The 57671-nt window shown below is 62.1% G+C and carries 52 protein-coding genes (1 of these 52 running past the window's edge); 25 read left to right on the top strand and 27 right to left on the bottom strand.

Going from position 1 to position 57671, the window contains the following annotated elements; translation table 11 throughout:
* Positions 1-350, top strand: partial view of a type I methionyl aminopeptidase gene (gene map, locus KVU_RS00265; protein WP_013383302.1) — the end only. 469 nt of this gene lie to the left of the window's left edge; the window shows 350 of its 819 coding nt (coding positions 470-819); the start codon falls outside the window, past its left edge; its stop codon occupies positions 348-350.
* Positions 351-389: 39 nt separating this feature from the next.
* Here the strand turns inward: map and KVU_RS00260 are convergent, their stop codons facing one another.
* The 4 genes from KVU_RS00260 to cls all read right to left on the bottom strand — a co-directional run bounded on the left by KVU_RS00260 (position 390) and on the right by cls (position 5089).
* Entirely contained in the window at positions 390-791 is a 402-nt protein-coding gene (locus KVU_RS00260; RefSeq protein ID WP_013383301.1) for a hypothetical protein, read from the bottom strand.
* Positions 792-798: 7 nt separating this feature from the next.
* Positions 799-1563, bottom strand: a complete 765-nt coding sequence (locus tag KVU_RS00255) for a DUF6478 family protein (RefSeq protein ID WP_236953122.1) — start codon at positions 1561-1563, stop codon at positions 799-801.
* Between the two features lie 160 nt (positions 1564-1723).
* Entirely contained in the window at positions 1724-3457 is a 1734-nt protein-coding gene (ilvD, locus tag KVU_RS00250) for a dihydroxy-acid dehydratase (RefSeq protein WP_013383299.1), read from the bottom strand.
* A 102-nt stretch (positions 3458-3559) separates the two neighbouring features.
* Positions 3560-5089, bottom strand: a complete 1530-nt coding sequence (gene cls / locus KVU_RS00245) for a cardiolipin synthase (RefSeq protein WP_014537429.1) — start codon at positions 5087-5089, stop codon at positions 3560-3562.
* A gap of 67 nt (positions 5090-5156) precedes the next feature.
* On the opposite strand from cls, the gene accD reads away from it, so the two are divergent.
* From accD to KVU_RS00230, 3 genes are all read left to right on the top strand, one after another.
* On the top strand, positions 5157-6128 hold the full coding sequence (gene accD, locus KVU_RS00240; protein WP_013383297.1) for an acetyl-CoA carboxylase, carboxyltransferase subunit beta: 972 nt from the start codon (positions 5157-5159) through the stop codon (positions 6126-6128).
* A gap of 1 nt (position 6129) precedes the next feature.
* Entirely contained in the window at positions 6130-7434 is a 1305-nt protein-coding gene (locus KVU_RS00235; RefSeq protein WP_013383296.1) for a bifunctional folylpolyglutamate synthase/dihydrofolate synthase, read from the top strand.
* Between the two features lie 293 nt (positions 7435-7727).
* The gene (locus tag KVU_RS00230; RefSeq protein ID WP_236953121.1) at positions 7728-8987 is read left to right on the top strand and encodes a metallophosphoesterase; all 1260 of its coding nucleotides are present in this window, start codon (positions 7728-7730) and stop codon (positions 8985-8987) included.
* On the opposite strand, the gene zapE is transcribed toward KVU_RS00230, so the two are convergent.
* Genes zapE through mbfA form a run of 4 tightly spaced genes read right to left on the bottom strand, consistent with a single transcriptional unit; the run spans position 8988 to position 12419 of the window.
* A complete protein-coding gene (zapE, locus tag KVU_RS00225) occupies positions 8988-10040 on the bottom strand; it encodes a cell division protein ZapE (protein WP_013383294.1) in 1053 nt (350 codons plus the stop codon).
* Entirely contained in the window at positions 10037-10480 is a 444-nt protein-coding gene (locus tag KVU_RS00220) for a YaiI/YqxD family protein (protein ID WP_013383293.1), read from the bottom strand. The genes zapE and KVU_RS00220 overlap by 4 nt, the downstream gene beginning before the upstream one ends.
* Positions 10477-11403: an AEC family transporter gene (locus tag KVU_RS00215; RefSeq protein ID WP_013383292.1), complete on the bottom strand. Its 927-nt coding sequence runs from the start codon at positions 11401-11403 to the stop codon at positions 10477-10479. Before KVU_RS00215 ends, KVU_RS00220 begins: the two co-directional genes overlap by 4 nt.
* Before the next feature lie 38 nt (positions 11404-11441).
* A complete protein-coding gene (mbfA, locus tag KVU_RS00210) occupies positions 11442-12419 on the bottom strand; it encodes an iron exporter MbfA (protein ID WP_013383291.1) in 978 nt (325 codons plus the stop codon).
* Between the two features lie 111 nt (positions 12420-12530).
* Here mbfA and KVU_RS00205 point away from each other — a divergent pair, with 111 nt between their 5' ends.
* Both KVU_RS00205 and KVU_RS00200 read left to right on the top strand, forming a co-directional pair.
* A complete protein-coding gene (locus KVU_RS00205) occupies positions 12531-12809 on the top strand; it encodes an I78 family peptidase inhibitor (RefSeq protein ID WP_013383290.1) in 279 nt (92 codons plus the stop codon).
* 38 nt (positions 12810-12847) lie between these two features.
* The gene (locus tag KVU_RS00200; protein WP_013383289.1) at positions 12848-13180 is read left to right on the top strand and encodes a DUF2794 domain-containing protein; all 333 of its coding nucleotides are present in this window, start codon (positions 12848-12850) and stop codon (positions 13178-13180) included.
* On the opposite strand, the gene KVU_RS00195 is transcribed toward KVU_RS00200, so the two are convergent.
* From KVU_RS00195 to KVU_RS00185, 3 genes are all read right to left on the bottom strand, one after another.
* Entirely contained in the window at positions 13177-13998 is an 822-nt protein-coding gene (locus KVU_RS00195; RefSeq protein WP_013383288.1) for a C40 family peptidase, read from the bottom strand. The genes KVU_RS00200 and KVU_RS00195 overlap by 4 nt on opposite strands.
* Positions 13998-15404, bottom strand: coding sequence for a leucyl aminopeptidase family protein (locus KVU_RS00190; protein ID WP_013383287.1), 1407 nt, complete (start codon positions 15402-15404; stop codon positions 13998-14000). Before KVU_RS00190 ends, KVU_RS00195 begins: the two co-directional genes overlap by 1 nt.
* 66 nt (positions 15405-15470) lie before the next feature.
* Positions 15471-15863 (bottom strand): hypothetical protein, encoded by a 393-nt coding sequence (locus KVU_RS00185; protein WP_013383286.1) that lies wholly within the window; start codon positions 15861-15863, stop codon positions 15471-15473.
* Positions 15864-16034: 171 nt separating this feature from the next.
* Here KVU_RS00185 and KVU_RS00180 point away from each other — a divergent pair, with 171 nt between their 5' ends.
* Positions 16035-16682, top strand: a complete 648-nt coding sequence (locus KVU_RS00180; RefSeq protein WP_013383285.1) for a carbonic anhydrase — start codon at positions 16035-16037, stop codon at positions 16680-16682.
* Positions 16683-16731: 49 nt separating this feature from the next.
* Here the strand turns inward: KVU_RS00180 and KVU_RS00175 are convergent, their stop codons facing one another.
* From KVU_RS00175 to hemN, 4 genes are all read right to left on the bottom strand, one after another.
* Positions 16732-17190 carry a DUF2267 domain-containing protein gene (locus KVU_RS00175; RefSeq protein ID WP_013383284.1) on the bottom strand — a complete coding sequence of 153 codons (459 nt, stop codon included), beginning with the start codon at positions 17188-17190 and terminating at the stop codon, positions 16732-16734.
* A gap of 85 nt (positions 17191-17275) precedes the next feature.
* The gene (locus tag KVU_RS00170) at positions 17276-18298 is read right to left on the bottom strand and encodes an aspartate-semialdehyde dehydrogenase (protein ID WP_013383283.1); all 1023 of its coding nucleotides are present in this window, start codon (positions 18296-18298) and stop codon (positions 17276-17278) included.
* Positions 18299-18358: 60 nt separating this feature from the next.
* The gene (locus KVU_RS00165) at positions 18359-19534 is read right to left on the bottom strand and encodes an MFS transporter (protein ID WP_013383282.1); all 1176 of its coding nucleotides are present in this window, start codon (positions 19532-19534) and stop codon (positions 18359-18361) included.
* Positions 19535-19626: 92 nt separating this feature from the next.
* Positions 19627-20976: an oxygen-independent coproporphyrinogen III oxidase gene (hemN, locus tag KVU_RS00160; protein ID WP_013383281.1), complete on the bottom strand. Its 1350-nt coding sequence runs from the start codon at positions 20974-20976 to the stop codon at positions 19627-19629.
* Positions 20977-21061: 85 nt separating this feature from the next.
* Here hemN and fnrL point away from each other — a divergent pair, with 85 nt between their 5' ends.
* The gene (fnrL, locus tag KVU_RS00155) at positions 21062-21781 is read left to right on the top strand and encodes a transcriptional regulator FnrL (protein WP_013383280.1); all 720 of its coding nucleotides are present in this window, start codon (positions 21062-21064) and stop codon (positions 21779-21781) included.
* Between the two features lie 26 nt (positions 21782-21807).
* On the opposite strand, the gene KVU_RS00150 is transcribed toward fnrL, so the two are convergent.
* Complete coding sequence (locus tag KVU_RS00150; RefSeq protein WP_013383279.1) at positions 21808-22656, bottom strand: universal stress protein; 849 nt, start codon at positions 22654-22656, stop codon at positions 21808-21810.
* 306 nt (positions 22657-22962) lie between these two features.
* Between KVU_RS00150 and KVU_RS00145 the strand changes: the two genes are divergently transcribed.
* Positions 22963-24225: an NAD(P)/FAD-dependent oxidoreductase gene (locus KVU_RS00145; protein ID WP_013383278.1), complete on the top strand. Its 1263-nt coding sequence runs from the start codon at positions 22963-22965 to the stop codon at positions 24223-24225.
* 30 nt (positions 24226-24255) lie between these two features.
* Here KVU_RS00145 and ychF read toward each other — a convergent pair whose 3' ends face one another.
* Positions 24256-25353, bottom strand: a complete 1098-nt coding sequence (gene ychF / locus KVU_RS00140; RefSeq protein WP_013383277.1) for a redox-regulated ATPase YchF — start codon at positions 25351-25353, stop codon at positions 24256-24258.
* Between the two features lie 90 nt (positions 25354-25443).
* Positions 25444-25848: a DoxX family protein gene (locus KVU_RS00135; protein ID WP_014537426.1), complete on the bottom strand. Its 405-nt coding sequence runs from the start codon at positions 25846-25848 to the stop codon at positions 25444-25446.
* A 277-nt stretch (positions 25849-26125) separates the two neighbouring features.
* Between KVU_RS00135 and KVU_RS00125 the strand changes: the two genes are divergently transcribed.
* From KVU_RS00125 to KVU_RS00075, 11 genes are all read left to right on the top strand, one after another.
* The gene (locus tag KVU_RS00125) at positions 26126-27145 is read left to right on the top strand and encodes a substrate-binding domain-containing protein (RefSeq protein ID WP_013383274.1); all 1020 of its coding nucleotides are present in this window, start codon (positions 26126-26128) and stop codon (positions 27143-27145) included.
* Positions 27146-27256: 111 nt separating this feature from the next.
* Positions 27257-28747, top strand: coding sequence for a sugar ABC transporter ATP-binding protein (locus KVU_RS00120; RefSeq protein WP_013383273.1), 1491 nt, complete (start codon positions 27257-27259; stop codon positions 28745-28747).
* Entirely contained in the window at positions 28744-29688 is a 945-nt protein-coding gene (locus KVU_RS00115; protein WP_013383272.1) for an ABC transporter permease, read from the top strand. Before KVU_RS00120 ends, KVU_RS00115 begins: the two co-directional genes overlap by 4 nt.
* Positions 29689-29698: 10 nt before the next feature.
* Positions 29699-30670 carry an ABC transporter permease gene (locus tag KVU_RS00110; RefSeq protein WP_013383271.1) on the top strand — a complete coding sequence of 324 codons (972 nt, stop codon included), beginning with the start codon at positions 29699-29701 and terminating at the stop codon, positions 30668-30670.
* A gap of 3 nt (positions 30671-30673) precedes the next feature.
* Positions 30674-31690, top strand: coding sequence for a LacI family DNA-binding transcriptional regulator (locus KVU_RS00105; protein ID WP_013383270.1), 1017 nt, complete (start codon positions 30674-30676; stop codon positions 31688-31690).
* Between the two features lie 23 nt (positions 31691-31713).
* Complete coding sequence (locus KVU_RS00100) at positions 31714-32769, top strand: sugar phosphate isomerase/epimerase family protein (RefSeq protein WP_013383269.1); 1056 nt, start codon at positions 31714-31716, stop codon at positions 32767-32769.
* Complete coding sequence (locus KVU_RS00095; protein ID WP_013383268.1) at positions 32769-33893, top strand: Gfo/Idh/MocA family protein; 1125 nt, start codon at positions 32769-32771, stop codon at positions 33891-33893. Before KVU_RS00100 ends, KVU_RS00095 begins: the two co-directional genes overlap by 1 nt.
* Positions 33894-34354: 461 nt before the next feature.
* Positions 34355-36043 (top strand): GMC oxidoreductase, encoded by a 1689-nt coding sequence (locus tag KVU_RS00090; RefSeq protein ID WP_014537425.1) that lies wholly within the window; start codon positions 34355-34357, stop codon positions 36041-36043.
* Positions 36043-36594 (top strand): gluconate 2-dehydrogenase subunit 3 family protein, encoded by a 552-nt coding sequence (locus tag KVU_RS00085; protein ID WP_013383266.1) that lies wholly within the window; start codon positions 36043-36045, stop codon positions 36592-36594. The genes KVU_RS00090 and KVU_RS00085 overlap by 1 nt, the downstream gene beginning before the upstream one ends.
* A gap of 30 nt (positions 36595-36624) precedes the next feature.
* Complete coding sequence (locus tag KVU_RS00080) at positions 36625-37476, top strand: sugar phosphate isomerase/epimerase family protein (protein ID WP_013383265.1); 852 nt, start codon at positions 36625-36627, stop codon at positions 37474-37476.
* Positions 37477-37680: 204 nt separating this feature from the next.
* Positions 37681-40188 carry a PIG-L family deacetylase gene (locus KVU_RS00075; protein WP_013383264.1) on the top strand — a complete coding sequence of 836 codons (2508 nt, stop codon included), beginning with the start codon at positions 37681-37683 and terminating at the stop codon, positions 40186-40188.
* Positions 40189-40221: 33 nt separating this feature from the next.
* On the opposite strand, the gene KVU_RS00070 is transcribed toward KVU_RS00075, so the two are convergent.
* The 5 genes from KVU_RS00070 to KVU_RS00050 form a co-directional block, all read right to left on the bottom strand.
* The gene (locus tag KVU_RS00070; RefSeq protein WP_014537424.1) at positions 40222-43455 is read right to left on the bottom strand and encodes an error-prone DNA polymerase; all 3234 of its coding nucleotides are present in this window, start codon (positions 43453-43455) and stop codon (positions 40222-40224) included.
* Positions 43452-44924, bottom strand: coding sequence for a Y-family DNA polymerase (locus KVU_RS00065; protein ID WP_014537423.1), 1473 nt, complete (start codon positions 44922-44924; stop codon positions 43452-43454). The genes KVU_RS00070 and KVU_RS00065 overlap by 4 nt, the downstream gene beginning before the upstream one ends.
* Positions 44839-45417, bottom strand: coding sequence for an ImuA family protein (locus KVU_RS00060; RefSeq protein WP_013383261.1), 579 nt, complete (start codon positions 45415-45417; stop codon positions 44839-44841). The genes KVU_RS00065 and KVU_RS00060 overlap by 86 nt, the downstream gene beginning before the upstream one ends.
* Before the next feature lie 67 nt (positions 45418-45484).
* On the bottom strand, positions 45485-47161 hold the full coding sequence (locus tag KVU_RS00055) for a glycoside hydrolase family 3 protein (RefSeq protein WP_013383260.1): 1677 nt from the start codon (positions 47159-47161) through the stop codon (positions 45485-45487).
* Positions 47161-48447, bottom strand: a complete 1287-nt coding sequence (locus KVU_RS00050; RefSeq protein ID WP_013383259.1) for an MFS transporter — start codon at positions 48445-48447, stop codon at positions 47161-47163. Before KVU_RS00050 ends, KVU_RS00055 begins: the two co-directional genes overlap by 1 nt.
* Positions 48448-48603: 156 nt before the next feature.
* Between KVU_RS00050 and KVU_RS00045 the strand changes: the two genes are divergently transcribed.
* On the top strand, positions 48604-49242 hold the full coding sequence (locus KVU_RS00045) for a TetR family transcriptional regulator (RefSeq protein ID WP_013383258.1): 639 nt from the start codon (positions 48604-48606) through the stop codon (positions 49240-49242).
* Positions 49243-49726: 484 nt separating this feature from the next.
* Positions 49727-50233, top strand: coding sequence for a cell wall hydrolase (locus tag KVU_RS00040; RefSeq protein ID WP_013383255.1), 507 nt, complete (start codon positions 49727-49729; stop codon positions 50231-50233).
* 259 nt (positions 50234-50492) lie between these two features.
* Here the strand turns inward: KVU_RS00040 and KVU_RS00035 are convergent, their stop codons facing one another.
* The 4 genes from KVU_RS00035 to KVU_RS00020 are packed head-to-tail and all read right to left on the bottom strand — an operon-like array spanning position 50493 to position 54294.
* Positions 50493-51419, bottom strand: coding sequence for an ABC transporter substrate-binding protein (locus KVU_RS00035; RefSeq protein WP_013383254.1), 927 nt, complete (start codon positions 51417-51419; stop codon positions 50493-50495).
* Between the two features lie 4 nt (positions 51420-51423).
* Positions 51424-52317 (bottom strand): ABC transporter substrate-binding protein, encoded by an 894-nt coding sequence (locus tag KVU_RS00030; protein WP_013383253.1) that lies wholly within the window; start codon positions 52315-52317, stop codon positions 51424-51426.
* Positions 52314-53300 (bottom strand): ABC transporter substrate-binding protein, encoded by a 987-nt coding sequence (locus tag KVU_RS00025; protein WP_236953120.1) that lies wholly within the window; start codon positions 53298-53300, stop codon positions 52314-52316. The genes KVU_RS00030 and KVU_RS00025 overlap by 4 nt, the downstream gene beginning before the upstream one ends.
* Before the next feature lie 4 nt (positions 53301-53304).
* Complete coding sequence (locus KVU_RS00020) at positions 53305-54294, bottom strand: iron-siderophore ABC transporter substrate-binding protein (RefSeq protein WP_013383251.1); 990 nt, start codon at positions 54292-54294, stop codon at positions 53305-53307.
* Between the two features lie 151 nt (positions 54295-54445).
* On the opposite strand from KVU_RS00020, the gene KVU_RS00015 reads away from it, so the two are divergent.
* Genes KVU_RS00015 through KVU_RS00005 form a run of 3 tightly spaced genes read left to right on the top strand, consistent with a single transcriptional unit; the run spans position 54446 to position 57295 of the window.
* Entirely contained in the window at positions 54446-55441 is a 996-nt protein-coding gene (locus tag KVU_RS00015) for a FecCD family ABC transporter permease (RefSeq protein WP_014537421.1), read from the top strand.
* Complete coding sequence (locus KVU_RS00010) at positions 55438-56490, top strand: FecCD family ABC transporter permease (RefSeq protein ID WP_014537420.1); 1053 nt, start codon at positions 55438-55440, stop codon at positions 56488-56490. The genes KVU_RS00015 and KVU_RS00010 overlap by 4 nt, the downstream gene beginning before the upstream one ends.
* Before the next feature lie 10 nt (positions 56491-56500).
* Entirely contained in the window at positions 56501-57295 is a 795-nt protein-coding gene (locus KVU_RS00005) for an ABC transporter ATP-binding protein (RefSeq protein WP_014537419.1), read from the top strand.
* Positions 57296-57671 lie beyond the last annotated feature (376 nt).

Below are 57671 nucleotides of genomic sequence, written 5' to 3'. Positions count from 1 at the left end.
TCGGCCATGCGATCCAGACCTATGTCGAGGCGCAGCGTATGTCGGTTGTGCGCGATTTCTGCGGCCACGGCCTGGGCCGCGTGTTCCACGCCCCGCCAAACGTGCTGCATTATGGCCGCGCGGGCTCTGGCCCCGTGCTGGAGGAAGGCATGTTCTTTACCATCGAGCCGATGGTGAACCTGGGCAAACACGAGACCAAGGTTCTGGCAGATGGCTGGACGGCGGTGACGCGCGATAAATCCCTGTCGGCGCAGTTCGAACACTCGATTGGCATTACCGCAGACGGGCACGAGGTCTTTACCGCATCCCCTGGCGGGATTTTCTATCCCACCCAAGATCTGGCAAAATAAAAGGGCGCAGCAGCGCCCTTTTTCACATGCGGGGGGGGATTAGATACCGCCCTCGCCCTCCATCTGTTCGACCATGATGCGTTGGAAATCTTCGGCATCGCGGGCAAAGCTGCGAAAGGCCGATTTGAGCAAGTCAAGCTCGGCCCGTAAAATGGCAATTTCAGCCTGCTGGGGGTTCAACGCGTCTTCGCCCACCGCCATCACAAACCGCGAAATCTCGATCCCTGTATCCTGATCACGGATGATCATTACATGCTGACCCGCGCTGACCATTGCACGCGGCACCTCGACACGCAGGGCATAATCGCCGCCCTCTTGTGCCGTCCATGCGACGGGCAGGTCCACACCGTTATGACTGGCGACCAAGCGTGGCTCGAGCACCGTGTCCGTCAGCAGCCCTTCCCATATACCTTCGACAATACGCGTTTCAATCAGTGTCATGAGCAGCCTACATCTCTGCGCGCGGGAAACGCGCCATCGTCAAATCATTAATCACAATGCGGTTTAACGTCGGTTTTTCAAAGATCAGGTCCAGCCACATCGCTTCGACCCGTTTTTCATTCAACTTGGTATAGGCCATGTCGAATTCGACGCTGGTATCATAATCGCCCGGCGGCAGTTCGCGCAGAATCGTTTCGACATTGGGGCCGTGTTTCACGTTCAACCGCGCGAAACCCACCAGCCCGCCTTCGGTCATATAGTTAAGGTTCAGCGCGATCAGATGGCGTAACTTCAACCCGGTCACAGGCGCCTCTGGCAGCGTCAGCACCAGGCTGACATAACTTGCGTCAAATCGGAACGTCTCGATTTCAAAGCGATAGGATGCCAGCCCCGCGCGCGTATTACGCGACTGACGCACTAGCGCCTGACCGGCATTGCCGTCGTGGAACAACTTCATATGCTGCCCCAAAGCGGTGCCGCTTTCTGGGCCAATTAAAACGGCTGGGCGCAAGGGTGCCGTCCACAATTCGGGCCGCCATGCCCAATCGCTGCTGACCGGCTGTTCTATACCATTATCGGGCGCAGCCGCAAAATTCAGTCGGGCCGCTGCAGCGCGCTCAATCGCATCAAGATCGTGGCGCAACCGGCCCGCTTCGTCAGCGATTTGTTTCACCTTTGCGGGGGATGTGCTGGTATCAGCCGCGCGCGTGGCGGCTTGCGACCAATAGCGCCGTGCAATGCGGCCCGACAGATTGTTCAAAAATTCAGACATCGGAGGCCCCAGCGTCGGTGCGGCCCACAGGCCGCCTTGGCCCATGTGTAAAACAAACAATATCTTAGCGCAAAGCGCAAATCTTCGCTCGCGTGAATATTGGGTGGCGATTGGTTAAACGAAAGGCCCCGGCTTGGGGGCTGGGGCCTTTCTTGATCGCTTACTGATCCATATAGACGTGGCGCTCGGCTTTCGCACCCGGATGAGTGACAGCGCCAAGGCGGGCGGTGCCCACAAGACGGGCATATTTCCACAAGGCACCCGACTCATATTCGGTTTGACGCGGACCAGCCCAATCGGCCTTGCGCGCGGCCAGTTCCTCATCCGTCAGATCGACCGAGATCTCGCCGGTCACGGCATTGATCGTGATCATATCGCCGGTTTTCAGCATAGCGATGGGGCCGCCATGGGCCGCTTCGGGGCCAACGTGGCCGACGCAGAAGCCGCGCGTCGCGCCCGAGAAACGACCGTCAGTGATCAGCGCAACTTTCTTGCCCATGCCCTGCCCCGACAGTGCGGCGGTGGTCGACAGCATTTCGCGCATCCCGGGGCCGCCAGCGGGCCCCTCGTTGCGAATGACGATTACGTCGCCGACGCTATACTGGCGATGGGTCACAGCCTCGAACGCGTCTTCTTCGCATTCAAATACCAGCGCGGGGCCGGTAAAGATCTGTTCTTCCGGCTTCATACCCGCGACCTTCACGATAGCCCCATCGGGCGCGAGGTTGCCGCGCAGGCCAACGACGCCGCCCGTGGGCGTGATCGGGGTTTCAATCGGATAGATCACGCGGCCATCGGCCTCATGGGTGATGGTCTCCAGCTCTTCGCCCAAAGTGCGACCCGAGGCGGTGATGCAATCCAGATGCAGCAGGCCCTGTTTCGCCAACTCCTTCATCACGACCGGCACGCCGCCAACCTCGTGCAGGTCTTTGGCGACGTAATCGCCACCCGGACGCAGGTTCACGAAATAAGGCGTGTCGCGGAAGATATCGCACACGTCGAACAGGTCAAAATCGATGCCCGCCTCATGCGCGATGGCCGGCAGGTGCAGCCCCGCATTGGTCGAGCCGCCGGTACAAGCCACAACGCGCGCCGCGTTTTCCAGCGATTTGCGCGTGACGATATCACGGGCGCGGATGTTCTTTTCGATCAGACGCATCACGGCCTGACCCGAGAAGTCACCATATTGGTCGCGCGATTCGTAAGGCGCAGGCGCGCCCGAGCTGTTCAGCAGCGCAAGGCCGATGGCCTCGGACACGCAGGCCATGGTGTTCGCGGTATATTGACCACCGCAGGCACCGGCACTGGGGCAAGCAATACGTTCCAGAATGTCCAGCTCGGCCGAGGTCATCTTGCCAGCGGCGTGCTGGCCGACAGCCTCGAACACGTCCTGCACTACGACATCGCGGCCGTTCAATTTGCCCGGCAGGATCGAGCCGCCATAGATGAACACCGACGGCACGTTCAGACGCACCATCGCCATCATCATCCCCGGCAGCGATTTATCACAACCGGCAAGGCCGACGATGGCGTCATAGCAGTGGCCGCGCATCGTCAATTCGACCGTATCGGCAATCGCATCGCGCGACGCCAGCGACGAGCGCATCCCCTCGTGCCCCATGGCGATACCGTCGGTCACGGTGATGGTGGTGAATTCGCGCGGCGTGCCGCCACCTTTTTTCACACCCATTTTCACCGATTGCGCCTGACGGTTCAGGGCAATGTTGCACGGCGCCGCTTCGTTCCAGCAGGTCGCGACACCAACCCACGGCTGGTGAATCTCTTCCTCGGAAATCCCCATTGCATAGAAATAGCTACGATGCGGAGCGCGCTCGGGACCTTCGGTCACGTGGCGGCTGGGCAGGCGGGACTTGTCAAAGCGGCTGTTCTGCATGGGGTCCTTCCCAGGTTCAATGGCTGAAGGGGGGAATAACCCTGCGCGCGAGCGGGTTCAAGACAACTTTATGTCTTTTGCGGGCAAAAATGTTTTCGCAAGTTACAAAAGCGGCCCAGCCAGCGCGACAAGATTGTGGTAGACCTTGCGCCAGGTTGGCCAGCGGGCCACATCGGCCAGTGTCACAGGCTTGCAGTTCTGCAGATAGATCGCCTGCCTTTCGTCCAGCATGTCCGCCACCTCGGGCGAATCCATCAAGATGTTGCATTCATAGTTCAAATCAAAGCTGCGCCGGTCCAGATTGGCCGATCCGACGATCGAGAGCATGCCGTCGACCGTCATAATCTTGGCGTGCAAAAGCCCGCCCTCATATTCCAAAATCTTGACGCCCGCGGCCAGCAGCGTCGGATACAGGCTGCGGCTGGCGGCGGCGATGATCCATGAATCGTTGCGTTTTGGCAGCACCAGCGTCACATCGACGCCCCGCCGCGCGGCCGCCAGCAGCGCCTGATGCAGCGCGGGGTCGGGCAGATAATAGGGCGTCGTGGCGGTCAACCGCCTGCGCGCGGCATAGCACATGGCGATCAGCGTATCGGCAATGCCGATCTGACTTTGCGAGGGACCCGAGGCGATCACCTGCCCCGTGGTGCCGGTCGCGACCACCGGCCCGTCATCCTCGGGCGGGAAATGCGGCTGCGGTGCGACCAGCAGATCAACCGGCGCATCGTCATCATACAGCATCCAATCGGCGATAAAGACCGCCTGCATCTGGCGGACCAGCGGCCCCTCGACCCGCATCAGAATGTCGATCCAGGGGGCATAGCGGCGCTTGATTGCAAAGGCCTCGTCGGCGCAATTGCGACTGCCGATCCAGCTGATGTGGTTGTCCACCACGACCACCTTGCGGTGATTGCGCAGGTCAACGCGCTGGAACAAAACCTCGACCAAGGGGTTGCGAAACGGAAAGGCGCGGTGCAGCCGCACGCCCGCCGCGCGCATCGCCTTCCAATGTTTCGACCCGATCAGCAGACGCGAGCCCAGCGCATCGACAAGAACACGGCAGGTCACGCCGCGGCGCGCAGCATTGCTGACCGCCTGCACCATGCGGGTGCCGATCGTATCGGGCAGCCAGATGTAAAACAGGATGTGAACCGTATCGGTCGCCCCATCAATGGCGGCGATCATATCATCCATCATCGCATCGCCTTGGGGCAACATCGTCAGGCGGTTGTCGGTCACGGGGACAAAATCGCTGGTGGCGGTGCCCATGGCGAAACTGGTCGCGGCCTCATGCGCCGAGCCATGCGAGATATTATTCGCCTCCCACAGCGCCGTTAACTGATTGCGCACGTTCTGCATCTTGCGCCCTTTGGCGCGGTTCAGGCGAATCTCGCCAAACAGCAGATAGACGATAACACCCAGAACCGGGATCAGCGCGATCAGCATGACCCATGACAGACGGACGACGGGCTCCATCTGGTCACGCACCAGCACGCGGAAAATAACGGCAATCACCAGTGCATAATGCAAGCCCAGCACCGCAAAGGTGGCCAGTGTGCGCCAATCAAAGGGGATGCCGAGCCATTCCATGCGCGGATAGCACGCGAAAGCGGCCGACTTGTCTATCCCCATGATTGCATCTTTGGGCCATGCACCTTATTTCAGGGGTTAAAGATTGAGGCCGAACGGCAAGGAACCCATGAACTGGATCACGAATTACGTCCGCCCGACGCTGAACTCGCTGTTTTCGCGGCGCACCGACGTGCCGGAAAACCTGTGGAGCAAGTGCGACGAATGCGGCACCATGCTGTTCCACCGCGAGCTTGAGGAAAACCTCAACGTCTGCACGCATTGCGGCCATCACATGGCGATCACGGCCCGCGCGCGCCTGACGGCGCTGTTCGACGGCGGCCAGTTCGCCGAGTTGAAAGTGCCCGAGCCGCTGGTCGACCCGCTGCATTTTCGCGACCAAAAGAAATATACCGACCGTCTGAAAGCCGCGCAGAAATCCTCGGGCGAGAAAGACGCCATGCTGGTCGCCGAGGGCGAGATTTTCGAAACTCCCGCCATTGTCGCCTGTCAGGAATTCAAGTTCATGGCCGGCTCTATGGGCATGTATGTTGGCAACGCGCTGATCGCCGCCGCGCAGCGCGCGGTCGAGACCAAGCGTCCGCTGGTTGTGTTCACCGCCGCGGGCGGCGCGCGGATGCAAGAGGGGATCCTCTCGCTGATGCAGATGCCGCGCTCGACCGTGGCCGTCGACATGGTGAAAGAAGCGGGTCTGCCCTATATCGTCGTGCTGACCAACCCGACCACGGGCGGCGTTACCGCATCCTATGCGATGCTGGGCGATGTGCAGATTGCCGAGCCCAACGCACTGATCTGTTTCGCAGGTCCCCGCGTGATCGAACAGACCATCCGCGAAAAGCTGCCCGAAGGGTTCCAGCGCGCCGAATATCTGCTGGATCACGGTATGCTGGATCGCGTCACCCCGCGTGGCAAGATGAAGGAAGAACTGGCAACGATCATCCGTATGCTGATGGGCCTGCCCCAGCATGTGGTTGGCCCCGTTCCCGCCCCTGCGCCCGCCGAGGCGCCCGCCGCCGAAGCCGCCGCCAAGCCCGCCGAAAAACCTGCAAAAGCCGCCAAGCCAGCGCCGGAGAAGAAATAAAATGAGCCTTCCCGGCGCCCCCCGCGCCGCCGATGATGCCGGATCCGACCGCATTTTGCGCCGGATGATGCAGTTGCACCCAAAGGTCATCGACCTTGTGCTGGACCGCATGTGGGACATCCTTGGCAAACTTGGCAACCCGCAAGACAGCCTGCCGCCCGTGATCCATATCGCGGGCACCAATGGCAAGGGCTCGACCCAAGCGATGATCCGTGCCGGTCTGGAATCGGGCGGATCGCGCGTGCATGCCTATACCTCGCCGCATCTGGCGCGCTTTCACGAGCGTATCCGTCTGGCGGGCACGCTGATTTCCGAGCCCGCGCTGGAAGGCTATCTTGATCGCGTTTACGCCCAAAATGGCGGCGCGCCGATTACCTATTTCGAGATTACAACCGCCGCCGCGATCCTTGCCTTTTCCGAGGTGCCCGCCGATTACACGCTGCTGGAAGTCGGCATGGGGGGGCGGCTGGATGCGACCAATGTCGTCGCGCGCCCCGCGCTGACCATCATCACGCCGGTCGATCTGGATCACCAAGGCTATCTTGGCGATACGCTGACCAAGATCGCGGGTGAAAAGGCCGGGATCATCAAGCGCGGCGTGCCAGTCGTCGTTGCGCCCCAGCATGACGAATCCATGGCCGTGATCGAGGCCGAGGCCGCCCGCCTTGGCGCGCCGCTGCATGCTTATGGCCAGCAATGGCATGTCGGCACCGAAAATGGCCGTCTGATCTATCAGGACGAACGCGGCCTGCTGGATCTGCCGCTGCCGCGCCTGCGCGGGCCGCATCAGATCATGAATGCAGGCACCGCGATTGCGGCCCTGCGCCTGCTGGGCGCCGATGACGCCGCTTGCGAGGCGGCCGTCACCCGCGCCGAATGGCCTGCCCGGATGCAGCATCTGACCGCTGGCCCCTTGGCCGAACTGGTGGCGCCATGTGATCTGTGGCTGGACGGCGGGCACAACCCTGCGGCTGGCCTTGTGATTGCCCAGACGCTGACCGCGATGCGCGACAAGCCGATCCATCTGATCTGCGGTATGCTGAACACCAAAGACGCCAGCGGCTATCTGCGCCCGCTTGCGCCTTTGGCGAAAAGCTTTACCGCCATCGCAATCCCGGATGAGGCGAACACCATCCCCGCCCCTGACCTTGCCGCGATGGCGCAGGGCGTCGGCATGCAGGCCAGCGCGGCGGATGATCTGCAAGCCGCGCTGCGAACGATTGCCGCACGCTTTCCGGGCGAGCGGGTGCTGATTTGCGGCTCGCTCTATCTTGCCGGGCATGTGTTGCGGGAAAATGAGGGCTGATTCGTCTTTGGCGAATCATTTTTCTTGACCCGCGAATCGCCCATCGCTTACCCCTATTAACCAAGGGGCAAGCTGGCAGTCACCGACGACACAAAGAACGAGGGGGCGTAAAGCCCCCCATTTCTTTTGGCAGGCCCCATAGTGTCACCACAGCGTCATCCGCACCGCCTAATGGCAGCGCATCGACGAATTGGAGGGATGCCATGCGCACCACACGCCGCCAACTGCTTGCTTTGACAAGTGCTTTCGCCCTGATGCCTGCCTTGTGCGGTGCGCGCGCCCAAAGTGCTGGTATGCAGTTGATTCTGCTGTCCGACCTGCACTCTGCCTATGAGCGGATGGGCCAACTTTTGGCCGCAATCGAGATGCATGTCGCGCATTCCGGCCTGCCGGTCGCCGTATTGATTAACGGCGACGTGTTCGAAAAGGGCAATGTGGTGGCCAGCCGCTCGGGCGGTGAAATCGACTGGGCCTTCCTCACAGCGCTGGCACAGGTCGCACCGACCATCGTGAATATCGGCAATCACGAATCCGATTTCGATGCGGATCTGCGCCATTTCACGGCGCGCGCGAATGAAATCGGTGTGACCGTGATCAGCAATATCATCGATGCGCGCGACGGCAGCGCCTATGCGCCCGCTGCGGCGGTGCTGGATCTGGGCGGTATGCAGGTGCAGATCGCAGGCATCGCGACCGATGCGATCAACACCTATCCCGCCGACACGCGCCCGCAGATCACTGTTCCGGCCCCGGCGGCCTGGGCCGCGGAAAATCTGCCACAAGTCTTCACCGACGGCGCGGCGCATGTCGTCCTCAGCCACGCGGGCGTTGTGCCCGATCGCGAGATTTTGGCCGCCTTGCCCGATGGCGCACTGCTGGTCGGCGGCCATGACCATCTGGTGCTGGAACATGCCGCAGGCGCGACACGCTATATCCATACTGGCGCGTGGTCTGCGCTGATGACCATCGCCACGATCACTGCGACCGGCACTGCCCCCGTGATCGAACGGATCGAGATTGACCGCGCCGCCCCCCTCTCCGCCGCGCTGGCCGATCTGATCCCCGCCGTTCTGGCCGCGCATCTGACGCCAGAGGAAACCGCCAGTGTCGCAACGCTAGAGGCCCCGATGTCGCTGGGCGAGACCGGCCGCTTTGCCGCGCGCGCCATGGCCGAGACGGTGGGCGCTGACGTCGGCTTTATCGGCCACACCTCGTTCGGAACGGGTCTGCCTGCGGGCGATGTCACAGTATTCGATTACAATGCCGGTCTGCGCTTTGACGGCAAGCTGATGCGGGCCGAGGTTGACGCCGCCACGCTGGCCGCGATTCTGGCGATCAGCAACCAAGATGGCGATATGCCATTGGAATCGCGCACGGGTGATTTCCTGTATGCCGACCCAACCGCTCTGGCAGACAAGCAAAGCTATGTCATCGTCACCAATGACTGGGGCGCGATGAATGCAGCGGCCTATTTCCAGCGCAGCGATCTGACCTTTACCGAAGTGCCAGATCTGCGCGTGAAAGCGATTGTCGCCGCCGCGCTTCAGCGCTGATCAGGCCAGCGCCGCACCCCAGCCCGCATCCTGCATTTCGCGCAGACGGCTGGCGGTGCGGGCAAATTCGAAACTGCCCTCGCCGGCGTCATAAAGCGCCTCGGGCAGGGTGGCGGCGCTGCAAAACAGACGCACCTTCGCCTCGTAAAGCGCGTCGATCAGCGTGACGAACCGTTTGGCCTTGTCGTGATTGGCGGGGCCAAGGCGGGGGATATCGTCCAAAATCAGCACACGGCAGCTTTCGGCGATCGCCAGATAATCGGCAGGGCCAAGGGGCTTGCCGCACAGATCATCAAAACGGGCCCGTGCAATGCCATCGTGGAACGCGGGCAAGGTCACATCTCGGCCATAGACACGCAGGGTCTGGGGGCGCGCGGCCGCGCGGCCGGTCAGATCATCCCAGATCGCATCCAGCGCAGCCATGTCCGGCGGCGCGAAATAGCGCTGCGCCCCTTGCAGGCGGCCTTGGCGGTGGTCGGTGGGGCTGGCGAGTTCGACCACATCCAGCCTGTCACGGATCATCGCAATAAAGGGCAGGAATATCTGCCGGTTCAGCCCGTTTTTATATAGATCATCCGGCGCACGGTTCGAGGTTGTCACCACCACTACCCCCCGATCGAACAGCCGCTGAAACAGCCGCCCCACGATCATCGCATCGGTGATATCGGTGATCTGCATCTCGTCCAGCGCCAGCAGTTTGATACGGTTTGCCAGATCATCGGCCACCGGCAGAATGGCGTCTTGCACGCCATCCGCCCGCGCCTTGGCAAGGCCAGCGTGGACGCTTTGCATAAATGCGTGGAAATGGACGCGGTGCAGCGGCACCTGCAGGCTTTGGCACAGCAGATCCATCAGCATCGACTTGCCGCGTCCGACACCGCCCCACAGATAGAGCCCCCGCACCGGCACCGCTTTGCGAAACAGACCGCGCTTGACGGGGCTCGATATCTCGGCCCGCAAACGCTCTAGCGCGGGCAGCACCGCGCGCTGCGCGGCATCGGGTGTGATCGTGCCCGCCGCGACGCGGGCCTCGTAATCGGCAAGGACGCTCATGCGCGGGCCTGCCGCAAGACGCGTTCCAGCGCATCCAGAAAACGGCTGCGGTCCGCCTTGGAAAACGGCCGCCCGCCGCCTTGACGGAAGGGATCGGCTGCGCGCAAGTCCGCCATCAAATCGCGCGCGGCCAAAGTGGGACCGATATTCGCGTGGGTCAGCGCCTCGCCATCGGGGCGCAGCACGGCGGCGGCATTCGCGATCACCTTTGCGGCCAAAGGGATGTCGTTGGTGATCACAACATCGCCCGCGCCCGCACGATCGGCGATCCACTGGTCGGCCACATCCGGCCCATGCGGTACGATTTGCAGCGATATCAGCGGGTTCGCAGGCGGGCGCAGACCGCCATTCGTGACCAAGACTACGGGATGAGCGTGGCGCGTGGCCACACGTTCAACCTCGTCCCGGACGGGGCAAGCATCGGCATCGACATAGATCATACGCCCAGCCACCCCATAACGATCGGCACCGTAAGCGCGCTGAACAGCGTTGTCAGCAAGATTGTCGTCGATATGCGCTGCACGGCCACCCCATATTGTTGCGCCAGAATAAAGGTCGAGCTGGCCACCGGCATCGCCGCCACAGCGATCATCACATGGGCGGGGTCCGTTGGCACATGAAACACCAGCAGCGCCATAATGCCAACCGATAGCGGATGCAGGATCAGCTTTGCCCCCGCCAGCCACATCGCCGCGCCCGCAGGCTCGGCCGGGCGGGTGGCGAGGGATGCGCCCAGTGCAAACAGCGCGCCCGGTGTCGCGGCATTGGTCAGCAGCGCCAGGAAATGATCGACGGGTTCAGGCAATGTCAGGCCAAAGCCTGCAATCACCAGCCCCAGCGCCAGCGCGACAATCATCGGATTGCGCAAAAGCCCGCGCAGCACGGCTGGCCCCACCTGCCATGACACGCGGCCATTTTCGGCAAGGCTCATCAACACGACCATCAGCGCGACAAAAAAGGTGTAATCCAGCACCACGACCATCATCAGCGGCCCGATGGCCCAGTCGCCCATCAGCGTGACGATGACCGGCAACCCCAGAAAGGTGGAATTCGCGACCGAGGTGGTGAACCCCTCCATCGCCATTTCACCAAGGCTGCGCCCGCGTAGGCGCGCCACCAGCATGACAAGGCCGTAGACCAGACCCGTGCCGATGACATAGGCCAGCACGAAGGGCAGCGATAGCACCTCGTGGATCGGCATCGTCGCGGCAAAGCGCAGCATCATCGCCGAGAGCGCAAAATAAAAGACAAACTTCGTCAGATATTGCGTCGCCTCGGCGGGAAAAAAGCCGGTGCGGCCCGCGCCAAAGCCAAGGACAACAAGGCCGAAAAACGGCAGGATTTGATAGAATACGGCAAGCATAAACGCGCCTTACGCCTGCCCCGCGACAAGGTCTAGGCTCAGCCGCCGCCAATCAGCACACCGGCTGCAAAGACCAGCGCACCCCCGATCACCACCTGTGTCACTGCGCGCAAAATAGGCGTTTCCATAAAGCGATTCTGAATCCAGGCAATGGCCCACAGCTCGACAAACACAACCATGATCGCGATGACCGTCGCCAGCCAGAAATCCCCCAGCAAATAGGGCAAGGCATGGCCAAGCCCGCCGACCGTCGTCATCACGCCCGAAGCAATGCCGCGTTTCAGCGGCGAGCCGCGCCCCGAGATCACGCCATCATCATGCGCGGCCTCGGTAAACCCCATCGAGATCCCCGCCCCGACCGCCGCCGCAAGGCCGACCAGCAGCGTCGTGTGGCTGTTCTGCGTCGCAAAAGCCACCGCAAAGATCGGCGCGAGGGTCGAGACCGAGCCATCCATCAAACCCGCAAGGCCGGGCTGCACCCAGGTCAGGATGAATTTACGGCGCGCGGTTTGATCCTCATCGGCACGGGCGTCATCGCCCAGATGCTTTTGCGCAAGGGCGGTTGCAGCCTCGTCGTGGCCCGCCTCGGCGGCGGCCAGATCACCCAGCAGTTTGCGCGTCGCGGCATCTTGGGTGCGCATGGCAGCGCGGGTGTAATAATCGGCGGCGCCGCGTTCCATATTCTGCGCCTCGGCGCGGATCGCCTCCAGCGACAGGTTTTCGGTCAACCACACCGGCTTGCGATGAAAATAGCCCGCCACATGTTCGCGCCGGATCAGCGGGATGACATCACCCCAGCGGATGCGGTGCAGGGCGATCAGCCGTTGGCGATGGGCGTCCTCTTCCTCGGCCATGCCGTCGAATACGGCGGCTGATCCGGGGTAATCCGCGCGCAGATGCTGGGCGAAACTGCGATAGATGCGCGCGTCATCTTCCTCGTTTGAAATCGCCAGCGCGATGATCTCTTGTTCCGTCAGGTCGCTGAACCTGCGGCGCGGGGAAAGGGATAGCAGCATGGCAGACTCCTAATTTAGAATCATTCTAAATATACATTCTGCCTAGGGAGATTTTTTCCTGGGGTCAAGCGAGTGATTGCGCGCTGCGTCAATATGGTCAAGACTATAGCCATGAAACAGATCCTTGCCCTGATCCCCCTCGCCCTGTTGGCGGCCTGTGCCGCGCCGCAGATGGATGAAGCACCCGTGATGCCCGCCGAGGACACCTGCGGCGCCGCGCCCCATGCGGCGCTGATCGGTCAGAACGCCAATGCGCTAGAGCGCGTTTTCCTGATGGGACAGGTGCGCGTCATCCACCCCGATACTGCCGTGACGATGGACTACCGATCTGGGCGGTTGAACTTTATCATTAACGGCGACGGCCAGATCGCGCGCATCACCTGCGGCTGAGACTTGCCAAGGGGCGCGGGCAGAGTCATCATTTTGACATGAACCAAACGATCCCCTTTGCACCCGGTGCGGTTGAGCAGGTGGCGTTTCATCGCACCGAGCTGCAACCGATCCTGAATGTCTATGGCCGCAATGTGGCGGCGGGCGAATGGCGTGATTACGGCATCGCCAATTTGCGCGATGTGGCGATTTTCTCGATCTTTCGCCGCGCAGCGGAAACGCCGGTCTATCGCATTGAAAAACGGCCAAAGCTGCGGATGCGGCAGGGGCAATATGCGGTAATCGGCGCCGAGGGTCAGGTGCTGCGGCGCGGCAATGACCTGCAAGCCGTGTTAAAAGTGCTAGAGGGCAAGCCGCGCCTGATTGATTAAAGCCGCTTGATGGATGTCACGGGGCCGCCGCCCTGCACCTCGATCCGTTTCACCGCCGAGGCATAGTTTTCATAGCGCACTGCCATGTCATTGCCGTTGGCGTGGATCATCGTATCTGCATCCACCATCAGCGCCACATGCCCCTTCCAAAAGATCAGATCACCGCGCTGCAGGGGCGCATCAAGCGGCAAAGCGGTGCCCAGCGCTGCCTCTTGCAGGTCAGCGTCACCCGGACAGGCGATACCGCAGAGGGTCAATGCCATATTCACCGTGCCCGAACAGTCGATCCCCAATGATGAATTGCCGCCCCACAGATAGGGCACGCCGAACAGCATCTGCGCCACGGTGACCGGATCTTGGAATGGCTGGACCAGCGGGCGCAGGTGGGATTTAAAGATAAACCCTTCGGGCGTCTCGAAAAACTTTGGCAGCTCGGCGATCACCGTCACCTCGGCCCCCAGCGAAAGGTGCATCACCTCATGCAGTTTGATATTGGCATCGGGATAAACATGCGTGGCCATCGTGGCGACACGGTGGGTCGCTTGGCGCGCGTCGCCAATGCAATCGGCCGCAATGTACCCGACATAGCCATCACGCGCGGCCTGCACAAAGGCCCAACCGTCGATCACCTCGTAAACGGTGACCGCCGCGCCGAACAGCACCTGACGCTCGCGCTTGCCGGCGGGCTGATCCAGCAGATCGGCCACAGGCCGCGTGACGCGGGCCGGGGTGCCGGTGACAAAGCTGGCGGCCTCGACCTTGCCGCGCAGATATTCAGCGGCGACACGCGTGTTGGCGGGGGTCAGACGACGATCCATTATTGCGCCTCACCCAGCAATTGCGGCAGCGCAGCCAGCAGGGCGCGCGCGCCCTGCCCCACCCCGCCCTTGGGCCGTGCGGGTGCAGCGGCCTGTTGCCACGCATAAATGTCGAAATGCACATAGGGCGCAGCCGCAAAACGGCGCAGGAACAGCGCCGCCGTGATCGAGCCCGCCATACCGCCCCCCGGCGCATTATCCAGATCGGCAATGCCGGGCTCGATCAACGCCTCGTAGGCGGGATGGAAGGGCATCCGCCAGATCGGATCGCGCGCGGCGGTACTGGCGGCGGCGAGGGTCGCAGCAATGCTGTCATCATCGGTATAGAACGGCGGCACATCCGGCCCCAGCGCCACACGCGCCGCGCCCGTCAGCGTTGCCATCGAGATGAGCAGATCGGGTGCATCCTCGCTGGCCAAAGCCAACGCATCCGCAAGCACAAGGCGGCCTTCGGCATCGGTGTTATTCACCTCGACCGTCAGGCCATTGCGCGCGGTCAGCACATCGCCCGGGCGCATCGCGCCGCCCGCGATGCTGTTTTCAACGGCGGGCACCAGCACGCGCAATTGCAGCGGCAGGTTCAGCTGCAAGATCATATGCGCAAGGCCCAGCACCGTCGCCGCACCGCCCATATCCTTTTTCATCAATCCCATACCGGCAGCGGGTTTGATATCAAGACCGCCGGTATCAAAGCAGACGCCCTTGCCCACCAACGTCAGGCGCGGGCCGGTGGTGCCGAAATTCATCTCGATCAGGCGCGGCGCGCGATCAGCGGCAGCGGCGCGGCCGACGGCGTGGATCATCGGGAAATTCGCATCCAGCAGCGCGTCGCCCACCGTCACACCAGAGGTTCCGCCATGCAGATCAGCCAGCGCCACGGCAACATTCGCCAGTTGCGCGGGGCCCATATCAGCGGCGGGCGTATTCACCAGATCACGCGTCAGATATTCACCCGCTGCGATTGCGTTCAGCCGGCCCGCGTCGACACCCTCGGGCGCGACAAGGCGCGCTTTGGGGGTGTTTTGCGCCTTGTAACGATCAAAACGATAGCTTTCGAACAGCCAGCCCAGCGCGAATTCCTCGGCCTCGTCATGGGTCAGCAGCGGCACAAGGCGATAATCGCCAGCGGGCAGGCGCGCGGCAGCGCCCGCCATGACGAAACGGCCACGCCTGCGCGCCTCGGCACTGCCGCGCCCGATCAGCACGCCTGCGATACTGCCGTCCACCTCGGGCAAGATCAGCACTTCACCCGCGCCTGCAGCAAAACCTGTGGCACCGGCAAAGGCGCCTTGCGCGGGCGGAAGGCCCGCCAGAAACGTGGCCAAATCCTCGGGCGCGATCAGATAAAGCGGCGTCGCATCCTCGTGCGGGGCAGCGAGTGTGGGCGTGGGGAAAGTATAGGTCATAGCATCATCCTGTCGTTGCCCCGACCCTATCGCCTTGGCCGCCGCCCGACAATCACCGCAGGCCGACTAATCCGCCAACTGACAGGCCAGCATGAAAAGCGCCGCATGTCCAAGCCGCTCTAACCGCGCAAGCGTCGCGGCAAAGGCGACATCATCCTGCGCGACATGACAATCGAGCACATTCCCCGCAACACGTTCCAGCGCGGCAAAGCCGAAGCGTTCCGCAATTTCGGCGATCACGCCGACATGGCGCACGAATGTCGCAATATCATAATAGGTCTGCACATCATTGAGGCGCAGCAAGCGCTGTTCAAGCTGCGCCGCCTCTTCGCGCAGGGTCATCTGAAACGCGTCTGGCCCCATGCCCGCAACCAATTGCAACATGCGGGCGCGGTTCGGGGCCAGCCCCTCGCGCAGGCGCAGGGCAATAGGTGGGTCGATTTCGGCCGATTGCGCCATGCCTGAACCTTTCGCAGCGCCCCTTACCGCCCCTCTGATAACGGCAATTCGTTCCCAATTCGTTTCCGCGCCCCGCGTGGCGAGTTAGAAATCCCCTCGCACTTGGCGGCGAATTGCGTGATAGAACGACAGATGGGCCGGACGCGGCCAAGTTTCACAGATGAGGATATCATGAAAATCGCGAGGCCCCTGCCCGATTATCTTGTGCGCCGCTATCAGGGCTGGAAAGCCACCAGCTATGCCGAGAATAGCGCCTGGTATAAGCGCCTTGCCGAAGGCGGCCAGCACCCGCGCGCCATGGTGATTTCCTGCTGTGACAGCCGCGTGCATGTCACCTCGATCTTTGGGGCCGACCAGGGCGAATTCTTTATCCACCGCAATATCGCGAACCTCGTGCCACCCTATAAGCCGGACGGCGAGCAGCACGGCACATCGGCGGCGATCGAATATGCGGTCACCGCGCTGAAAGTTGCGCATGTCATCGTGCTGGGCCATTCCAGCTGCGGCGGCGTGCAGGGCTGTCACGACATGTGTTCGGGCGCCGCGCCGCAACTGCTAGAGCAATCCAGCTTTGTCGGCCGTTGGATGGATATCCTGCGCCCCGAATACGAGAACCTGCCCAAAGGCGATCTGCCGACGCGCCTGCGCGCGTTTGAAAAGGCCTCGGTCGTGCGGTCGCTGTTCAACCTGATGACCTTCCCCTTTGTCGCGGATGCGGTCGAGAGCGGTATGCTCACGCTGCACGGGCTGTGGAACGATATTGGCGAGGGTTCGCTAGAACAATACGATGCCGACGCGGCGGTGTTTAAGCCGGTCTAAGGTGCCAAGCCCGCCCGGACCGGCGGGCTTTTTACTTGCCGTCGGCGCGCTAGAAAATCCGCCGCGCGATCTCGGCCGGGTCAGTCACATCAACGTGCCAAAATGCGACTGAGCCTTCGGGAAGACGCGACAATACACGTTCAAAGTCGTTGCGATCAATATAGCGGCGCAAGGACCAGGCCGTCGCCTCGATTGCGTTATCTGGCGTCAGATTATGATGCTGGCGTATTTTTTTGACCTCTTGCACCAGGGCCCCGCGATCTTCAAAGGGCATCGGCGGCTGCGCTAAACGCCAATCTGCGACGAATACAGCACGCGGAACAGAGGGAAGAACAGACGCGAAATCAAGGCCTTGCTGCGCGGTCAACCGCCGGCGGAACACCTGCAGCACACCGTCCATCGCTGTATAGGCCGAGTTGTCGGAAACCAAATCCATTCGATCCTTTAAATCATCAAGGATCGCGCGCCATTCCTTTGACGCATGGCGATAGGTCCATGGCATGGGCATATGCAATCTCCCCTGGTGGGTTCCCGATGATTGCATATAGCGCGGGAAAAGCAAAAGGGGCGCCGCTGGGCGCCCCTTTGTCACTTTAGCCTTTTTTCAGGCAACGTTGGCCCAGAACCTCGGCGATTTGCACCGCGTTCAGCGCCGCGCCCTTGCGCAGGTTATCCGAGACGATCCACAGGTTCACACCGTTATCAATCGTCGAATCCTGACGGATACGCGAGACGAAAGTGGCATATTCGCCGACGCATTCGACGGGGGTGATGTAACCGCCCGCTTCGCGCTTATCGACGACCAGAATACCGGGGGCCTCGCGCAGGATGTCACGGACTTCTTCTTCGTCGATGAAATCTTCGAATTCGATATTCACGGCTTCGGAATGGCCGACGAACACCGGAACGCGCACGCAAGTCGCGGTCAGCTTGATGCTTTTATCAAGGATCTTCTTCGTCTCGGCGACCATCTTCCATTCTTCCTTGGTCGAGCCATCGTCCAGGAAAACATCGATATGGGGGATCACGTTGAAGGCGATCTGTTTGGGGTAGACCTTTGGCGCAACCTCTTGACCCGGGACATACATGCCCTTGGTCTGGTTCCACAGCTCGTCAATCGCCTCTTTGCCGGTGCCCGAGACGGATTGATAGGTCGCAACCACGACACGCTTGATCTTGGCGCGGTCATGCAGCGGCTTTAGCGCCACGACCAGCTGCGCGGTCGAGCAGTTGGGATTCGCGATAATGTTCTTTTTCGAATAGCCGACGACAGCATCCGCGTTCACTTCGGGCACGATCAGCGGCACGTCGGGATCATAGCGATACAGCGACGAGTTATCGATGACCACACAGCCCGCAGCCGCGGCCTTGGGGGCGTATTCCTTGGTCGCATCAGAGCCGATGGCGAAAAGCGCAATATCCCAGCCCTTGAAATCGAATTGTTCAAGGTCTTGGGTCTTCAGGGTTTTGTCGCCAAAGCTCACTTCTGTTCCCAGCGACCGGCGGCTTGCCACGGCGGCAATCTTATCGACCGGAAACTCGCGCTCGGCGAGAATATTGAGCATTTCGTGACCCACGTTACCCGTGGCGCCGACGACGACGACGTTATAGCCCATGCGTTTGGCTCCTTGCTAGACCGGCGCTCCTCTTACCCGATGGTGGACGCGGGGGAAAGGTCAGATATTGCGCGCACCCTCGCGCGAGAAGGCATAAATTGCCACACCCACTGCGACAATCAGGCCGAACATCAGGAAAATACCGGCATAGGGCGCGGTGGCGGGCTGTGGCGGGATCGCGCCAAAGACGCGGCCGCTGGTGAATTGCAAAATGCCGACGCCGCCGATGCTGAACAGGTTCATGAATGTCACCCCCCGTCCCGTCAGGTGCGGCGGCAGAAAGCCGCGCCCATGCGCCATCAACACCGGGAAATTCGCACCGAAAAAGCCGACACAGGCGAAAAGCACGATGGACAGCGCCAGCGACTGTCCGGCCGTCGCCGATAGCACCAGCAGCGCCACCGCCATGATCGCGCTGCCGCCCATGGCGACGAATTTACGGCTGCGCAGCAACCGCTCGGCCGGGCCATAAAGCAGGCTGCCCACCGCAATCGAGACGCCGATGACCAGCGCCGAAGCCCCAATCCCCGCTGCATCCAGCCCAAAGATGTCATGGGTATATGGCCCGACCCACAGCCCGCTGATCGCGGCGACCGGCGCGTAAGATACGAACAGCAACGCATAAATCGGCCATAGCGAGCGGATCGCCATCACATCGCGCAAAGATCCGGTGCTACCCTCGACCCTTGGCGGGTCGACCACGCGCCACTGGATCAGCGCTGCCGTCAGCACCGATAGCGCAGCAAGGCACCAGACGGTTTCACGCCAGCCGAGAAAGCCCAGCGCCCAGGCCAAAGGGTAAGAGCTAGAGATATTACCAAAGCTGCCAATCGCGATCACCGCCCCCGCCAGCGTTGCAAAAACCGCCGGGCTATAGATGCGGGCAAAGATGTAATAGCTAGAGACCAGCACAGGCGCACAGCCCGCCCCGATCAGCGTCATCGCCACCGTGATATGCCACGGCTGCGTGGCCAGCGCGAAAATCGCAGCGCCACCGCCGGTGCCAAGGCCGAACAGCAACGCCGTGGTGCGGCGGGGGCCGATCTTGTCCAGCGCGATGCCGACGGGGATTTGCAGCGCGGCAAAGGCCACGAACCACAGGCTAGAGGCCGTGGCGAGCGTCTCGGGTGTCGTGCCGATCTCGGCCCCCAGATAGGGCGTCAGAACCGCCAAAAACGCACGATAGAATTGCGACAGGCCATAGGCCAGCAGCAGGCAGATAATCCCGATACGCATGAAGTCCCCCTCCCCGGGGCGCGCGCCGCCCGAAGATGGGGTAGCGTTCGCACGCTGCCTAAAATTCAGGCAGCGCGCAAGAGGATAAGCGGCTAAATCGCGCGGGAATGCCGTCCTTCGGGTGCGACATAGGCATCCATCGTCTGTGCCGCCATCCGCGCCAGATGCCGAGCGGGGCCGATCAGCTCGATCCGGCTGCCGTCTTTTACCAGATGCGCATGAAAGGTGGATAAAAGCGGCAGGACAATTGCCTCGACCGCCTCGATCGGGCGGTCAAAGCGGCGCGCATGGGTGGCGATGTCGACGCTGAAATTACACAGCAATTCCTCGATCATCGCGCCGCGCAGCAGGTCGTCAGAGGTGAACCTATGCCCCCGCGCCGTTGGCAATCGCCCAGCGGCCACATGGGCCCCGTAATCCGAGATCGCCGCCACATTTTGCGCATAGCCCTGCGCAAAGCGCGAAATGCTAGAGGCGCCAATCCCGATCAACGCATCGGCATTTTCCTCGGTATACCCCTGGAAATTGCGGCGCAGGCTGCCGATCTCGGCGGCAAAAGCCAGGCTGTCACCGGGCAGGCAGAAATGATCGATACCGACCGGATGATAACCACCGTCCAGCAACTGACGCCGCGCAGCTTCGAACAGGGCAAGGCGGGCTTGGGGGTCCGGCAGCGCAGCATCCTCGATCATCACCTGACGGCGGCTGCGCAATGGGGCATGCCCATGGCCAAATAGGGCTAGCCGGTCCGGGCGAATATCCATCACCTTTTCAATCGTTTGCGTCATACTATCGGGCGTTTGATAGGGAAGGCCGTAAAGCACATCCATCGTCACACAGCCAACCCCCCGCGCGCGCAGGCCAGCGACGGCCTTGCGCGTGACCGCGAACGGCTGCACGCGCCCCGTGACGGTTTGCACCCGAGGGTCGAAACCCTGAACCCCGATCGCCGCGCGATTCATCCCGATTTGGGCAAGAGCATCCAGACGCGCATCGTCCACTGCGGCCGGGTCAATCTCGACCGAAATACGGGCAGTGCGGGTAAAGGGGCGAAAATCACGCAGGGCCTGCCCCAGCTCTGACAGCATTTCCGCTGACAGGATCGTGGGTGTGCCGCCCCCCAGATGCACCGAGGCCACCCTTACATCGGGTGGCAAATAGCCCGCGATCAAAGCAAGCTCGGCCAGAATATGGTCCAGATAACGCCGCAAGGGACGATCCGTCATCAGGCCATGCGTGTGATCGGCACAGAACCAACACAGGCGGCGACAATAAGGAATATGCACGTAAATCGCGATATGGCCGCTGCGCGGCACCGTTTTTAGCCACGATTCGCTTTGCGACGGCGCAAGCGTGTCGAAATGATTGGCAGGTGGATAGCTGGTATAGCGCGGCACATGCGCGTCAAACAGACCAAGATGCTTAAACGCATAATGTGTCACGATAATGATTCCTGCAGTATTTCCGAACGTCTAAAAATAGTGCGCGGCCTTAAACCTGCCGCCGTGATGGAATAAGTGTGTCGCTATGGCTCGAACATTTGAAAGCTGCGCCTCTTGCGCCATCCATGCCCAAGCCATCTGCGCGCTGTGCGATGCGGATGAAATGCATGTGCTGGACGAGATGAAGTATTTCCGCAGCTACCCGCCTGGTCAAACGATTGTTTTCGCAGGTGACCGGTTGGACTTCATGGCCTCGGTCGTAAGCGGCCTTGCCACACTGTCACAAGACTTGCATGACGGCCGCCGTCAGACGGTTGGTCTGTTGCAACCTTCTGATTTCATTGGAAGGCCGGGCCGGCCGATTGCGCGATATGACATCACCGCCGCATCCGAAGTTTTGCTGTGCTGTTTTGCGCGCCGCCCATTTGAAAAGCTGATCGCCAGCACGGCGCATATTGGCAGCCGTCTGCTGGAGATGACGCTCGATGAATTGGATGCCGCGCGCGACTGGATGCTGGTTCTGGGGCGCAAATCGGCCCGCGAAAAAATCGCGAGCCTTTTGCTGATATTGGCCACGCGCGCCGCCCAAAACGCCGGACCTCCCTTTTCGGCAGATGTACAGATCGACCTGCCACTAACACGCGAAGCCATGGCCGATCACCTTGGCCTGACGCTAGAGACCGTCAGCCGCCAGTTTTCGGCCCTGCGTCATGATGGTGTGATCACGCTGGCAGGCGCGCGCCACGTCACCATAGCTGACATGGCGCGGCTGCGGCGCGAGGCCGGGGATGGCCTGCATATCTGATCGCAACGCCCGGCCCCTTGCCGCGGTTAATGCGACATCAAAACGGGCAACGGCATCTCGTTCAGCATACTGCGTGTCGTGCCGCCCAGTACCGCCTGACGCAGGCGGGAATGACCATAGGCCCCCATCACCAGCACATCCGCGCCGTGGTCAGCGGCATAGCGCGTGATCATATCCGCGACCTTTGGCAAGGTGCGCGCGACAATCGCCACATCGGCTTTGGCCCCCTGACGCGAGAGCATCATGGCCAGCGCGCCGCCGGGGTCAGACCGCTCGCCCGAACGCACGGCAGGGTCGATCATCAGGATATCCACCTGCTGGGCCGCTGTCAGAATCGGCAGCGCCTTGCGGATGGTTGACAGCGCCTCGTCGCTTTCATTCCAGGCGACAACCGCGCGTTTGAAATGATCGGCAAATTTGGCCGGATCGCTATCGTTGGGGATCACCAGCACGGCCGCATCGCTGTTGAACAGCGCGCCTTCCAGCAGCGCCTCGGCAATGCGACCGCGATCCTCGCCGTAAGGCTGCGGCGCAATGATCAGATCGCTATAGCGCGCGTAACGGCCCACCAGCAGCTCCAGACCCGCGCTCGCGGTTGCCACGGGCTGCACATAGACGCGCGACTGACCCGTCGGCACCATGGTTTCGACCCAAGCGGCCAGCTTGCTCGCGGTTTCTTGCGCCTCGGTTATGCCAGAGGATAAAAACACCGGCATCGCCCCTGCCAGCGTCGCATCATATTGAATCGGATCAATCCCTAGGCAGAACACCTCAAGATGCGCATTGTCCCGGCCTGCAACCTCCATCGCAGCGGCAAGCGCCACAGAGTCGCGATCGGCATCATGCACGAAAATGGCAATGGTCTTATAGCTCATAGCAACTTCTCCGCAGTGGCCCCGATGGGCCGGTTGTCCAGCCCCTGATCGGCGGGGCCCACAGCAACATGCTAACAAGACTAATGGTTCTGGCCATGATAGGATTTGATTTGAATCAAACTTTGGCCATTTTCTGCATATTTTTTGGAAGGCCAGCCATGAACCCATGTCGCCAGCGAATAGCAGCTGACCTATTTTCCCTGCTTGGGTCCCGGCCCCTTGTGTCCGGCGCGGCATCTCGACATGTTAGCGCTATCTTGCTGCGCCGCCGGGGCGTGGCTTTACTGTTAAGGCGGAAATAACGACATGGCACATCGGGTCGTCGTCGTCGGTGCTGGCTTTGCCGGCCTGCAACTGGTGCAAAACCTAAAAGGCAGTGGTTGCGACATTACACTTATTGACCAGCGAAACCACCATCTTTTCCAGCCGCTGCTGTATCAGGTTGCAACAACCCTGCTGGCCACATCGGAAATCGCCTGGCCGATCCGCCGCCTGATGCGCCCGCGCAAGGATGTAACGACCCTGCTGGCGACAGTCGATGGCGTCGACCGCGAGACGCGCGAAGTGCTGCTGCGCGATGGCACGCGCGTCCCCTATGATACGCTGGTGCTGGCCACGGGCGCGCGCCATGCCTATTTCGGCCGCGATGAATGGGAGGCTGACGCCCCCGGCCTGAAAACGCTGGAAGATGCCACAACGATTCGCCGCCGCCTGCTGCTGGCGTTCGAGCGCGCCGAGCTGACCACCGACCCGGCCGAGCGCGAGGCCCTGCTGACATTCGCCATTATCGGCGCGGGCCCCACCGGGGTCGAGCTGGCCGGCATCATTGCCGAGCTCGCCCACCGCATCCTGCCCCGCGAATTCCGCCGCATCGACACTGACCGCGCCCGCATCATGTTGATCGAGGCTGGCCCCCGCATCCTGCCCGCGTTTTCGCCCAATCTGTCGGATTATGCGGCGCAATCGCTGCAAAAAGTCGGGGTCGAGGTGCTGACCGGCAAGCCGGTCACGCAGATCTCGGACAAGGGCATCGTGCTGGGAGACGAGCCGATTGCCGCGCGCACCGTGATCTGGGCGGCGGGTGTGCAAGCCTCGCGCGCGAAAGACTGGCTGGGCGGGGTCGAGGCTGACCGCGCGGGCCGCGTCATGGTGCAGCCCGATCTGACGCTGGCCGGTGCACCCGATATTTTCGTGCTGGGCGATACCGCCCATGTGGAATCCGACGGCAAACCCGTGCCGGGTGTCGCCCCCGCCGCAAAGCAACAAGGCGAATATGCAGCAAAGCTGATCCGCACGCGGTTAGAGGGCAAGGACGCCCCCGCCCCGTTCAAATACAAACACATGGGCAATCTTGCGACCATCGGGCGCAATTCGGCAGTCATCGAATTTGGCAAATTCCAGATGCGCGGCTGGCTGGCGTGGTGGATCTGGGGCTTTGCCCATATCTATTTCCTGATCGGCACCCGCTCGCGGATTGTGGTGCTGCTCAGCTGGCTGTGGATTTTCATCTCGGGGCAGAATTCGGCCCGGTTGATTACCCAAAAAGAAACGCTGAAAGACGATGTATAAAAAAGGGGGCCAATCGGCCCCCTTTTCGCATCAGGTATTGAACAAGAAGTGCAACACATCGCCGTCTTTGACGAGGTATGTCTTGCCCTCTGCCCGCAGCTTACCGGCATCGCGCGCCTGGCTCTCGCCGCCCAGCGCGACGTAATCGTCATAGGCGATGGTCTCGGCGCGGATGAAGCCGCGTTCAAAATCACCGTGGATGACGCCAGCCGCCTGCGGCGCCAATGTGCCCGCCGGAATGGTCCAGGCGCGGGCCTCTTTAGGGCCGACAGTGAAATAGGTTTGCAGCTTCAGCAGCTCGTAACCGGCGCGGATCAGACGGTCGAGGCCCGCTTCCTCCAGCCCCATCTCGTCCAGGAACATGGCAGCTTCATCGGCGTCCAGCTGACTGATTTCTTCCTCGATCTTGGCGGAAATCACTACATGGGAATTACCTTCGGCGGCGGCCATTTCCGCGACCTTGGCCGAGAATGCATTGCCGGTCGCCGCTGCCGATTCCTCGACGTTGCAGACATAAAGGATCGGCTTCGAGGTCAGCAGCTGCAGCATACGCCACTGCTTTTGCTGATCGTCCGAAACCTTGACGGTGCGCGCGGGGCGGCCAGCGTCCAGCGCCTCTTTCGCGGCTTTCAGCAGTTCTTCCTGCTCGATCGCCTCTTTGTCGCCGCCCTTCACCTTGCGCACAAGGCCAGCAAGACGCTTTTCAATCGATTCGAGGTCGGCCAGCATCAGTTCCATCTCGATGGTCTGGGCGTCCGACACCGGATCGACGCGGCCCTCGACATGGGTGATGTCGCCATCTTCGAAACAGCGCAGCACATGGGCGATGGCGTCGGTTTCGCGGATATTATGCAGGAATTGGTTGCCCAGCCCCTCGCCGCGCGAGGCGCCCTTCACCAGACCCGCGATATCAACAAAGGTCATGCGGGTGGGAATGATCTGCTTGGACGAGGCAATCGACGCCAGTTTATCAAGGCGCGCGTCGGGGACGGCCACCTCGCCGACGTTCGGCTCGATCGTGCAGAACGGGAAGTTTGCGGCCTGCGCCGCAGCGGTGCGCGTCAGCGCGTTGAACAGCGTGGATTTGCCCACGTTCGGCAGACCCACGATCCCCATGCGAAAGCCCATCGGCGACCCCTTTTCCCTTTGAATAAAAGCTAGGGCGCTCTTAGGCCATGCGGCCCCGGCAAGCAAGATGGCCTGCCGGGGCCAGATGGTTTAGCGCAGGGGCGTCGGACGCAGGGCCTTTGCCCCGTCACCCGACAGGGCCAGCACGATCAGCGCGACAATCCAAAAGGCCGGATATTCCCAACCGCCATATTGGCTGTCAAAGAAAAAGCCTGCAGGGCCGTGCACCGTGACAATCGTGCCCAGCAGCAGCGGCACCATCGCAAGGGCGGCCGCACGCGGCCAGACGCCCAGAATCAGCGCGAGGCCGCCCAGAATTTCCCACAGCATCGTCACATAGGCGAACCAGCCCGGCAGCCCGAGCGAGGCAAAGAACCCGGCCGTGCCCGCAGGCGTGAATACAAAAATCTTCAACCAGACATGGGCCAGAAACAACAGGCCCAGAACAACCCGCAAGATCAGCAGCGCAACAGGCGCCGTGCGTGTATCAACCATTTTCAATCCCTTTCATGGGTGGATGAGGCTGGTTAGCACACGTTCCCGCGCAGCATTATCCATTGGATTCGGCGTTCACTGTTTCTCATTTGGAAAGAATTCTGCCGATCCCCGTCAAATCTCGCCGATGATGAAGCCTTTGATTCCGGTCAGCTTTCCCGGCGGTCCGCCGCCCCGCGCAAAACGCGCCGCAAATTCTAATTGACAGGTGAATGTAACCGGTTGCACAACTTATCCAACCCGGCGGAGCATGACCGATCGGGTAGAGGAGGAGATCATGAAGAAACATTTTACGCTGGCCGCTGTATCGGTCATCGCGCTGTCGTCGGCTGCCTATGCCCAAGATAGCTTCACCATCGGTCTGTCGAACGGTTTTGTGGGAAGCGAATGGCGCACCCAGATGATCGAAGAGGCGCAAGCCGCTGCCGCCGCCTGGGGAGAGCAAGGCGTCAATGTTGAGGTTATCGTCCAAAGCGGTAACGTCGATGTGCAGGGTCAGATCGGTCACATCCGCAATTTCATCAACCAAGGCGTTGATGCGATCATCATCAACCCGCAAAGCCCGACCGCATTCGATCCGGTCTTCGCGCAGGCGGCCGAGGCTGGCATTCTGGTCATCGCAACCGACGCCGAAGTGACCTCGCCCGATGCGATCTATGTCGGTATCGACCAAAAGGCATGGGCGTACCAATCGGCCGATTGGCTGGCCAAAGCGCTGAACGGCGAAGGCAATGTCGTCACGATCAATGGCGTCGCAGGCAACCCCGCCAACGAGGCGCGCGTTGCAGGCTATACCGAGGCTTTCGCCCAATACCCCGGCATCACCGTGCTGAACCAGGCGAACGCAAACTGGGACCAGGCCCAAGGTCAGCAAGTCATGCAGAACCTGCTGGCAACCTATCCCAACCTGAACGGCGTTTGGGTCCAGGACGGTATGGCGGATGGCGCATGGCGCGCGATCGAGGCTGCCGGCCGCACCACCGACATCGCGGCAACCGGCGAAATCCGTAAAGACTTTATGGAACGCTGGTCCGAGCTGGGCCTGAATTCGGGCGCATCGGTGAACCCTCCGGGTGTGATGGGCAGCGCGCTGAACGTGGCTGTCCTGCGTCTGCAAGGCCGCGAGTTCCGCGACGACGTGTTTACCGGTGCAAACGGCAATGCGATCTACATTCCGATCCCCTTCGTGGATAACGACAACCTGGCAGACAGCTTGGCAGCCGCCGAAGGTCAGCCCGGCTACTGGTCAGTGACCGATATCGTCACCCCCGAAGAAGCTGCGGAATTCTTCCAGTAATCATCCCTCCCGGGACGCTGCGGCCGGATTTCCCCCGGCCGCAGCCTTTGCCACCGGTATGCGCTGCCTATCGAGCAGGGCCATGGACGCGATTATCCGCGCGGAGAGAATATGTTCACTTATATCGAGGCCCAAAGCCTGACCAAATCCTTTGGCGCGGTCCGCGCTTTGACGGATGGCAGTCTTTCGGTTGCCAAAGGCGAGATTCATGCCCTGATGGGCGCCAATGGCTGCGGCAAAAGCACCCTGTGCAAATCCATCGCTGGCACCGTGCTGGCCGATGGCGGTCAATTGCAGATCGAGGGCGTGCCCACTGTTATCACCGGCCCGCGTGACGCTGAAACACGCGGCATTGCGCTATTTTATCAAGAACTTAGCCTGATCCCCCAGCGCTCTGTCGCTGAGAATATCTTTTTGGGCCGCGAGCCGCGCCGCGCCGGGTTTGTTGACCGTGCCACGCTGAACCGCGAAGCCGCCGCGCTGATCGCTTTGTTTGATGGTGTGTCCGGCGAGGGCCTGACCCCCGATGCGACCGTTGGCGATCTGCCCCCCGATCAACGCCAGATTGTCGAAATTCTCAAGGTTTTCGCCAAAAAACCGCGCCTGATGATCATGGACGAGGCCACCGCCGCACTGGATGGCCGCCAAGCTGCACGCTTTTTCGAAATCCTTCAGGCCCGCAAGGCCGAAGGCGCCTCGACGATCATGATCTCGCACCGTTTGGACGAGGTTTTTGCCGTTTGTGACCGCATCACCGTGATGCGCAACGGCAAGACCGTGGCCGCGCTGGAAACGGCGCAAACCAACCGCGACGAAGTCGTGCATCACATGGTCGGCGATGTCCCTGCCCCGCCGCCGCGCACCGCAGGCCGCGCAAGCGAGGTCACGCTGAAAGTCTCGGGCGCGACGAATGCGCGGCTGCGCGGCGTCAGCTTTGAGGCGCATCGCGGCGAGATTCTGGGCCTTGCCGGTCTGCAAGGACAGGGTCAATCCGCCTTGCTGCAAGGTCTGTTCGGCGCGATGCCCTTTAGCAGCGGCAGCGTTGCACATGGCGGCAAGCAGCTTTCCCTGCGTGCGCCCGGCCAGGCCGTCCACCAAGGGTTCGCCTATATCTCGGGCGACCGCGGGCGTGATGCGTCGTTCGGCGGGCGGTCGATTTTTGAAAACCTTGTCGCGGCGACCACCGTGCGCGAAAAGAAATTGCTGGTGAACCACCGCAGCCTGCGCCCGCGCATGGCCGAGGCCGCAGCGGGTCTGCGTACCAAATATGCGGGGCTTGATGCCGCAATTGGCACGTTGTCAGGCGGCAATCAGCAAAAGATCTTTATCGCGCGTTGGCTGGCGACCAGCCCCGATGTGCTGCTGCTGGATGATCCGACCAAGGGCATCGACCTTGGCGCAAAGGCCGATTTGTTCGCGCTGATGCGCGCGCAGGCCGATGCAGGTGCCACAATCCTGTTCTATTCGTCCGAGGATGCAGAGATCCTCGACTACGCCGACCGCGTGCTGGTGTTCAACGGCGGCGAGATTTCGGCCGAACTGCGCGGCGATGATATTAATGCGGTCAATCTGGCCCGCGCCGCCTTCGGAGATGCCGCATGAACGCGCTTACCCTTTTCCGCAAAAACCCGTGGATGATCACCCTTGTGGTATTGGTCATTCTGATCGTGGTGAATGCGATCTTGCAGCCCAGCTTTACCAGCCCGCGTGCGATCAGGTCGAACCTGTCGACATTCCTGCCGCTGGTGCTGGTCGCGATTGGCCAGACCTATGTGATCCTGTCGGGTGACATCGACCTGTCGGTCGGCAGCACGGTTGCGCTGTCGAACGTGGTCACCGTGACGGTGATTGCGTCGCTGGGCGGCACCGATATTGCGATTCTGACCGGTATTGCGGCGGGCATTCTGGTCGGGCTTGCCTGCGGGCTGTTCAACGGGCTGTTGATCGCCAAATTGCGGCTGCAGCCGATTGTCACCACCTTTGCCACCGGCATTTTGTTCGCAGCGCTGGCAATCTGGGTGCTGCCGACCGCTGGCCTTGCCGTGCCATCCAACTATTGGCGCACCTATGGCGGGCTGGTGCTGGGCGTGCCAACAGTGGCTTGGGTGCTGCTGATCGGCGTCGCCTTCGCGCTGATCTTTGGCCGTACCGTCGCCCATGCGCAGATTTTGGCGGTTGGCGGCAACCGCACCGGCGCCTTCCAAAGCGGCCTGCCGCTGGATCGCATCCGCATCGGCTCTTACATGCTGGCTGGCCTTTTCGCATCGCTGGCGGCGCTGTGCCTGACGGGCGAGACCGCCTCGGGCGACCCGCTGCTGGGTCAGGCTTTGGCGCTGTCGTCGATCTCGGCCGTTGTGCTGGGCGGCACCGCGCTGGCGGGCGGCTTTGGCAGTGCTATCGGCTCGGTCCTGGGCGCATTGGTGCTGGGGATGATCGGCAATGTGATCTTCTTTGCCGGTCTGCCGTTCGAATATCAGACTCTGGTGCAGGGGCTGATCGTGTTGCTGGCGTTGGCCGGCGGCGTTCTGGTCACCCGGCGCTGAGGAAAATATCATGGAAAATACCAAACAAAACCGCCTTCGCGCCATTTTGCTGGACCCGCTGACACTGGCCATTCTTGCCTCGGTCGCGCTGTTGATCATTGGCGAGCTGATCTCGCCCGGCTTTGCCCGTGGCCGTCAAATCGTCAGCCTGCTGACCGTGGCCGCCATTTTGGGCATTGTCGCGGCGGGCCAGAACCTTGTGATCCTTGGCGGACGCGAGGGGATCGACCTGTCGGTGGGGGCGATGATCTCGCTGGGCGCTGTGCTGGCCGGAAACGCGATGAACGGCATGAACAGCGGCATCGGTATTGCGATGCTGATGGCCCTTGGCGTGCCGTTTCTGGTCGGGATCGTGAACGGCATCGGCGTCACCATCGTGCGCATCCCGCCCCTTGTCATGACGCTGGGTATGACGGCGGTGCTGCAAGGCGCACTGGTGGTCTATTCGCAGGGCGTCCCCTCGGGCCGCGCCGCGCCTGCGCTGGCGAGCTTTGTGAACCAGCCGCTGGCGTTCGGCATTCCGGGCATCCTGTTCGTTTGGGTCGCGCTGGCGCTGTTCATGTGGTTCCTGCTGCGCCGCACCGCATTCGGTCATGCCGTCTATGCGATGGGCGCGAATGAACGCGCCGCCACGCTGGTCGGTATTCCGGTGCGCCGCGTGCGTGTGCTGCTGTATGGATTGTCGGGCCTGTTCGCGGGTCTGACCGGACTTTGCGTGATCGGCTATACCGGCAGCTCGTTCATCAGCGTTGGCGATCAATATGTGCTGCCCTCGGTGATCGCGGTGGTGATCGGTGGCACATCGCTGGCGGGGGGCATTGGCGGCTATTGGGGCACCATGGCGGGCGCGGTTGCGCTGACGCTGCTGCAAAGCGTTCTGATCACCCTGAATATGGATTTCTGGGCGCGTCAGATGGTTTTCGGTGTCACCTTGCTGCTGATGATGCTTCTTTATGGGCGCCAGAAACAACTGCGTGTGTAAAAGATGAAACCCGTAACGATCCGCGATGTCGCAAGGCTTGCCGGTGTCTCGACCGCCACAGTCTCGCGCGCGCTGGGGCAGCCTGAAAAGCTGAACCGCGAAACCCTTGATCACGTGCTGGGCGTGGTCAAACAGGTGGGGTTTGTCGCGAATGCACAGGCGCGGTCGTTCCGGCAGCAATCGACGCAGACCATCATTTTGCTGGTCCGCGACATTTCGAACCCGTTCTACCTAGAGATCTATAAGGGGATCGAGGAAGTCGCATCCGAGACGGGTTATAAAGTGCTGATGGCTGATGCGCGCAACGACGAGGCGCGCATCAGCAACTATATCGACATGGTGCGCCAACGGCAGGCCGACGGGCTGATCCTGATGGTGCGCAACCTGCCCGCCGACATCGACCAGCGGCCCGGCCTCACTCCGCCTATGGTTGTGGCGTCCGAGGCCATCCCCGATGTCGATCTGCCCACTGTACGCATTGATAACGCCGCCGCTGCAAAGAATGCGGTCGATTATCTGATCGCGCAGGGCCACCGCAAAATCGCCCATATCGGCGGGGTCGAGGGTGAATATCTGGCGATCAACCGCCACACCGGATACCTGCGCGCACTGCGCGAGGCAGACCTGCCGGTCGACCCGCGCCTGACCGTCTGGGGCGATTTCAGTATCGAGGCTGGCCGTCGCGGCGCGCAGGCCCTGCTGGACACCGGCCTGCCCTTTACCGCCGTGCTGGCCGCCAGCGACCAGATGGCAATTGGCGCAATCAGCCAATTGCGCCGCGCCGGTCTGCGTGTGCCGAGCGATGTTTCCGTTATCGGCTTTGACGACATTCTGGTCGCCCAAGCCTTTGAACCCGCCTTAACCACCGTGCAACAGCCGCGTCTTGAAATGGGACGCGCCGCCATGCGCCTGTTGGTCAATCTATTGAGCGGTACGCCCAGCGCGCCCGTTCATGAATTTGAAACGAAGCTGATCGTGCGCGATTCCGTCGCGCCCGTGTCCGCGCCTGAAGGGCCCTGAAAACGGGCAGAAAGACGGAAATCATGAAAACGCTCAAAGGCCCCGGAGTATTCCTTGCCCAGTTCGTGGGAAGCGAGGCTCCGTTCGATAATCTCGACAATATATGCGCCTGGGCGGCCGGTCTGGGGTTCAAAGGCGTTCAGATTCCGACCGTCGAAACCTCGCTGATTGACCTGCGCCTGGCTGCTGAATCAAAGACTTATGCAGATGAGCTGACTGGCCGCGTTGCCGCGCATGGTCTGTCGATCACCGAGCTTTCGACCCATATCCAGGGCCAGTTGGTCGCCGTTCACCCCGCCTATGACGAGGCGTTTGACGGCTTTGCCATCCCCGCCGTGCGCGGCAATCCCGCCGCCCGCACGGAATGGGCAATCGATCAGGTGAAGCTGGCGGCGAAAGCCTCGGCCAATCTTGGGCTGAATGCGGCAGCGACCTTTTCGGGCGCGCTGGCCTGGCCCTATTTCTACCCATGGCCGCAGCGCCCCGCAGGTCTGGTCGAGGCGGCATTCGCAGAACTGGGCAAGCGCTGGCGTCCGATTCTGGATGTTTACGAGGAATGCGGCGTCGATCTGTGCTATGAAACCCATGCGGGCGAGGACATCCACGACGGCATCAGTTTCGAGATGTTCCTGGACAGCGTCGGCAATCACAGCCGCGCGAATATGCTGTATGACCCCAGCCATTTTATCCTGCAGCAGCTGAATTACCTTGAATTCATCGACATTTACCACGAACGCATCCGCATGTTCCACGTCAAGGATGCCGAGTTCAACCCGACCGGCCGTCAGGGCGTTTACGGCGGCTTCCAAAGCTGGCTGGACCGCGCCGGCCGCTTCCGCAGCCTTGGCGATGGTCAGGTCGACTTCAAGTCGATCTTCTCGAAAATGGCGCAATATAACTATGAGGGCTGGGCCGTTCTGGAATGGGAATGCGCGATCAAGCACCCCGAGGATGGCGCCCGCGAAGGTGCGGCCTTTATCAGCGACCACATCATCCGCGTGACCGAGCGTGCCTTTGACGATTTCGCCAATACCGGCGTCGATGCGGATATGAACCTGAAAATGCTGGGCCTGAAATAATGTCGGATTTCAAACGCCCCCTGCGCCTTGGGATGGTCGGCGGCGGTGCCGGTGCCTTTATCGGCTATGTTCACCGCGTTGCCGCCCGTCTGGACGGTCAGTATGAATTGGTCGCGGGGGCCCTATCCTCGCGCCCCGAGGTTGCGCGCGAAAGCGGGCTGGCCTTGGGTCTTGCCGAAGACCGCATCTACACCGACTTCAAACAGATGGCCGAGGCCGAGGCCGCGCGCCCCGATGGCATTGAGGTTGTGGCGATTGTCACGCCAAATCATATGCATACAGGACCTGCGCGTGCGTTCCTCGAGGCGGGCATCCATGTGATCTGCGACAAACCGCTGGCCGCAACCCTCGAGGATGCCGAGGCGCTGGCAAGCGTCACCCCCAAGGGCAGCGCGCGGTTCCTGCTGACCCATACCTATACCGGCTACCCGCTGGTACGCCTCGCGCGCGAGATGGTGGCGCGCGGTGATCTGGGCAAGATCCGCATGGTGCAGGCCGAATATGCGCAAGACTGGCTGACCGAGGCGACCGAGGCCGAGCAAAACGGCACCGCCTGGCGGGCCGATCCCGCGAAATCAGGCGCGGGCGGCGCCATCGCCGATATCGGCACCCATGCTTATAATTTGACACGCTTTGTCAGCGGCTTGCAGGTCACATCCCTCAGCGCCGATCTGGACGCCTTTGTTCCGGGTCGCCGCGTCGACGACAATGCCAATATCATGCTGCGCTTTGAGGGCGGGGCAAAGGGGATGCTCTGGGCCAGTCAGGTCGCCGTTGGGCACGAGAATTCCGTGCGCCTGCGCATCTATGGCGACAAGGGATCGCTGGACTGGCAACAGGAAAACCCGAACCAGCTGCATTTCAGCCAGTTCGGCGCGCCGACCCAGATCATCACCCGCAATGGCGCGGGCAGCAACGGCATCGGGCGCGTCCCCTCGGGCCACCCCGAAGGGTATCTGGAAGCTTTCGCGACCCTTTATCAGGATTTCGCGGGCGTCTTGCGCAGCGAGGAGCCCGCAGCCACCTTGCCAACACTGGCAGACGGCATCGAGGGACTGCGCTTTATCATGGCTGCGATCCGATCGTCCGAGGCGGATGGGCGCTGGCAGCCTATCAACCAGTAGGTTTTTGCGCGGGCAACCGCGCAAAACAACCCACAGTTGCACGAACTTGTCATTTTTCATTTTGAACCACGTTCGAATCGTGCTAGAAATCCATGTAACCGGTAACATTCGGTTACACCGCCTTGGAGGAGGCGGACGGAAGGGAGAGACAATCATGAATAGGAACGCTTTGCGCCAGCCGTAATCCGGCCCGGTGCGATTAACCCAAGATGGCCCTGATACCGCGGTGCGGATCAGGCATGACCGGGTTTTGCCATATCATAACCTGCGCAAACGCTGCCCTCTTGCAGCGCATGATCGCGCATGTCCGATGATACGGCCTATCGCAAATCAGGGGCTACGCCGGTCCATATGCGGCGCGCCCAATACAAACCTGCAATGCCCTCTCGCTGCCGCCCTCCGGTCAGCGCCAGAGAGGTCTTGTCCGAACAAGTCCAAGAGCAACCTGAGAGGAAGCGAGTATGGCGGATATGCATTACGACGCAATTGTCGTCGGATCGGGGATTAGTGGCGGCTGGGCAGCCAAAGAGCTGACCGAAAAGGGCCTGAAAGTCCTGATGCTGGAACGCGGGCGTAATATTGAACACGTCAAAGATTACGTGAACGCCGAAAAAGAGGCTTGGGATTATCCCCACCGTGGTCGTCCGACCAATGCGATGAAGGAAGAATTCCCCGTCCTGCGCCGCGATTATCCGCTGCAAGAATCGACCTATGGCATGTGGGCGAACGAGCAGGAAAACCCCTATGTCGAGGAAAAGCGCTTTGACTGGTTCCGTGGCTACCATGTGGGTGGCCGCTCGCTGATGTGGGGTCGCCAGACCTATCGCCACAGCGTGATGGATTTCGAAGCGAACGCCCGTGAAGGCATCGCGATCGACTGGCCCATCCGCTACGGTGACATCGCCCCCTGGTATGATTATGTCGAACGTTTCGCCGGTATTTCCGGCAACCGCGACGGCCTTGACGTGCTGCCCGATGGTGAGTTCCTGCCGCCGATCCCGCTGAACGTCGTTGAAAAAGACGTCGCCGCCCGCATTCAGCAGGCCTATGGCGGCAAGCGCTATCTGATCAACTCGCGCACCTCTAACATCACCGAGCCGCGCCCCGAACAGCACCGCTCGGCCTGTCAGTACCGTAACAAATGCGTGCTGGGCTGCCCCTATGGCGCCTATTTCAGCACGCAATCGGCGACCCTGCCCGCCGCCGTTGCGACCGGCAACCTGACGCTGCGCCCCTTCTCGATCGTGCGCGAGCTGATCTATGACAAGGACACCAAGCGCGTCACCGGCGTCGAGATTATCGATGCCGAAACGGGCCTCACCTATGAATATACCGCCAATATCGTCTTCCTGAACGCGTCGACCTTTAACTCGACTTGGATCTTGATGAACTCGGCGACGGATGTCTGGGAAGGCGGCCTTGGCAGCAGCTCGGGGGAACTCGGCCATAACGTCATGGACCACCACTTCCGCGTCGGCGCCCGTGGCACGATCGAGGGTTACGAGGATATGTATTACTACGGCCGCCGCCCGGCCGGGTTCTATATCCCCCGCTTCCGCAACGTGCCGGGCGACGAGGGCCGCAATTATATCCGCGGCTTTGGCTATCAAGGTTCGGCCAGCCGTGGCGGCTGGAGCCGCCCTGCCGAAGAGCTGGGCATCGGGGCCGAGCTGAAAAACGCGCTATCGACCCCCGGCGCATGGGGCATCAACATGACCGCCTTTGGCGAGATCCTGCCCTATCACGACAACAAGATCTCGCTGAACCGTGGCGTGACCGACAAATGGGGCCTGCCCGTCCTGTCGTTCGATGTCTCGCTGCGCGAGAACGAATTGGAAATGCGCAAGGACATGAAACAGGACGCCATCGACATGCTGGAAGCGGCAGGCGTCAAGGATGTCGTGGGCACTGAAACGCCCTACGCACCCGGCATGGGCATCCATGAAATGGGCACCGCCCGTATGGGCCGCGATCCGGCAACCTCGGTGCTGAACGGCAATAACCAGGTCTGGGACGCCCCGAACGTCTTCGTCACCGACGGCGCCTGCATGACCTCGGGGTCGTGCGTGAACCCGTCGCTGACCTATATGGCACTGACCGCCCGCGCCGCCGAATTCGCCGTCGACGCGCTGAAAAAGGGAGACCTGTAATGGATCGCCGCTCACTTTTGCAAATGATCGCAGCGACGACCGGCATGGCCCTGATTGGCAGCCGCGTCAGCGCCGAGCCCGCGCAATATCCGGCGGATATGCCGACTTTTGCGCTGGATGATGCCCAGATCGCCACCCTCGACCATCTGGCCGAGGTGATCATCCCCCGCACCGATACCCCCGGTGCGATAGATGCCGAAGTTGGCGCCTTTATGGCCGTGTTCGTCGCTGATTGTTACAGCGGCACCGAACGCACGACCTTCCGCAATGGGATTGCCGCGATTGAACGCACGGCAACCCAACGCTTTGGCGGCGCGTTTGTCCGCCTCAGCGACGACCAGCGCCGCGCCATTGTCACCGACCTCGAGGTCGAGGCAAAGGCCGTCGGCACGGCAGCGAACCCGCATTTCTATACGATGATGAAGCAGCTGACCCTGCTTGGCTTCTTCACATCGCGCGTCGGCGCAACCGAAGTTCTGGATTACGTGGCCGTCCCCGGCATGTACGAGGATGTCCCGCTCGAGCCCGGCCAGCGCGCTTGGGCCACCTGATTTAACCCCTTTACCCTGAACGAGGACATCATGACCTTTATCCGTTACGCCGCCATTTTGGCCGCAACCACCGCCATCACGGCCCCCGCCTTTGCACAAGAGCGTGCCGTGTCCGACCTGCCGATCGCTGCGCAAATGTACACGCTGCGCGACTTTGGCACGCTGGACGAACAGCTTGCTGCCGTTGCCGCCGCGGGCGTCACCGCTGTTGAAACCGTCGGCACCCAGAATGTCACCGCCGAAGAGCTAAAGGCGCTGCTGGATAAGCATGGCATCGAGGCGATCTCGACCCACGCCCAACTGGCCGCCCTGCGCGACGACGTTGATGCCGTGATCGCGTTCAACAAAGCCATCGGCAACGATGTCATCACCGTACCTTTCCTGCCCGAAGACCAGCGCCCGACCACCGCTGAGGGCTGGGCGGAACTGGGCACCGAACTGGGCGAGATTGCCGCGACGCTGGCTGCACAGGACATGCGTATGGCCTATCACAACCACGCTTTCGAGCTGGTGGATTATGATGGCAAGACCGGTCTTGAAATCATGTTCGACGCCGCTGGCGAGGGCCTCGAGGCCGAGCTGGACGTCGCTTGGGTTGCCCGCACCGAATACGAGCCGGCCGAATTCATCAGCCGCTTTGACGGTCGCCTGTTCGCGATCCATGCCAAAGACAACTACCCGACCGGCGAAGGCGAGGCCGAGCGCGGCTTTGCGATCCTCGGCACCGGCGTTGTCGATTTCGACGCCATCCTGCCCGCCGCCGAAGCCGCTGGCGCAGAGTGGTATATCATCGAGCATGACATGCCGGTTGATGCCTCGGTCGTCGTCGCAGAAGGCGCGGCTTTCCTGGCTGGCAACCTGCCCGAAGGCGCGACGCGCTAATCGGATGGACGGCGCGGGTGCTCCTCCGGGCCCGCGCCGTTTCATACGCCTTGGGCCCCCTCGCCGCTGCACGCCCTCCCGTGCAGCGGCGTTTTTGCGTTCATAAATTCGTCGCAATAATGATTAAGTAAATTTAGTTATTTAATTCGACGCTGTTAGACTTTCCCTTGCCCGCGATTCGCAGGGCCAAGTGGAGGTATAAAAATGTCGATCAAAATGACGCGGCGCCTGTTCATGGCAACGGTGCCGGCAGCCCTTGCCAGCACGGCGATTCCCGCCTTTGCAGTGCCGCTGACTGACCTACAATTGATTGCCCGCCAACAGGGCGAACCCTCGATCATCCAGCTTGCCCGCGCGCTGGAGCGTCTGACCTCGACCGTGACGTTCATGACCACGGGCGCGCATCCTGATGACGAGCCATCGGGTATGCTTGCGGCGCTGCGGTTCAACTATGGCATCCATCCTGTGATGTATTGCATGACGCGCGGCGAAGGCGGCCAGAACTCGATCGGGCCCGAGCGCGGCATTGCGCTGGGCGTTTTGCGCACACGCGAAATGCAGGCGGCATCGCGCGCGCTCGATGCGGCGCTGGCCTTTGGCGGCATGGGCACCACCGATCCCGTGCATGACTTTGGCTTTACCAAAGACCCCGACGACACGATTGAACGCTGGGGCGAGGATCGCGTGCTGGAACGCATGGTCTGGGCCTTTCGCGCCTATCGTCCCGATGCGATTTTCAACTGCTTCCTTGATACGCCCGGCCAGCACGGCCAGCACCGCGCCGCGACCGTCGCGACGAAAAAGGCGGTCGAGCTGTCGGGCCGCGATGATGTTTACACCCACCACTTTACCGAGCTGGGCCTGACCCCTTGGGAAGTGCCGAAAATGTATGACCCGGCCTGGGGCGGCGGCGGCGGTGTTTATGATGACGAAACCCCGCCCCCGCCGCAGACCCTGCTGCTGACTGCGCCGGAACGGGACAAGATCTCGGGTGCGACATGGCCGCAGATGGGCGAATGGTCGCGGTCCTGCCACCTGACCCAAGGCATGGGTCGCTGGCGCCCCGAGCCGCAAACCGAATGGCCGCTGCATCTGGCGCGCGTCATCGGCGGCGGCGCGGGCGGCGCGGAAAACGACATCCGCGATGGGTTGCTGGCCACTGTTGGCGCGCTGGCCACGATGGACGGCATGCCCGAGGATTGCGCCGCCGCCCTGCGCGAGGCCCAAGACCTGATCGACGCCGCGCATGGCGATTATGGCGATCCTGAATCTGTGCTGGAAAAGGCCGTCGCCTTGGCCAATGCGCTGGATGCTGCAACCGCTGCCCTGCCCGAGACGCTGGCACCGCAAGTTGCCCACCGCCTGACCCGCAAACAGCGTGAAGTGGCCGAGGTGATCCGCATCGCCGCTGGCGTGCAGATCCGCTCGTTTGTGGACGGCAATGATGTACCTGCCGGTCAATCGGTCGAGATCCGCACCCTCGTCGATGCCCCCGCATCCGTCACCGTTGATCTGGTCGAGGTGCTGACCGCCGGCGATCTGCCCACGTCCGAAGGCACCGACGGCAAGGTCAAAGTCGATGTGCCAACCTCGGCCGCGCTGACAAACCCGATGGAGCCGCAATATGACCCGCTGGGCGGCAATGGCGATGCCTGGATGCGCGTGACCTTTAGCGTCGGCGGCCGCGCGGTAACGGTCGTCGTCGATCTCGAGGATGCCCTGCGCATCGTGCCGGAAAATTCCCTGACCCTGCGCCCCGAGGCGCTGGTGTTCAACATGGAAAACGGCGCAGAACCCGCCGAGATCGAGGCCGTCGTCACCAATGCAACGATCGGCGATCTGGTCATTCCGGTGCCGGAAACTTGGGTGCTGTCCGGGGATGCGGACCCCGCTGGCACTGCCGCAACCTTCCGCCTTGCGCCGCCATCGGATCTGAGTGTGGCGCGTCTGGTGCTGAACCCGACATTGAAAGGCAAGACCGCCTATAAGGTCGAAACCTTCCAATATCCCCATACCGGCAAGGCTGTCGTGCCCAGCGAGGTCGCGTTCCAAGTGCAGGTTGTCGATGCCAAGATCCCCGAGGCGCGCGTCGCCTATATCGGATCGAACAACGACAATGTCGCCACATGGATCCGCCGCCTTGGGGTCGATCTGACCGAGCTGACCCCCGAAGATATGGCATCGGGCGCCTATCGCGATTTCGACACGATCGTGGTCGGGGTCTTTGCGCTGGGGCGCAGGCGCGATTTCACCTCGCGCATTGCCGAGGTGCATGAATGGATCGCGGCGGGCGGCCACCTTGTGACACTGTATCACCGCCCCTCGGATGGCTGGAACCCCGACACGGTGCCTGCCGCGCGTCTGGTGATCGGCTCGCCCTCGATCCGGTATCGCGTGACCGATCCGAATGCCGCCGTCACCGTGCTGGCCCCCGACCACCCCTTGCTGAACCAGCCGAACGTGATCTCGGCCGATGACTGGGCGGGCTGGGACAAGGAACGGGGGCTTTATTTCGCCTCGGAATGGGATGCGGCCTATGTGTCGCTGCTGGCGATGAACGACCGCGGCGAGGAGCCGCTGGAAGGATCGCTGCTGAGTGCCGAGGTCGGTGCGGGCCGTCACACCCATACCGCGCTGGTGCTGCATCACCAGTTGGACAAGCTGACCCCCGGCGCGTTCCGCATTCTGGCGAACCTGCTGCAAAAGGCGTGATCTAATGGCGGGCCCCAAAGCGGGGCCCGCCTTTCAATGAAAGTCGCGGCTGGGAAACAGCCGCTTGGCCTGTTCGCGCGGGTGTCGCGCGGTTGGGACATTGCGCTTTTTCGGCGCGTCATCGGCGGGTGCGATGGTCTTGCCGACCGCCTCACTCAGCGGATGGCCGAGGCTGGCAAGGTGATGGGACAGATCCTCGATCCGCTCGGCAATGACATGGGTGACGATGCCCTCGCGCTCGAGCCTGCCGGTCACACGCAGCAGCCGCCCACCCATGACCTCGCGCCGGAACCGCTCATAAAGGGCTTTCCACACCACGATATTCGACACGCCCGTCTCATCCTCGAGCGTCAGGAACACGACACCCGATGCGGTTCCCGGGCGCTGGCGGGTGATGACCAGACCGCAGACGGTGATCCGCCGCAGCGGCACCTGCAGCAAGGTGGCATGGGGCGTGAGGCCCGGCAGTTTCGGGCGCAGCAGCTCCATCGGATGGGCGCGCAGGCTAAGGCGGGTGGCGATGTAATCCTCGACCACCTCCTCGCCCAGATGCATGTTCGGCAGATGGACGGCAGGCTCGCGCAGCCCCTCGCCGTCCAGCGGGTCGGCAAACAGCGGCAGCGGCGCGGGGGCGCGAATGGCGCGCACATCCCACAGGGCATCGCGGCGCGTCATCCCCAGGCTGGCAAAGGCATCCGCCTCGGCCAGACGTTCCAGCACGGCGGGGCGGATACCGGCGCGCAGCCACAGGCTTTCGACATCGGCATAGCCATTGCCCCGCGCCCGCGCGATCCAATCGGCATCTTCCTCGCGAAAGCCCTTGATCTGCCGAAACCCCAGCCGCAGCGCCAAGGCGCCATCGGTGCGTTTTTCCAGCGTGTTTTCCCATTCCGAATGGTTCACGCAGATGGGGCGCACCTCGACATTATGTTCACGTGCGTCGCGGACGATCTGGGCGGGGGCATAAAACCCCATCGGCTGGCTGTTCAGCAGCGCACAGGCGAAAATCGCCGGATGATGGCATTTCAGCCACGAGGACACATAGGTCAGCATCGCAAAAGCGGCAGCATGGCTTTCGGGGAAACCGTAATCGGCAAAACCCTCGATCTGGCCAAAACACCGCTCGGCCACCTCGCGGGCATAGCCGTTGCCGATCATGCCTTGGACGAAAATCTCGCGGTGCTGGCCGATGGTGCCCATGCGCCGGAACGAGGCCAGCGAGCGGCGCAGCTTGTCGGCATCCTCGGCACTATAGCCCGCCCCGACCTGCGCGATCTGCAGCGCCTGTTCCTGAAACAGCGGCACGCCCAGCGTCTTGCGGGTAATCGCCTCGAGCGCGGGGCCGAAGGGTTCGGGCTCCTCTAGCTTTTGGCGGCGACGGATATAGGGTTTCACCATGCCGCCCTGAATGGGGCCGGGGCGGACGATGGCGACCTCGATCACCAGATCATAGAACTGCTCGGGTTTCATGCGCGGCAGGAAATTCATCTGCGCGCGGCTTTCGACCTGAAAGACGCCAATCGCATCGGCGCGTTGCAGCATCTGATAAGTGGCGGCATCCTCTTGGGGGACGCTGTCCAGCGTATAGCTGCCTGCGCCCTGTTTTTTCAGCATCTCGAACGCCTTACGGATGCAGGTCAGCATCCCCAGCGACAGCACATCGACCTTTAGAATGCCCAAAGCGTCGATATCATCCTTGTCCCATTCGATGCAGGTGCGGTCATCCATCGCGGCATTGCTGATCGGGCACAGCGCATCCAGCCGTCCGCGTGTGATGACAAAACCGCCGACATGCTGGCTGAGGTGGCGCGGAAAGCCGATAATCTCGCGGATCAGGGCGATGGTCTGCGACAGGCGGCGGTCATCGGGGTTCAGCCCCACCTCGCGCATCAGCGCCCCGTCGGTGCCCGCATTCGACGTGCCCCAGATCTGCCCCGCCAAAGCCGCCGTCACATCGGCGCGCAGGCCCATGACCTTGCCCACCTCGCGGATGGCGGCGCGGGTGCGAAAATGGATGACGGTGGCGCAAAGCCCGGCGCGGTCGCGGGTATAGCGATCGTAAATCCACTGGATCACCTCTTCGCGCCGTTCATGTTCGAAATCGACGTCGATATCGGGCGGCTCGCGGCGGTGGCGCGAGATAAAGCGCTCGAACACCATGCCGATCATGCTGGGCTCGACATCGGTAATGCCCAGCGCCCAGCAGATGATCGAATTCGCCGCCGAGCCGCGCCCTTGGCACAGGATATCTTGGCTGCGGGCATAGGCGACAATGTCATGCACGGTCAGGAAATAGGGCGCATAGCCCAGCTCTGCTACGACTGACAGCTCCTTGTCCAGCAGCCCCTGATAACGGTCGGGGGCAGCCCCCTTGCTGCGCCGGATCAGGCCGGCGCGGGCTAGACGTTCCAGCCGCGCCTGGGGCAGCTCGCCATCATTCGCCTCGTCGGGGTAGTCATACCGCAGATCCCCAAGGTCAAAACTGATGCGATCCGCAATCTGCACCGTGCGACGCAGCGCGGCAGGGTGGTTGCGAAACAGGCGGGCCATATCGCCCACCCCCTTCAGGCGGCGTTCGGCATTGGGCAGGGCGCGGGTGCCGATATTATCGATGGTGATCCCCTCGCGCAGGCAGGTCAGCACATCGGCGACGGGGCGGCGGCTGGCGCGGTGCATCAGCACATCCCCCACCGCCACCATCGGGGCCGAGGCCCGCAGCGCCAGATCCGCGCAGAGGTCGAACCACGCCTGATCCGTCCCGTCATAGCGCGGCGCGGCACCCGTATAGACAAAGCCCGGAAAGCGGCGCTGCATCGCACTGATCTGCGCATAGGCCGTGCCGAGATCCGCAGGTGGCAGCGCGATCAGGATCATATCCTGCGCGTCCAACAGGTCTTCTTGCGACAGCAGGCATTCGCCCTTTTTCGCGCGCAGCTTGCCACGGGTCAAAAGCTGCGACAGCCGGTGATAAGCCGCGATATCCACCGGCAGCACCAGCCATTCAATGGCACTGTCTTGCAAGATCAGCCGCGTGCCGATCAGCAGCTTTGGCAATTGGGCATGCAGATGCGCCATATCCTTGTCTTCGCGCAAGTTCCGCAGCGCCGTCCATGCGCGCGCGACACCGGCCAGCGAATTCCAATCCGTCACTGCAATGGCGGGCAGCGCCAGCTCGGTCGCGCGCAAGACAAACTCCTCGGGATGCGCGGCGCCGCGCAAAAAGGTGAAATTCGTGGTGATGCACAGCTCGGCATAGGCGGGGGTCACAGGAATTCCCCCTGCACGAACCAGCCGGGGTTTTGCGGCGTATAGAACAGCCACAGCCGCCGCCCCTCGCGCGTGTCGATGCGCCAGTAATCGCGCAAAGCGCCTGCCTTGGGCGCGGTGCTCCACCATTCGGGGGCAATGCGCTCGGGACCGGTGGCGCGGGCGGTGGTAAATCCCATGCGCCGCCAGTGAAATGCAGCGGGCGGTGTGGCACTGTTTGCCGCTACGGGTTCGGGCGTGAACAGGATCAGCGGACGGGCGGGCCGTCCGGGCCAGACGCCTTGGCGCTGCGCATCGCTGGCAGGGGCCAGCGCAAAACTGTTTTCGGGGATATGGCTGTCGATGGGCTGGAACCGGCGCAGGTTTTCCAGCCCGATGCGCGTGCCGATGCGGGTCATCAGCGCCTCGACCCGGTCGGTGCTGGCGGCGCTTGTGCCCAGTTGCAGCGGGGCCATCGGGGTGACGACATCCGCCTCGAGCCTCAGCTGGTCGATGCCAAACCCCGCATCCACCTGTTCCAGCGCGCGGGCGAACAGCGGCAGGATGCGGGGCGCCTCGCGCATCGGCGCGGCCAGACGGATCGGCACATGCTGGGCCGCGCCATCGACACGGCGCAGGGTCAGGCGCAGGCTGCGCGCCCCCATGCCACGGGCGCGCAGAGTCTCGCACAGCCGGATCAGCAGACGGTCAAGACCCGCCGTCACATCGGACAGCAGGCCAATGGGTTCGGGCAGGGTCATCCGCACACCATAGCGCGGCGGCTCGGCCTCGGGCATGATCGGATCGGGCAAATCGCCCAAAGCGCGATCCAGAATATCCAGCAACTCTTGCCCGAACCTGCGCGCCAGCGGCGCGCGCGGTGCAGCCAGCAGATCACCGATCTTGCGCAGCCCCAGCCGCTGCAGGCTGGTATCCATCTGGGGCGGGATCAGCAGCGCGGCAATCGGCAGATCCGCCAGCGCGGCGCGGCTCTGCCCCGCCGCCGCGATCCCGGGGGCCGCATGCGCCAGCGCCCGCGCAGCGCCGTGCGTATCGGCAATCCCGATCCGCACCGTGAACCCCGCGCGGGTCAGGCGGCGCATGATGTCACCGCGCATCATCGCCTCGTCCCCGATCAGATGCGCCGCACCTGTAATATCCAGCACCAACGCATCGCGCCCCGCAACACCCACCCACGGGCAATAGCGCAGGGCCCAGCGCCGCAGCGCCGCCAATTGCGCGCGATCAGCCGCCAGATCCGCGGGCCGCACGATAAGGCTGGGGGCAAAGGCCCGCGCCTCTGACAGCGACAGGCCAAGATGCAGGCCCAGCGCCTCGGCGGCGGGGTTCAGACAGTAAAGACCATCGGCATTGCCATGGCGCAGGCTGAGGGCGAAAGGCCCCTCAACCGCGCGCGCCCGCAGCGCCCGATCCGAAGGGAAGCGGGGAAACCATATCGACACAATGCGTCTGCCGGTTCCACCGAACATGCCACGCCCCAACAGTTCCTGATTTGTTCTTATTAAGTTCCCATTTCATCAGAGTCGAGTCCCCCTGATCGCCAAAAACCGGCGCAGCGTGCCAGCGCGTCTCGGCGGCGTTTGATCCCATGCCATCGGGGATCAGGCACAGCCCCGTCGCCTGCCCCGCCCCCGCCGCCAATTGCAAACGGCGTCCGGCGCGCAAACTCAGCGGCTTGGTCACTTCGATAATGACAAGGGGCAGCACACCATCGCGCAGGGATTCTTCGGCCACGGTCAGGGTATCGACCTCAGAGGCGGTCTGCGCGATCAGGATGCGGCTGGGGTCGATCAGATCCGCCAGCCCATGAGGGAACAGCGCCGCCCCTGCCCAAGCGGGACGCACCCAGATGAGACCGGCATCGCCCGCACCCGCCGCACAGCACAAAGCAAAGGCCGCAGCGGCGGGGCCGGCGACTTCATGCACGCGGCCGGGCCGCAAAGGAAAAGCAGTCAGGGTCATGATACAACAACGGCGGCTACAGGGCGATTGTAGCCGCCGCCGCATCTTTGCAAAAGAGGCGCGTTGATCAGAATGGCGCGTCAGGCAGACCGCAGAACGGATCAACGGGCGATGTGCCTGTAAAGGGCGCGCGGCCCATCAACCCATCCAGCACCGCCTGCTGCATCGTATCCATGGTGGCATAGGCGTTGATGACACAGGGCATACGCGGCGCATCATAAAGGTAATAGGGATAGCCGAACGAAATCAAAGCGGTCGGCACATCATGCCATGGACGCTCCATCGCGCGCAGGAACTGGCCCGCAAGGCCCGCCCAGTTCATGAAGATGCGCTCACGCGACAGCAGGGTTTCCTCGGCCATCAGGTAAAGCACAAGGTCATAGCCCTTCCACGGGTTCATCTGCGCATTGTCACGGTCATGGACGGTGACCTCGAACCCCTCGGCGCGCAGCATATCGACCAGCGCCAGCGGCCCGCCAGCAGTATGCATCGGCGAGACAACACCCGTCGTATAGACATAGATTCGGCGGTGCTTTTCGACAGACAGCGGCAGCAGCCCCTGCACATCCTTGACCAGCGTCGGTGCGCGGCGGGTGATTTCGGCCGCGCGGATGCGGTCGGCGGCGGTGCCGATCAGATCCAACTGCTGCGCGGGGACGCCCTTGTGCAGCCCGAGCGAAGCCTTCAGCCCCAGCGAGCGGAACAAAGCCTCGTCCAGACGCGCGCGGCTGAGGCGACCATCCGCCAAAGCCGCAGCGACAAAGCCCGCATCCTCGACCGGATCGTCCGAGAACAGGATGATATCGCAGCCGTTTTCAATCACCTCGGGGATCATCTGCGCGCGCGGGCCCCAAGCGCCAAAGCCTGCCATCATCGTCGCATCGGACACGATGACACCGTTAAAGCCCAAACGTCCGCGAAGCAGGTCGATGTTCAGGTAACGGCTGACCGAAGCGGGGCGGAAGGCCTCGACCCCCGCATCCGCCATCATCTCGCGCACAAAGGCGGGCAGCGCGATATGCGCCGACATTACCGATTTCACGCCCGCATCGACCGCCGCGCGGTAAAGCGTGCCAAAGCTCGCCTCCCACTCTGCTAGCGACAGCGGGTTGATCGTGGTGACCAGATGCTGGTCGCGGTCGTCAAACCCCTCGCCCGGCCAGTGTTTCACCGTCGCGGCGATGCCCTGCGCCTGGAACGCATCAATCGCGGCCAAGGCATGACGCTGGACCCGCGCCACATCCGCGCCAAAGCTGCGCGTCGCCACGATGGACGAGCGGAAGGCGTGGTTGATGTCGATGACCGGCGTGAACGACCAGTTCATCCCCAAAGCCGCCGCCTCGCGCGCCATGATGGTCGAGACCTCATGCGTTGCATCGACATCATCGATAGCGGCCAAAGCCAGCGGGTTCGGCGCCTCGGCCCCGAACGGCAGGCTCATCCGGCTGCCTTCCAGATCGGCACTGAAGAGCAACGGGACTTTCGCCTCGCAGCGCAGCTGGTCGATGAAACCGGCCTCTGTCGCTTTGTCGCCAAAAAAGAACCGCGTGATGCCAGCGGGGGCGAAATCGCGCAGGCGATCCGCCTCGGTCGGGTCGAACCCCATCGAGGAGATGACGAACAACTGCCCGATCTTTTCCGCATCCGACAGGCTGGCATGGGTGGCGGCGACCCAATCAATCGCCACCTGATCCAGGTTGAACGGCGCGCCAGAAAGCATGGCGCGCAGAGTCTGATCCGTCATTACTTCGCGCCCTTTACCGGCAGGATCGCAAGCGCGCCGCCAAAGGTCACAATGGCCGCGACGATGAACAGCAGGGTATAGTTCCCCTGCCCGCCCACCATCAGAATGATCGGTGCAATGGCGGGGGCCAGCGTTTGCGGCACGGCATTGGCGATGTTCATGACGCCAAGGTTCTTTGCGGCCTCAGTTTCGCGGTTGGGCAGCACGTCAACGACCAGCGCCTGGTCAATCGACAGATAGACACCAAAGCCTGCCGCCTGAATGGCGATACCGATGAAAAAGCCCGTCAGCGTGCCGGTGCTGACCAGCACGGTCAGGCCGATGGCGAAAACGACGGCGGCGATAAAGACAAAGATCTTACGCTTGCCGGTGCGGTCGGAATACCAACCCGCAATGCTGGCGAAAATCACCACCGAAACGGCTGTAATGATGGTCGACAGCAGCATCATGCCGGGGATCGCCTCGGGGGCGACGGCGAACATGTCGATCAGCACATAGACCTGATAGGCCAGCAGGGTCGAGGTGCCATAGAACACCAAAAAGCGCGACAGCCATGCCCAGCCGTAATCGGGGAATTTCACCGGATTGACCCAAAAGGATTTCAGCACAGCAGCCGCGCTGATCTTTTCGCGCACAGCGGGCTGCACGGCTTTATCATCGTTGATCAGGCAAAACAGCAGCACCATCGCAACGCCAAACAGCGTCGGCCACAGGAACATCGCAGTGCCGCCCGTGCCAACCATTGCCACGATTGCCGTGCCAACCAGCATACCGATATTGGTCGACATGCCTGCAATTGCAGAGACGCGGGCCCGCTGATGCTCGGGTACCTGATCGGCAACCACAGCGATCAAAGCGGATAGCGCGGCGTTCAACGCGCCTTGGGTAATGCACCAGAACAACGCGATCACGGCGATCGAGCTGGATTGCGCAATGATCAGCAGCGAGATCAGCCCCAGCAGCACGCCCCCCACCATCCACGGACGACGACGTCCAAAGCGCGAGGTCGTGCGGTCTGACAACATACCAAACAGCGGGTTCGCAATCAGCGCGGCCAACGCGCCCAGACCCAGTACGATACCCAAATTGGCACCTTTGTTCACCGGGTCAATCGCCTCGATTCGTACCGCCAGCGTCATCACCACCGGCGTAATCAGGGCTGTAAATGTTCCAATATAAGCCAGCGCGTAACGCAGAAAAAACCATTTTGAAACCTCGGGTTGCGCCGATTGCGACGCACCAAGGGTAGCGGACGCTTGTGCGCCCGCGAAAATATCCGCGGCCATAGAGGCCCTCCCAAAAATCTCACTCCCAATCGCGGAATTAACCGCGATTTCGAATTTAGATATCAATCAGTAGGCAAAATACAATAAAAGATTGGCGAGGGTTGGCTTTTGGCGCCTGGCCTGCCACTTTGCTGGGCACCGAGCAGGGAGGCAAGGGTGAGCACAACGTCCAAGTCGGATCAGGGCGACATACGCCCCAAACGCGGCAGGCCGCCGGCGGCGGAAACGGCCGCTAAACGCCGACAGATTATCGAAGCCGCGACCGAAGCCTTTGCACAACAAGGGTTTAATGCCGCCTCTTTCGCCGCGATCGCGGAACGTGTGGGCATGACCCTGCCCGGACTTTTGCACTATTTCCCACGCAAGACGGATTTGCTGCTGGCCATCCTCGAGGACCGCGACCGCGCAACGAATGAGTTGATCGCCGATGCAGGCCCTAGCTGGGCCGCCAACCGCGAAGGGCTGCGCAAACTGGTGCGCCGCAATGTTCAAATCCCGCATATCGTGCAGATGTTCTCGACCTTGAACAGTGAAAGCCTGGGTAAATGCCACCCCGCCCGCGATTGGTTCGAGGCGCGGTCCCATTATGTCCGCGACGGGATCGCCGCCGCGCTGCGACATGCGCAGGACGCGGGCGAATTTCGCAAGGACTTTGACCCTGATGTTGTCGCAACCGAAGTGGCCGCGACGATGGACGGGCTGCAGGTCTGGTGGCTGCGGATGCCGGATCGGGTAGATCTGATCCAGCAATTTGACGATTATCTGGACCGCTTAGACCGCAGCCTTGCCGTTTAAGCGACCGTTCAAGCGACCGGGGCGGAACTCTGGTCAAGCACTAGGCGGCGTTCAGCATGGAACGCCAATACCATGCCAGTCGCGCGCCGCAGCTTATTCAAATCACCCTCAGCGGGTTGGTATTTTTCAACGATTTGGATCACGCAACAGTCTAGAAAGGCGTCTGTGCATCCAGGGGCTGCGCTTTTCCAATCGGTATCGCAGCAACCGCCCTGAAAAGATCCTTGCTGGCGCGCATATCACGGCGCGCGCTTTCAATATTCACCATCTGCATCCGCGCATTGGCGTGGCGGTCCCATCCTTTGATCTCTATCGGTGCGCAATTCTATCGTGCGACCCGGCGATTTTGCGGATCAAGATGCGGCTCAGGCGATCCCCCGCAAAGCCAAACCGACCGATAGCCACAGAAGGTTGACGCCCCGCCACCCAGATGGGTTTATGGGCGCACAGACCATACCGCATTTTGAATAGATATAGGCCGCCCATGTTTTTGAATATTCCCCGCATCCGCGCCATCGCCTTGCTCGGCCTTGCTGCACTGGCGCTTGCGGCCTGCGGCGGTCCGCGTGGACACTCGGCCCAGGAATGTATGGAACGGGCTATGTATTTCGAATCGATACGGTCTAGCCGCGATGGCATGATCGCCGTCGGCAGCGTCGTGATGAATCGCGTTGAATCGGGGCAGTACCCGCAATCGATTTGCGGCGTCGTCAGCCAGCGCGGCCAATTTGCGCCCGGCATCATGACGAATGACATGCGCGAACTGCCTCTTGTGCGCGAGGCCGCCCGCGCCGTGATCCGTGGCGAGCGTCACCCCTATATTCAGGGCGCGATGTTCTTTCACGCCGCGAATTATCGGGCGGGCTATACCAACATGCACTACGTCTTGGTCACAGGCGGCAATGCGTTCTACGAGCGGCGCCCCGTCCATCTGGTCACGCAGCCCACACCGCCAGCCGCGATCGAGGGCGTGACCGGGCGTTGGCGCTAATCCCATCTGGTTTCAATGCCTGGGCGCACCGGCCCGCATCATCGCCCCGATCACCCAGCGGCCATTCTGCCGTGAACCGCAGTGGCATCCGTATTCTCGCGCCTCGCCTTCAGTCCCTTTCGGAGCGCAGGCGGGGGCATAGCAGAATGCAACGCTGACCAAAGCGCTAAGTGCAAAATGGCTTTGCATAAAATTCAAATGACAGGCGGAATATCCGCCCGTCACAGGACTGGTCACCGGGCTGGTCACAGGGCTGAGGTCAATCGCTGCCCAGCAGTGCAGCCTCGATTCCATCCAGAACGATGTGCGCAGCCGTCGGCGCGACCATGGTGAACCACGGCTCGATCAACACATGGCGGACCCGGCCCGATTGCACCGGTTTCAGCCCGTTCCACGTCGCTGCAATCGCATCGCGCGCAAGCTGTGCATGTGGCGCGTCGATCTGGCTGAAGAACAGCCAATCGCCATCAAGCGCCATGGCCTCCTCGGGCGGGACTTGGCGGATAATGGCGTCGAACTGCTGCGATGCGGGACGCCCGAGGCCAAGATCGGTCGATATCACACCCACGAAGGCGCGCTGACCATAAACCTCTAGTCCCTTTTTCGCGATACGCCCAAACGAGACCTCGTCCGTATTGCGGCCAGCGGCGGCAAGGCGCGCTTTCAGCGCTGCTGCCCGCGCGTGATAATCGGCCATGATGCGCGTCGCAACGTCACGCTCGCCCATCAGCTCGGCAAACAGGCGGAAATCCTGCTTCCAGTTATAGCCATAACCTGCCGTCAAAAAGGTGGGGGCGATGGCGTTGAGGGTTTCAAACGCGCGCCCATGGGCGCCCGCGGCAGTCCCGACGATGACATCCGGCTCTAGCGCTGCGATGGCGTCGAAATCAAGCGCGGTGCGTGCGCCGACGGATTTGATCTGTGCAATCTCATCGGCATGCTGGGGAAAAGCCTCCGCCAGATAGGACGGCACGGCATCGGGAAAGCCGTTGATCGTCGTGCCGACGGGCACCACACCCAGGTTGATCGCTTGATCCAGCTGGCCGGTCGCCAGAACCACCACCCGCTTTGGGCGCGTCGGAACAGACATATCACCAAAGAAATGGGTCACATCACGCGGGAATACGCCATCGGAGGCCGCGCTTCCCTTGCCTACTGGAACGTCGGTGGGGGCAATAAAGGACATGGTCTTACTCCGATAGAATATTACAAAGTTGCGTCAGTGCAATGCGGGCGGCGGTGGCGCCTGCATTATTGAAAAACGGCTGATAATCGACCTCGATCGCGCGGCCGGCGTTGACCGCAGGCAGCGCCTTCCATCCGGGCATGGCGTGGATCATCTGCACGCCCGCCCCTTGGCCGGCATAGATGATCCAATCGGCATCGACCTTGGCGATATCGGACGCCTCGATTTGCTGCGAGGTGCCCTCGAACGCCTGCGCCGCGGGCCGGGTCAGGCCCATATCATCCGCGATACTGCCGATGAACGACCGCCGTCCCATCACCGTCAGGCGGCGTCCATTGGATTGCACGAACGAGACAGTACCACGCGTGACGGGCGCAGCAGCCGCATCGCGGACGAAGTCTTGCAGGTAATTCTGCGCGGCCCCTGCTTTGCCCAAAGCATGCGCCATCAGCAGGAAATCGACCTTCCAGTTCACGCCAGTGCCACGGGTCACAACCGTCGGCGCAAGGGCGGCCATCTGCCCATAGACCTGATTGCGATCACCCGCCGCATTCATAAAGATCAGATCCAGCGCCAGATCCCGCATCCTGTCCAGATCCGGCGCCTTGCGGTCGCCGATATCGGTCAGACTGCCAAGCGCGCGGGCCAGCTGCGGGAATGCCTGTGCCAGATAGGGTTCGAACACGCCGGTGCCATGGCCTTGCGTTGCCGCAACCGGCACCACGCCCAATGTCACAGCGCAATCCAGCTGCCCTGTCGAGATAACAGCAATCCGCGCGGGGGCGGCGGCAATCACAGCGATACCGTTTTCGTGCTGCACATCGCGTGGAAACACGCCATCGGGCGCGGCGCTGCCGTGATTACTGTCCAGTGCGGTCGGGGCAAGGGATTTGGTCATTCGCTCAGCGTCTCGATCACAGTGTCCAGCACGACGCGCGCAGCGGTCGGGCCGGTATTGAGGTAGAAAGCGTCAAAATCAATCGCAACGGCGCGATCTGCGGCCACCGCCGACAGGCTGGGCCAAAGGGCCGCATTCTGCAGTGCCTGATCGCCTGTGCCATTCGTGCCGTAAAAGATCCAATCCGCATCGGCCAGATCCAACAGCTCGAGGCTGATATCCTCGGAATTTTTGTCGAACTGCTGGCTTCGCGGGCGAGACAGGCCGAGATCCTCCAAAATACCACCCCCAAGCGAGGTCACACCCATGACACGTGTGCGCGCCCCTGTAGATTGCAGCAGTGACACGCTGGGCGGATCGGCGGGCAGGTTTGCCGCAAAGGCATCCGCATCGGCGTGGAACTGATCCAAAAAGGCCTGCGCCTCGCCGCCCTTACCCAAGGCCTGTGCCAGTAACAGATAATCGACCTTCCAGTTGACCCCATTGCCGCGCGTGACGACAACCGGCGCAATCTGCGACAGCGTGTCAAAGAAATCCTGTTGCAGCACCGCTTGGTTCATAAAGATCAGATCTGGGCGAAGCTGGGCGATCAATTCCAGATTAGGGCCACTGCGGTCGCCTAAATTCGCAACCTCGGCCATGGCGGCAATATGCTGCGGAAAGGCCGCCCCTAAATAGGCGGGATAGATATCGGCATTGTCGCCCGCTGTCGCGCCAACCGGCACGATGCCCAGCGTAATCGCCGCATCCAATTGCCCCGTCGAGATGACGATAATCCGCTGCGGCGCGGCCTCTAGCACAGTCTCGCCAAACATATGGCGCACGCTGCGCGGGAACACGCCGTCGGGCGCAGCGCTGCCCATATCAACCAGCACGCGCGGCGAGGCGTGATCGCCCGTTTGCGCGATCGCCGCCGTTGCCACGCCAAACGTTACCGCCAGCGCAAGCGCACCGCGCAGCACCCAAGGTCCAAGCCCGTGCATCGGCCTATTGCCCAATTGTTGCCGAGACCTGATCCAGCACAATCCGTGCAGCGGTCGGTCCTGCGTTAAAGAAATAGGGGTCGAAATCCACCTCGACCGCGCGGCCAGCCATCACACCTTCCAGTGTCGGCCACAGCGGTGCTTGGGTCAAAATGCGCAGGCCATCCCCGCGGCCACCGTAAAAAATCCAATCGCCATCGGCTTGGTCGATCAGCTCGACACTGATATCTTCGGACGTTTTATCAAACCGTTGCGTGGCGGGGCGCGCCAGGCCCATATCCTCGGCGATGCTGCCCGAGAAGGACGGCACGCCCCAGATGCGATTGCGATCCCCCGTGGACATCACAAAGGACACTTCTGGCGGCGTGTCGCCCAGCGTCGCCGCAAAGGCATCGGCGTCGGCATGGAACGCATCGAGATAGGCTTGGGCCTGCTCGCGCCGCCCCAGCGCATCTGCGGTCAACAAAAAGATGATTTTCCAGTTCACGCCGGTCGCATTCGTGACCACTGTCGGCGCGATCTGCGACAGCAGCTCATACTGGGCGCGCTCCTCGGGCGTGTCGCGCGCGGCATTGACCAAAATCAGATCGGGGCGCGTTTGGGCGAGGCCTTCCAGATCGATATCAAGGCGCAGGCCCAGATCAATGACTTGCGCCAATTGCGACGCATATTGCGGATAATAGTCTAGCAAATAGTCATCAACGATGCCCGCCTGTCCGGCGCCCCGCGTGCTGGCGGTCGGCACCACACCCACGGCCAGCGCGCTATCAAACTGCCCGGTCGAGATAATGGCGACACGCTGCGGCTCTTGCGTCAGAACGGTCGCGCCCAACATATGTCGCACCGTGCGCGGAAAGACGCCATCAGCGGCGTCGCTGCCCATATCCACCAGCGCACGCGGCGCGGTATGAATGACGTCTTGCGCAAAGGCGTTCATCGGCAGTGCGATCAATACTGCGCTGGCAAAGCTTAGTCCGAACAGAACAGATTTCATGATGATTGTATCCGCATGAGGGAGGTGTTAGGGCAATTAGGGCATCCTTACTAATTTAGTCAACAACTGGCGACCCTGCTTTCCGATGACCGCACTGCCACCCCTTCAGGCGACAACACATCGTCGGCCCGCCGCCGCATTTGGGCGCCGGATGGCCTGGCGCTTGATCGGCCTTGTGGTCATTTTGACCGCTTTGGCCTGGTTGTTCTTTCTCAGCATCGGCATTGGCGCACGGCCCATCCCCCTGCCCGAGGTGTGGCGCGCCCTGATCGACAACGACGGCAGCCGCAACGCGATCATCGTCTGGCAATTGCGCATCCCCCGCACGCTGCTGGGCCTGCTGGTCGGGATCGCCTTGGGCCTCAGCGGCGCGGTGATGCAGGCGTTGACGCGCAACCCGCTGGCCGCCCCGGGCCTGCTCGGGATCAATGCGGGCGCAGCGTTGATGGTCGTTCTGGCAATATCCATGCTGGGGATCAACAGCTTTCCCGGCTATGTCTGGTTCGCCCTTGTTGGCTGCGGCGGCGCGGCGGCGTTGGTCTATACGCTATCGGGGCGCAGCAGCAGCGCGGTGCAGCAGGTGCGGCTGGTTCTGGCAGGCGCGGCCATCACCGCCTGCCTTGGCGCCATTACTGGCATCATCACGATGTCCAACAGCCAGACCTTTGATTCCTATCGGTTCTGGATCGTGGGATCGCTGTCGAACCGCACGCCCGAGGTCGCCTTCCAGGTGCTGCCCTTTATCGCGGTCGGCGCGATGATTGCAGTGGGATTGGGCGGACGGCTGAATGCCGTTGCCTTGGGCGATGATGTCGGCCGCAGCCTTGGTGTCAAACTGGGGCAGACCCGTGCCCTTAGCTTTGTCGCGATTGCCCTGATGTGCGGCGGCGCAACAGCGGCGGCCGGGCCCATTGGCTTTGTCGGGCTGATGGTGCCGCATGCCGTGCGGCTGATTGTCGGCCCTGATTGGCGCTGGATCTTACCCTATTGCGTCGGCCTTGGCCCCGTCATCGTGCTGGCCAGTGATATTCTGGGCCGCGTCGTTGTCCCCCCGGGCGAGCTGGAGGTCGGGATCGTGACAGCCTTTATCGGCGCGCCGGTGCTGCTGTGGTTGGTGATTATGGGCAAGGATGGCAGCCGGAAATGACACAGACCCCATCAAAACGCCCGGTCTTTCGCCCGCTGCCCGGCCTTGCGATTCCCTATCACCCGCGCACCCTTTGGGTGACACAGATCGCGCTGATCGCCAGCCTTGCGCTGGTGCTGATGACGCTACTGACGGGAGCCTTTGCCATTTCCCCGCTAGGTGTATGGTCTGTTATCACAGGCCAAAGCCAAGACAGCGTGGCCGATCTGGTGGTGCTGGGCCTGCGCCTGCCGCGCATCATAGCCTGCCTGTTCATCGGCGCCGCCCTTGGGATTTCAGGCGGTATCTTTCAGGCCCTCGCGCGCAACCCCCTTGCCAGCCCCGATATCGTCGGCTTTACAGCCGGGGCTGGCACCGGAGTTCTGGTGCTGATGCTGGTCGAAGGCACGGCCATCGGCATCAGCCTGTCCTTTGGCGCGATCCTTGGCGGATTCGCGACAGCCCTGGCGGTCTATCTGCTGGCCCTGCGGCGCGGCGTGCATGGCCAGCGGCTGATTCTGGTCGGCATTGGCGTCGGGGCAATGCTGTCGGCTTTTAACGCCTTTCTCATGACCCGCGCCGAGCTAGAGGCCGCCCAAGCCGCACGCCTCTGGCTGCATGGCAATCTGAATGGCGTGACTTGGCCGCAGGTGGTCCCACTGATCTTGTGGTGCGCGCTGCTGCTGCCGCTGTCCTTGTTGCTTGCACCAAAGTTACGCATTCTTGAGATGGGGCAAGATATCGCCGCAAGTCTAGGGCTGAACCACCACCGCGCGCAACTGCAACTGATCGGCGTGTCGATCTGTCTTGCGGCGGCTGCCATTGCGGTCGGCGGGCCGATCGGGTTCATCGCGCTTGCGGCACCGCAACTGGCACAACGGATTGCGAAATCCCCCGGCATCGACCTGATCTGCACCGCCAGCATCGGCGCCGTTTTGCTGCTGGCCGCTGACTTTGTCGCCCAACGTCTGCTGGCCCCGTTCCAGATCCCGGTCGGGCTGGTCACCGGCGCGATGGGCGGCGCCTATCTTTTGTATCTTCTCAGCCGTGAATGGCGCAAAACGGATTAGGCGCGGAAACATGATAATGGATCACCAAAGCACACGCCTCTACGCCCGCGACTTGACCAACGGCTATGACGGCAAGATCGTATCCCAAGGGCTGAACGTCGATATCCCCGATGGCGCATTCAGCGTCATCGTGGGGCCCAATGCCTGCGGAAAATCGACGTTGCTGCGCTCGCTCGCGCGCCTCAGCCCGCCCAAAAGCGGCGAGGTCTATCTGGACGGCAAAGCCATTCATACCCATCCTGAAAAGGAAGTTGCCAAACGCCTTGGCCTGCTGCCCCAGACGGCCATCGCGCCCGATGGTATGACGGTTTATGATTTGGTCGCGCGCGGCCGCTTTCCACATCAAAAGTTCTTCCAGCGCTGGACATCAGAGGATGAAAGCGCCTGCACCAAGGCGCTGATCGCCACCGGCGTCGCGGATCTGGCAGATCGCGCCGTCAGCCAGCTATCGGGCGGCCAACGCCAGCGCGTCTGGATCGCCATGGCCCTGGCGCAGGAAACCCCGCTGCTGTTGCTGGACGAGCCGACCACCTTTTTGGATATCGCCCATCAGATCGAGCTGCTGAACCTGTGCCGTCGCCTGAACCGCGACGAAGGCCGCACTCTGGTTGCGGTCTTGCACGATTTGAACCAAGCCTGCCGCTATGGCGATCACATCATCGCCATGAAAGACGGCGCGATCATTGTGACTGGCGCACCCCGTGCGGTCATCACCGAGGAGGTCGTCCGCGACGTCTTTGGCATCTCTTGCCTGATCATCCCCGATCCGGTGACGGCTACGCCGATGATCGTCCCGCGCGATTGAAACCGCCGCCTTTTGCACAGCACCGCGCATAAAGCAGCACAGCTTTCCTTGCCTGCCCCGATAGCGCCCCATACTCTGACCAACCGCAAGATCACCCAGACCGACCGTGAGGGATGGCGCGGCGCAAGCCGCGCTTCCTGCTGACGGGCCTCGTCACATGCGGTTTTCAGCTGGCCGCGCTTGCCTCGCCATCCACTTGCCTTGCGCGGTGTCGCCCCTATTTTGTCTGTCCTGCGGGCTGCCTGTGCATGGTTTTGTCTGTGCTGTGCCGCCAATGCGGAAAGCCCCGCGGGAGGCGGGGCGTTTGGTTTGACCATGGGATCTGCGATGCAATAACAACAAAACCCGCAGCGTAAGCTACGGGTTTGTTGTTTTA

Source organism: Ketogulonicigenium vulgare WSH-001 (genome assembly GCF_000223375.1).
GTDB classification, from domain to species: domain Bacteria; phylum Pseudomonadota; class Alphaproteobacteria; order Rhodobacterales; family Rhodobacteraceae; genus Ketogulonicigenium; species Ketogulonicigenium vulgare.
This window is presented reverse-complemented; position numbering and strand designations above follow the sequence as displayed.

Coding starts and splice junctions, on each gene's coding strand:
- KVU_RS00095 (WP_013383268.1), top strand. CDS start 32,769: ATGTCGGATTTCAAACGCCCCCTGCGCCTTGGGATGGTCGGCGGCGGT.
- KVU_RS00060 (WP_013383261.1), bottom strand. CDS start 45,417: ATGACCCTGACTGCTTTTCCTTTGCGGCCCGGCCGCGTGCATGAAGTC.
- KVU_RS00055 (WP_013383260.1), bottom strand. CDS start 47,161: ATGACGGATCAGACTCTGCGCGCCATGCTTTCTGGCGCGCCGTTCAAC.
- KVU_RS00050 (WP_013383259.1), bottom strand. CDS start 48,447: ATGGCCGCGGATATTTTCGCGGGCGCACAAGCGTCCGCTACCCTTGGT.
- KVU_RS00025 (WP_236953120.1), bottom strand. CDS start 53,300: ATGCACGGGCTTGGACCTTGGGTGCTGCGCGGTGCGCTTGCGCTGGCG.
- KVU_RS00195 (WP_013383288.1), bottom strand. CDS start 13,998: ATGGATCGTCGTCTGACCCCCGCCAACACGCGTGTCGCCGCTGAATAT.
- KVU_RS00100 (WP_013383269.1), top strand. CDS start 31,714: ATGAAAACGCTCAAAGGCCCCGGAGTATTCCTTGCCCAGTTCGTGGGA.
- ilvD (WP_013383299.1), bottom strand. CDS start 3,457: ATGCAGAACAGCCGCTTTGACAAGTCCCGCCTGCCCAGCCGCCACGTG.
- KVU_RS00230 (WP_236953121.1), top strand. CDS start 7,728: ATGCAGTTGATTCTGCTGTCCGACCTGCACTCTGCCTATGAGCGGATG.
- KVU_RS00080 (WP_013383265.1), top strand. CDS start 36,625: ATGACCTTTATCCGTTACGCCGCCATTTTGGCCGCAACCACCGCCATC.
- KVU_RS00040 (WP_013383255.1), top strand. CDS start 49,727: ATGTTTTTGAATATTCCCCGCATCCGCGCCATCGCCTTGCTCGGCCTT.
- KVU_RS00180 (WP_013383285.1), top strand. CDS start 16,035: ATGAAAATCGCGAGGCCCCTGCCCGATTATCTTGTGCGCCGCTATCAG.
- KVU_RS00090 (WP_014537425.1), top strand. CDS start 34,355: ATGGCGGATATGCATTACGACGCAATTGTCGTCGGATCGGGGATTAGT.
- KVU_RS00260 (WP_013383301.1), bottom strand. CDS start 791: ATGACACTGATTGAAACGCGTATTGTCGAAGGTATATGGGAAGGGCTG.
- KVU_RS00030 (WP_013383253.1), bottom strand. CDS start 52,317: ATGACCAAATCCCTTGCCCCGACCGCACTGGACAGTAATCACGGCAGC.
- cls (WP_014537429.1), bottom strand. CDS start 5,089: ATGGGGATAGACAAGTCGGCCGCTTTCGCGTGCTATCCGCGCATGGAA.
- KVU_RS00235 (WP_013383296.1), top strand. CDS start 6,130: ATGAGCCTTCCCGGCGCCCCCCGCGCCGCCGATGATGCCGGATCCGAC.
- KVU_RS00175 (WP_013383284.1), bottom strand. CDS start 17,190: ATGCCCATGCCATGGACCTATCGCCATGCGTCAAAGGAATGGCGCGCG.
- fnrL (WP_013383280.1), top strand. CDS start 21,062: ATGGCTCGAACATTTGAAAGCTGCGCCTCTTGCGCCATCCATGCCCAA.
- KVU_RS00110 (WP_013383271.1), top strand. CDS start 29,699: ATGGAAAATACCAAACAAAACCGCCTTCGCGCCATTTTGCTGGACCCG.
- KVU_RS00165 (WP_013383282.1), bottom strand. CDS start 19,534: ATGCGTATCGGGATTATCTGCCTGCTGCTGGCCTATGGCCTGTCGCAA.
- KVU_RS00190 (WP_013383287.1), bottom strand. CDS start 15,404: ATGACCTATACTTTCCCCACGCCCACACTCGCTGCCCCGCACGAGGAT.
- KVU_RS00170 (WP_013383283.1), bottom strand. CDS start 18,298: ATGGGCTATAACGTCGTCGTCGTCGGCGCCACGGGTAACGTGGGTCAC.
- KVU_RS00085 (WP_013383266.1), top strand. CDS start 36,043: ATGGATCGCCGCTCACTTTTGCAAATGATCGCAGCGACGACCGGCATG.
- KVU_RS00135 (WP_014537426.1), bottom strand. CDS start 25,848: ATGGTTGATACACGCACGGCGCCTGTTGCGCTGCTGATCTTGCGGGTT.
- KVU_RS00105 (WP_013383270.1), top strand. CDS start 30,674: ATGAAACCCGTAACGATCCGCGATGTCGCAAGGCTTGCCGGTGTCTCG.
- KVU_RS00205 (WP_013383290.1), top strand. CDS start 12,531: ATGAAACAGATCCTTGCCCTGATCCCCCTCGCCCTGTTGGCGGCCTGT.
- KVU_RS00020 (WP_013383251.1), bottom strand. CDS start 54,294: ATGAAATCTGTTCTGTTCGGACTAAGCTTTGCCAGCGCAGTATTGATC.
- KVU_RS00185 (WP_013383286.1), bottom strand. CDS start 15,863: ATGGCGCAATCGGCCGAAATCGACCCACCTATTGCCCTGCGCCTGCGC.
- KVU_RS00125 (WP_013383274.1), top strand. CDS start 26,126: ATGAAGAAACATTTTACGCTGGCCGCTGTATCGGTCATCGCGCTGTCG.
- KVU_RS00145 (WP_013383278.1), top strand. CDS start 22,963: ATGGCACATCGGGTCGTCGTCGTCGGTGCTGGCTTTGCCGGCCTGCAA.
- KVU_RS00035 (WP_013383254.1), bottom strand. CDS start 51,419: ATGTCCTTTATTGCCCCCACCGACGTTCCAGTAGGCAAGGGAAGCGCG.
- KVU_RS00200 (WP_013383289.1), top strand. CDS start 12,848: ATGAACCAAACGATCCCCTTTGCACCCGGTGCGGTTGAGCAGGTGGCG.
- KVU_RS00215 (WP_013383292.1), bottom strand. CDS start 11,403: ATGCTTGCCGTATTCTATCAAATCCTGCCGTTTTTCGGCCTTGTTGTC.
- KVU_RS00115 (WP_013383272.1), top strand. CDS start 28,744: ATGAACGCGCTTACCCTTTTCCGCAAAAACCCGTGGATGATCACCCTT.
- ychF (WP_013383277.1), bottom strand. CDS start 25,353: ATGGGCTTTCGCATGGGGATCGTGGGTCTGCCGAACGTGGGCAAATCC.
- KVU_RS00065 (WP_014537423.1), bottom strand. CDS start 44,924: ATGTTCGGTGGAACCGGCAGACGCATTGTGTCGATATGGTTTCCCCGC.
- mbfA (WP_013383291.1), bottom strand. CDS start 12,419: ATGCTGCTATCCCTTTCCCCGCGCCGCAGGTTCAGCGACCTGACGGAA.
- KVU_RS00255 (WP_236953122.1), bottom strand. CDS start 1,563: ATGTCTGAATTTTTGAACAATCTGTCGGGCCGCATTGCACGGCGCTAT.
- KVU_RS00120 (WP_013383273.1), top strand. CDS start 27,257: ATGTTCACTTATATCGAGGCCCAAAGCCTGACCAAATCCTTTGGCGCG.
- KVU_RS00075 (WP_013383264.1), top strand. CDS start 37,681: ATGTCGATCAAAATGACGCGGCGCCTGTTCATGGCAACGGTGCCGGCA.
- zapE (WP_013383294.1), bottom strand. CDS start 10,040: ATGAGCGTCCTTGCCGATTACGAGGCCCGCGTCGCGGCGGGCACGATC.
- KVU_RS00150 (WP_013383279.1), bottom strand. CDS start 22,656: ATGAGCTATAAGACCATTGCCATTTTCGTGCATGATGCCGATCGCGAC.
- KVU_RS00005 (WP_014537419.1), top strand. CDS start 56,501: ATGATAATGGATCACCAAAGCACACGCCTCTACGCCCGCGACTTGACC.
- KVU_RS00010 (WP_014537420.1), top strand. CDS start 55,438: ATGACACAGACCCCATCAAAACGCCCGGTCTTTCGCCCGCTGCCCGGC.
- KVU_RS00015 (WP_014537421.1), top strand. CDS start 54,446: ATGGCCTGGCGCTTGATCGGCCTTGTGGTCATTTTGACCGCTTTGGCC.
- accD (WP_013383297.1), top strand. CDS start 5,157: ATGAACTGGATCACGAATTACGTCCGCCCGACGCTGAACTCGCTGTTT.
- KVU_RS00220 (WP_013383293.1), bottom strand. CDS start 10,480: ATGATCTATGTCGATGCCGATGCTTGCCCCGTCCGGGACGAGGTTGAA.